This is a genomic window from Micromonospora sp. NPDC048170, assembly GCF_040652795.1.
Classification (GTDB): Bacteria; Actinomycetota; Actinomycetes; order Mycobacteriales; family Micromonosporaceae; genus Micromonospora.
Genome location: NZ_JBEZMR010000004.1, coordinates 1 through 57,259 on the forward strand (window position 1 = coordinate 1; position 57,259 = coordinate 57,259).

Below are 57,259 nucleotides of genomic sequence, written 5' to 3' on the forward strand. Positions count from 1 at the left end.
GTGGGTTGCCGTTCCACATGGCGTGGAGGAGTTGGCTGGTGGCGACGACTTTGTTGGCGTTGAGGAGGAGGTAGCCGAGGATTGCGCGTTGGCGGATTCCGCCGAGTTCGAGGTGGTGGTTGTGGTGGGTGACTTGGGTGGTGCCGAGTACGGAGAATTTCATGGGTTTTCTCCGGTGGTGTGTGTGGTGGGTGGGGTTTGAGGTTGGCATTGGTGGTCATTGGGTGGGCACCCCTAGGGCACCCCGTAGTGGTGGGTGGGTGGTGGTGTGGGTTGTTGGGTGGGAAGTGTGGAGTTGCTGGTCAGGCATTGTGGGTGGGTGGTGGGGGGTGAGTTCGTCATCCGGGTTGGATGAACGCCGCACGGGGCGAGGTGGGAATGCCGCCCCCGTATTCGTGCGGATCGGTAACGGCGTGGCCCGGGATTATTTCTCTCCCCGTCGCGCTTCGCCCCCGATGCCATTCGTCGTGGACGATGTGACTGTCCCGCACACGGCGAGACGCGGTGGTGGGGCCCCCGAAATCGGAGGCCCCACCACCGCGTCGCACTGTCTGTCGCCGACGAGGAGATCCGTCGCGTACGGACCTCTCGTCGGCCTTCCGGCTCGCCGCCGGGCTGTCAGCTCCCGCTGGTGAGCACGTTCCCGTCGTCCGGGCGCAGGGCCCGGGAGCGCCGGAAGTCGCGGTGCACGAAGATCCGCTGGAGCCACCGGTCGCGGCCGTCGTAGCGGGGCGTGAACTCGGTCCGGCCGTGCAGGGCCAGCCGGTTGTCGACGAACGCGAGGTCACCGGGTTCCAGGACGAACGTCCTGCGGACGGTGCGCAGCGCGTCGCCGAGCATCGACAGCGCCTGCCCGGCCTCGGGGTCGAGGGGGAACGAGCTCTCGAAGTCGACCTGGACGTCCGGGTCGTCGAAGCTCCCGCCGAGGATGCCGTGCGGTTCCGGCGCGTTGCGCAGGTCGCCGAACGACGCCGGCGGCTCGGTGAAGAACCGCGGCTCGTGCAGCACCCTGCGGACCTGTTCGGACAGCAGCGGCAGCGCGTTGCGGATCGACGCCACCTGCAACCCGGCCACGTTGTCGTGGTCGTTGCGCAGGCAGTGCAGGCCGACGTAGTCCGGACGGTAGACGTGGAAGGCGTTCTCCACGTGCATGGAGAGCATCACCGAGCCCGCGTTGCCCTGGAACTTCTCCATGCCCGGCACGGGCACGACGTCCTGCACCAGCGCGCCGCTCTTCTCCTCCCTGAAGGCGATGAGCTCCCCGAGTTGCAGCCCGAGCAGCACCTGCGCGGCGGCGGGCCCGGTGGACTCCCGCTGGGCCGAGCCGGCCACGGTGGGCGTGCCCGGCAGTTCGTCGACGTCCACGGGCAGGTTCCGCACCAGGAGCACGGCGTCGAGCCCCGGATCCCAGGCGAAGCGCCGCACCATCTGGCGCAGTCGTACGGGCAGGTTGCTGGACAGTTCGCGGGCGGACTCCAGCCAGGCGGCGGAGTCCACCAGGCGCGGCGGTCGGCCCGCCAGGTAACGGGCGATCGTGTCGACCTCGATGTTCTCCTCGCGGGTCAGGACGATCGAACGGTCGGTACTGCGTGTGGGCTGGACGTCGACGGTCACGCCGAGCCTCCTCTGCTGAGGTTCGAGACGGTGTGGGGGTTGAGCGAACGGTCAGTCGTCGTCCTCGTCGTCGTCCCAGAACGCGTCCTGCAGGTGCTCTGCGAGCTGCCGTGGCGTCGGGTTGGCGAACAGGTCGGCGAGCTGGACCGGCATCTCCAGGTCGGTCCGCACCCGCTGCACGAGCTGGGCGCCCAACAGCGAGTGGCCACCGCTGGCGAAGAAGTTCGAGTCCGCGTGCAGGCCCGGCCGGTCGAGCATCTCGGTCCAGATCCCGACGAGGGCGACGGTCGTCTCGTCCGGCGGGTCGACGTCGGCTCGCGCTCTCGTCGCGGCGAGCGCGACGAGGGCCGGGCGGTCCACGGTGCCCGCCACGGTGACCGGCAACCGGTTCAGCACGACCAGTTCGGGCGTGAGCGGCAGGGCGGTGCGGGCGTGGTCGCGCAGCCGCTCCGCCACGTCGGGCTTCTGGGACTCGACGAACGCGACGACCGTGGCGTCCGGCGCGTCGCCGGCGGCCCCGGCGACTGTGGTGGCCTGCCCGACGGCGGCGACAGCCTCCACGTCCGGGTGGGCGGCGAGGGCGGACTCGACGTCACGGAGGTGGATCCGCTGCCCGGCGACCCGCACCTGGGCCGACAGCGGGCCGACGACGTCGACCTGGCCGTCCGGCAGCAGCCGCGCGAGGTCTCCGGTGCGGTGGAACCGCCCGTACGTCGGGTGCTCGCCGAACCGGGCCTCGGTCAGCTCCGGCCGGCCGTGGTAGCCGGCGGCCAGGGTGTCGCCCGCGACGCACAGCTCGCCGCGTACGCCGATGCCCAGCTCGTGGTCGGTGCCGGGCTCGGTGACGAACACGCGGGCCGCCGGTAGGACACCCGTCCCGTCCCATCCGCCGCCGAGCGCGGCGTACCCGGCGACGCCGGGTGTGGTGTAGCCGTGGTGCAGCGTGCCGCCGGTGGCGCGCAGCTGCGCGGCCAACGGGCGGGGGAGCGGTTCGTGGCCCACCAGGACGGCGCGGCCCGCGAGCCGCGCGCCCGCGTGCTCGACCACCTGGCGCCAGACCGCCGGGGGCGCCTGCACGACGTCCACGCCGTGCCGCCGTACCAGCTCGCCGAGGGCGTGGCCGTCGGCGCGGGCTGCCTCGGGCGCGACGACGACCCGGCCGCCGGTGGTCAGCGCGACCAGCAGCTCCGTCAGCGCCGCGTCGGTGGCGGAGCTGCTCAGCCACGCCGTGACGGCCGGCCCGGTGGCGACCCGCTCGGCGAGCCGCGCGACGGCCCCGGCCAGGGCCCGGTGGGTGACCGTCACCGCGAGCGGCGCGGGCGCGTCGAGGTGGTACTCCAGGTAGGCCACCGCGTCGAGGTCGGGACCGGACGGCGCGTCGGCCCGCATCGCGTCGGTGGCGTCGGTGGCGGGGATGCGCAGCGCGCCGGGCACGGGAAGTCCCTCGGCGGCCAGCACCGGGGCGGCGCCCGAGTCGGCCAGCCGCGCGGCGAGGTCGGGGATCGGCTGGGTCGGGTCGAGCAGGACGCAGCGCGCGCCCGCCAGCCACACGCCGAGCCACGCGGCGGCCAGCGCCGCGCCGCGCGGCGCCAGCACGGCGACGGTGCTCCCGCCCGAGGCCGCGACCAGGTCCCGGGTGGCGATCGCCGCCGACCACAACTGGCCGTACGTGACGGCGACCGTGTCGTCCCGCACCGCGACGAGGTCCGGGTTCGCGGCGACCGTCGCGTGCACTGCGTCGAGCACGGACGTCATGGCGGCCGTCCGCGGCGGCGACGCCGACAGGGCGAGGTCGCTCGCGCCCCGGCGGGACAGCCGCGCCACCGGCCGGTCCAGGTCCTCGCCGAGCTGTACGAGCAGTGCGTCGTACCGTTCCAGCAGCAGCCCGACGTCGGCGGTGTCGAAGGCGTCGACGCAGAACGCCGCGCGGACGGTGGTCGCGTCCTTGCCCGGCATGACGAAGAACTCCAGGTCGAAACGGCTGTAGCCGTTCTCCACCATGACGTGCCGCACCGGCATCCCGGTCAGCGTGAGCGAGGCGTCGACCGTGCCGGGCACGTAGTTGAACAGGTGCCGGAAGAACGAGCTGCGCCACGACGACGGCGCGTCGCCGAGCACCGCGGGAGACACGTGCTCCAGCGGTACGTCGGCGTGGCTGATCGCCTCCAGGAAGGTGCCGCGCGTCTGCTTGACGACGGCGCGGAAGTCGGCGTCCGGGTCGAGGCGTACCCGCAGCGGCACCAGGTTCGCGTGGTAGCCGATGGCGTTCATGCCGCGCTGGTCGCGCACGTTCACCGGGGTGCCGATGACCACGTCGGAGCCCGCGCCGTGCTGGGCGAGCAGCACCGAGTACGCCGCGAGCAGCACGACCGCCTCGGAGGCGCGCAGTTCGCGCTGGAAGCGGCGCACCACGGCGCGGGCCGGCTCGGAGAGCTCGTGGTGGACGGTCCGGGCGCGCAGGGACGGCGCCCCGGCGGCCGGCCGGGCGCACCACAGGCCCGACTCGGCGGGCCGCAACCCGTCGAGGTTCTTCCGCCAGTACGCGACGCTGCGCTCGTCCGGCGTACGCTCCGCGAGCGCGGCCACCGGGGCGTCGTCGGGCCGGTTTCCGGCCGCGACGGTCTCGTAGGCGACGAGCAGCTCGCGGAGCAGGATCGTGGTCGACATGGCGTCGAAGTTCAGGTGGTGCACGACGACGCAGCACACGTCCCCGTCCGTTCCCGCGCGGATCCCCGCCCGCACGAGGGGGCGGCCGTCGATCGTGAAGGGCTCGGCGGCGAACGCGGTCAGGTCGGCGTCCGTCCCGTCGTCGCCGGCCGGGACGTCCACCACCGGCACGTCGAGCTGGTCTGCAGCGAGCACCTCCCGGGTCAGCGTCGCGTCGTCGGCGCGGAACACGGTGCGCAGCACCTCGTGGCGGGCCAGGACCGCTCGCAGCGCCGCCGCGAACAGCCCACGGTCGATCCGGCCGGCCACCTCGAAGGCGACCGCGACGTTGTTGACCCCGGTGTCCGGCACCAGCCGCTCGAGCAGCCACATGGCTGCTTCCTTCCTGCTGGCTGCGATGGTCATGCCCACTCGTCCCCTCGGTCGGTGTCGGCGCACACCTCGGCGAGTCGCGCCACGGTCCGGTTTTCCAGCACGTCGCGCAGCGACAGCGTGAGCCCACGTCTGCGTGCCTCGTTCACGAGTTGGGCGGCGCCGAGGCTGGTGCCGCCCCGCACGAAGAAGTCGTCGTCGACGCCGATCGAGGAGACGGCCGTGTAGGTGGCGAAGAGCTCGCACAGCAGCGCCTGCAACTCGTCGGCCGGTGCCCGCCCGCCCGGGGTCGCCGCGACCTCCGGCGCCGGCAGGGCCGCCGTGTCGAGCTTGCCGTTGACGGTCAGCGGCAGCCCCGCGAGGCTCACCACGGCGCTCGGCACCATGTAGTCGGGCAGGGTCTCCGCGAGGTCCTTGCGCAACTGCTGCGGATCGACCCGCGCGTCCGCCCCGGGCACGACGTACGCGACGAGCTGCTTGACCTCCGGGGCGTCCGTACGGATCACCGCCGCCGCGTGCCGCACCTCCGGGCGGCGCAGCAGCGCCGCCTCGATCTCCCCGAGCTCGATCCGGTACCCGCGGATCTTGGCCTGGTTGTCGACCCGCCCGCAGAACTCGTACTCGCCGTCCTGGGTGGGCCGGACCCGGTCGCCGGAGCGGTACATGCGCGAGCCGGGCGGGCCGTACGGGTCGGGGAGGAAGCGCTCGGCGGTCAGCCCCGGCCTGCCCAGGTAGCCCCGGGCGAGCTGGGCCCCCGCGATGTGCAGTTCGCCGATCTCGCCGGGCGCGACCGGGCGCAGCTCCTCGTCGAGCACGTGGAAGCGCACGTCGGGCATGGGCTGGCCGATGGGCAGCGGCCCCGGCGGCACCGGCTGGTCGGGTTCGATGACCACCGTGCTGCACCCGACGGTCGTCTCCGTCGGGCCGTACTCGTTGACCACCCGCGCGCCGGGGTGCCGGCGGCGCCAGGCGTCCACGGTCTCGCCGAGCAGCAGTTCGCCGCCGGCCATCAGCTCCCCGGTCGGGGACGCCTCGGCGGGCAGCGCGGTGAGCAGCGGGATGTGCGACGGCGTCACCTTGACGAAGGTCGGCCGCTGCTGCCCGGCGGGGCCCGCGGCCGGCGTGCCCATCTCCGCCAGGGCGCCGACGTGCACGCAGCCGCCCGTCATCAGCGGCGCGTAGAACGCGGTGACCGTCAGGTCGAACGCGAACGAGGAGTGCAGCAGCGCCCGCCCGCGTACGCCCGGATAGGCCCGCACGACGTGCCGCAGGTACGTGCCGAGCTGGCGGTGCTCGATCACCACCCCCTTCGGGCTGCCGGTGGAGCCGGAGGTGTAGATGACGTACGCGCTGTTGGCGGGCCGCAGCGGGGCGAGCCGGTCGGCGTCGGTGACGTCGGTGGCCGGCTGCCCGGCGTACGCGTCCGGCCCGTCGAGGAGGACCCGTGGCGTGTCGGACGCGGGCACCGCGTGCTGGTCGTCGGCGGTGGTCAGCAGCAGCATGGGCCGCGCGTCGGTGAGCATGTGCTCCAGCCGCTGCGGCGGGTAGCTCAGGTCCAGCGGCAGGTAGGCCGCGCCGGCCTTGAGGGTGGCGAGCGCGGCCACCACCAGGTGCGCGGAGGAGGTCCCGATCGCGACGAGCCGCTCCGGGCCCGCGCCGAGCGACACCAGCCGGTGCGCGAGCCGGTTCGCCTCGGCGTCCAGTTCGGCGTACGTCCTGCGGTGCTCGCCCCAGACGACGGCGGTGGCGTCCGGGGTGCGCCGCACCTGCTCCGCGAACAGGTCCGTGAAGAGCGCGGGCTCGTCGCCCGCCCGGCTCGGCGCCACCGCGCTACCCCGCGATCCGCAGGCCGGCGTCCGCACCGGTCATCAGGCCGGAGACCGCCGCGGCGACGTCGGGGTGGCGCAGCATCTGGTCGTGGTCGACGTCGAGCCGGATGTCGTGTCCGAAGACCTGCCCCCGCTGGGTGGAGTGCGCGGAGGTGATCGCCGTCGCCGTCGCCCATCGCGGGGTCGGGTCGATCTCCGTCGCCGCCCGCAGGTAGCCGACGAACGACGCGAAGCTGCCGCCCAGCTCGCCCCGGACGTCGTCGTCCAGCCCGAGCCTGCGGCCCGCGACGTCGATCGCGTCGCGGAAGATCCCGGCGAGCGCGGGACCGATGAGGGTGAGGTCCTCGAGCCCGTACTTCTCCTGGACCGCCTGGCCGTCGGCGTGGAACGCGGCGATCTCCTTCGGGGAGAGGATGGTCCGCAGGGCGTCCGCCGCGGCGTGGAAGTCCCGGTACAGCCCGACGATGTTCGGCAGCTCCGGGTCCAGCAGGACCAGCCTGGGCGCCTCGTCCTGCGCCTCGGCCAGCCGGGACGCGAGGGGGGCGGCGAAGACCGCGCCCACGCAGTAGCCGATCACGGTGTCGACGGTGCGCTCACGCCGGCGGACGCCCTTCACCCACCGCTCGACGTAGTCGGCGCCGGACATGGTGTCCTCGGCGCCGGCGGCGGGTGCCACGGTCTCCCAGATCTCGCCGGGCGCGCTCAGCAGGGGGACCAGGTCCCGGAAGCACGCCTGGGTGCGGCCGGTGCTGGTGAAGTCGACGGTGAGCGTGAGGCCGCCCGGCCCGCCCTTGCGCAGTATCTGCCAGGAGTTCTTCTTCACGATGGGATCCCTCGTCGTAGCGATGCGTACGGTCGTCGTGCAGGGGAGTGCGGGGGCGTCGTCCGCCCCCGGTCGCGGGCGCTCAGACGCGGGCGCTGTCGCGCAGGTAGCGCAGGGTCACGGCGCCGCCGAGCACGACGGTCCACCCGGCGAGCACCAGGGCCGCGAGGGCGAGCCGGGAGTCGTCCTCGAACGGGCTGTGGCCGATCTCGGCCAGCCAGTGGCTCGGCATGACCGCGGACACCGCCTGGAGCCACTCGGGGAACGCGACCGACGGGAACAGCGCGCCGCCGAGCACCCCGAGCAGCATGTGCGAGACGGAGGTGAGGACCTGCACGCTCTCGGCCGTGGCGACCTGGCCGATGAACACGCCCAGCAGCGCGAACGGCAGGGTGCCGAGCCAGATTCCGAGCACCAGCTGGAGCCAGCCGCCCAGGGGCAGCCGGACGCCCTCCAGCAGCGCGCCGGTGAGCGCGACCGCCGTGATCGCCGGCAGTGCCACGACCATCGCCGCGGCCAGCTTCGCGGTCAGGTAGGACGTCGGCGACAGCGGGGTGATGCGCAGCTGACGCTGCCACCCCGTCGACCGCTCGATCGCCACCCTCGTGCCGACGTTCAGCGCGACGAAGAGCGCCCCGAAGGCGGCGAGACCGCCCAGCAGGTGCTCGCTGAAGTTGATGCCGGTACGGTCGACGATCTCGCCCTGGAACAGGTTGGCCTGCATGAGGTAGAGCAGCGTCGGGAACAGGAACGCGACGATCCAGAACTTGCGGGCCCGGATCACCCGCTTCACTTCGAGCCTGAGGAAACCCGCATTCATCAGGCGGCCTCGCTTTCCGTCGCGGTGAGGGCCAGGAACGCCTGTTCCAGGCCGAGGGCGCCGATCTCGACGTCGTACGCCCGTGGGTAGCGGGCGAACAGTTCCCGGGCGGCGGCGTCGGAGTCGGAGCAGACGAACTCGACGCGGTCGCCGCGGGACTCGGCGGTCTTCACGCCGGGCAGCCGGCGCAGCTCGTCGGCCGTCGCGCCCGGGACCGTGGCGGACAACGACCGGCCGGCCACCACGGAGCGGATCTCGGCGACCGTGCCGTCGGCGATGACCACCCCGGCGCGGACGAGCACCACCCGGTCGGCGAACTCCTCGGCCTCCTCCAGGTAGTGGGAGGCGAACACCACGGTGCGGCCGGCGGCGGTGAACTCCCGCATGGAGGCCCAGAAGATGTGGCGGGACTCGACGTCCATCGCCACCGTCGGCTCGTCCAGCACCAACAGCCTCGGGTCGGACACGAGGGTCATCGCCAGGCGCAGCCGCTGGCGCTGACCGCCGGAGAGCCGGCCCCGGCGGTCGGCGATGTCGGTGAGACCGGCGCGGCGCAGCACCTCGTCGACCGGGAGCGGGGCGGCGTGCAGCGACGCCGCCATCGTGAGCAGTTCGCGGATCGACACGTCGTCGAGCAGCGCACCGTCCTGGAGCATCGCCCCGATGACGCCCCGCGTGACCGCCTCCCGTGGGGTGTGTCCGAAGACGCGGATCTCGCCACGGTCGGGTCGGGCGAGCCCGAGGATCAGGTCGACGAGAGTGGACTTTCCCGCACCGTTGGGCCCGAGCAGCGCGACCACCTCGCCGGGCGCGATCCGCAGGTCGATGCCGTTCACGGCGCGTACGTCGCCGTATCTCTTGTGCACATCCGACACGTCGATCGCCTGTGGGTCCACCGCACCGAGCGTGGGTGTGGCCACGAGGTTCGCGATTGCGTTGCTCATTGATTTCCCCATTTAGATCGGTGCGGGTATGCGAATAGTATTTAGCAGCGCCGCGGAACGGTGAGCGAGGAACTCCGGGGCCGGTGCCGCGAGAATTGGCGTCCGCGGTGCCTTTCTCCGGGGTGGTGAGGGGTGACCGTAGGGGTTACCCCGCGACCGCCGCACCCGTCATCGTCGAACTGTCGTGGTCCTGGGCTGCGCATTTTGCGGCCCGTCCGGGGAGGTGTTCGTGGCACATCCGAAGGGGAACGGTCATCGTCATTCGCCGAACGGTGACGGGAAGACGGATGTCATGGTCCGTGACGACGACACGGCGGAGTTGCTCGCTTTTCCGCACCGTGACTTCTTCTGTGGCACCGGGACGTACGGGGAACTGGAAACGACCCGGAACCGGCCCACGAAGCCGTCCGCGCCGGACGCCGGCGCGACCGACCTTCCGGCGGTGAGCTGACATGGACCGCCTCGCCGCCGCAGCCGAGCGGGCCGACCGGCTCGGGCCGATGCTCGGCACCTTCCTGCACCGCTTCCCGGCCGGCGACCCGGGCACGGACGGGCCGCTGCGCGGCACGCTGGTCGGCGTCAAGGACGTCGTCGCCGTCGCCGGAGCACCCAGCACCTGCCAGAGCGCCGTGCACGACGCGAACTGGTGGGCCGACCGCGACGCGACGGTGGTGGCGCGGCTGCGCGCCGCGGGCGCGGTGATCGTGGGCAAGACCACGATGGCCGAGCACGCGCTGTCCCGGCCGGACCCGGACGCGACCTTCCCGGTGCCCCGCAACCCGTGGGATCCCCACCGGTGGACCGGCGGGTCGAGCTGCGGCAGCGCCAACGGCATCCCCGCCGGGTTCTTCGACGCGGGTGTCGGCACCGACAGCAACGGCAGCATCCGGATCCCGGCCGCGCTGTGCGGCGTGACCGGGCTGAAGCCGACGCAGGGTCTCCTGCCGGCGGCGGGCGTCCGCCCGCTGGCGCGGTCGGTGGAGACGGCGGGCCCGCTGGCGCGTACGGCCAGGGAGTGCGCGCGGCTGCTCGCGGTCATGGCGGACCGGCCCGCCGAGCTGTCCCGGCCTCCGCTCGCCGACCTCGCGGGCGTGCGTGTCGGCGTCCCCGGCGACCTCGTGCGGCACGCCGCCGCGCTGACCGACGAGACCGCCGCCGCCTTCGAGGCCGCGCTCGACGAGCTGCGGGCCGCCGGAGCCGAGGTCGTCGACGTGCCGTTCGACGAGGCGTTCCCGCTCTTCGCCGCGCAGCTCGTGACGATGATGGTGGAGGCGTTCGAGGTGCACGGGGCGCAGCTGCGGGCGCGCTGGGCGGACTACGGCCGGCCGTTCCGGTGGAACGTCGCGCTCGGCGGCGTGCTCCCGGCGGAGACCTACCTGCGGGCCCAGCGGGTGCGCGGGTGGGGCGCCGCCGCCCTGCGGGCCCGGTTGCGCGACGTCGACGTCGTCGCCACGCCCGCCTGGCCGTCCGCCGCACCCCGCTACGACGACCAGGCCAGCCTCCAGACGATCTCCTTCCTGCCCAGCATCTGGAGCGCGGTGGGCTTTCCCGCGCTGGCGCTGCCGATGGGCGCCGACGGCGACGGGTTGCCGCTGTCGCTGCAACTGGCCGCCGCCCCCGGCCGCGACTTCGAACTGGCCGCCGTCGCCGACGTCTACCAGCGGCGTACCGGCTGGCACGAGCGCGAGCCGAAGCTGGACGTCGTCACGGACCTCGCGCCCGTCTGCGCCCCCGAGGCACCTACGGACAGCGTCGACCCCGTCCGGCGGGAGCGACTGGCCCGGGCGTTCGGTGAACTGGGTGTCCCGCTGGGAGAGAACGACCTCGACCAGGTGACCATGACGTGGTCGAAGGTCGAGGCGCTCGCCGGGGTGCTGCCGGACCTCCCGGTGGACGTCGCGCCGATCGGCGTGGGCCCCCTCGTCGCTCGCTGAGCGCCTGTGCCACGCCCCGCTGCCCGGCGTCGTGCCCGCGTTCCCGCACCACCTGCCGAGCCGGTCCGGTGTGACCCCGGACCGGCATCCCCGACCCGCCCGACCCCCGTCGGGCGGGTCGTTCCGTGCCGGCTCCGGCGTGTCGTCGTGCCGCCTGCCGCACACGTGGCGGACGCACGGGTGAGGCATGAGGACGACACGGTCGGAACGTGACGCGGCGGGGGTTGGATCTGTGCCCGCCCGCCGGCAGCCTGATAGCCATGGATGACGTCGTGATCGAAGTGGACGGGCTGCGTCGCAGCTACGGGGAGTTCGAGGCGGTGCGGGGGATCTCGCTGAGGATCCGCCGGGGCGAGCTGTTCGCCCTGCTGGGCACCAACGGTGCCGGCAAGACCACCACCATCGAGGTGCTGGAGGGGCTGCAACCGGCCACCTCCGGAGGGGTCCGGGTGCTCGGGCTGGATCCGGTGCGGGACCGGGCCGTGCTGCGCCCCCGGACGGGGGTGATGCTCCAGCACGGTGGGTTCACCGGTGCGCTGACCGTACGGGAGACGGTGGAGATCTGGCGGTCGCTCACCGTACGGCCGCAGACCGTCGGGGAGGTGCTGGATCTGGTCGACCTCGGCGACCGGATGAACGTGGCGGTCGAGCAGCTCTCCGGCGGCGAGGGCCGGCGGCTGGAGTTGGCGCTGGCGGTCCTCGGCCGGCCGGAGGTGCTCTTCCTCGACGAGCCGACCACCGGGATGGACCCGGCCTCCCGGCGTCGCACCTGGGACGTCGTCCGTGAGCTCCAGAAGGGTGGGACCACCGTCCTGCTCACCACGCACTACCTGGAGGAGGCGGAGGTCCTCGCCGACCGGGTGGCGATCATGCGAGGTGGCAGCATCGTCGCCACGGGAGCCCCGGAGGACGTCGTCCGCACGCTGCCCGCCCGGATCAGCTTCCGGCTGCCGGCGACGGACGTGCCGCCCGAGCTGCCGCACGCCACCCGGCTGGTCGAGGGCGACCGGGTCACGTACGAGTCCCGCCAGCTCCAGAGCGACCTCACCCGGTTGCTCGAATGGGCCAACGCGGGCGACATCCGGCTGGCGGCCCTGTCGGCCCGACCGGCCACCCTGGAGGATGTCTTCCTGGACATCGCCGCCGACCACGACCTGACCGACCAGCACGCGGAACCGGAGGCAGCCCGATGAGCGGGACGATGACGACGCAGAGCCCCACCGCCACCGCCAACTCGGGTGACCGGGCGACCAAGCCGTTCTGGCAGATGGCCGCGATGTTGAAGATGGAACTGCTGGCGCTGCGTCGCAACTGGACGGCCACCGCCATGTCGGTGGTGACCCCGCTGATGATCGCCATCCTGCTCGTCAGCGAGTACGGAGGTGAGACGGTGGCCGGCGTCCGCCGGGTCGTCAGCATCACCACCCTGATCATGGTCTTCCTGGTGCACCACCACCTGACGACCGTCTACGCGTCGCGCCGCCAGGAGCTGGTGCTCAAGCGGCTGCGCGCGGGGCTCGCCTCGGACCGCACCATCCTGCTCGGCACGGCCAGCAGCACCGTGGCGATCTTCCTCGCCCAGTTCGTCGTGCTGGCCGGCTACGCCATCCTGGTGCTCGGTCTGCCGATGCCGAAGAATCCGCTGGTCATGGTGGTGGCGCTGCTGTTCGGGTCCGCGATCATGGCGGCGTTCTCGGCGGCGCTCTCCGCGATCACCCGCAGCTCCGAGGCGGCCATGCTGACCACCCTGCCGACCGTGGTGATCTTCCTGGCCACGCCGGGTGCGCTGCTGCCGCTCGGCGCGTTGCCGGAGTCGTTGGAACGGGTGCTCTGGTTCCTGCCGAACGGGCCGTTCACCGAGGCCATGCGCGTCGGCTGGCTCGCCCGCACCGACGAGGGCCAGGCACTGAGTTTCGTCGGGACCCTCGTCGAGACGCTGCCCTCCTTCGGTGTGCTGCTGGTCTGGCTGGTGGTGTCGCTGTTCCTGGCGGGCCGCTACTTCCGGTGGGAGCCCCGGCACGGATGATCGAGGTCATCGCGCCACCGAGCATCGGGAGCGGGAGCATGGAGCGGGCGCAGGTCGAGCGGGACGTCGGCCTGCGCCGCGCCCGTGCCGTCACGCTGAGCACCGTCGGCAGCGGCGTCCTGGGGACGTTGCTGCTGGCCGCCGTCGGGCTGTCGCGGGAGGACGACCCGCGCTGGGTGGTGGCCGGCGTGGTGGGGGTCGTCCTGTTCGTCGCCGCGCAGAGCGGAGCGCTGTACGGGGCCATCACCCCCTGGCTGGCCGAGTCGACGCGGCGCCGCCTGCTCACCGCGTTCGTCTGGGCCGCCGTGCTCTCCGTGCCCCTGGTCGGGCCGGTGGGCGGGCCGGAGTGGGCGACCTGGGGGTTCCTGGGAGCGTCGGTGATCGGCTCGGTGTCCCTGCTGCGGCAGTGGTGGATGGCCGGCCCGGCGGTGCTGCTGTCCGTGGCGACGGCCGCCGGGGTGGCGGCCTGGAACGGCGCCCCGGTCCGTGGTCAGGTCACCATCGTGGTGGTCGCCGGCATCTCCATGGCCGCGTGGAACGCCCTCCAGCTCTGGCTGTGGGGGCTGCTGGTCGAGGCGCAGCGGGGGCGGGCCGCCCAGGGCCGGCTCGCCGCCACCGAGGAGCGGCTGCGGTTCGCCCGCGACGTGCACGACCTGCTCGGGCACAGCCTCTCGGTCATCGCGCTCAAGGCCGAGTTGGCGTCCCGGCTGGCGGCCACCGACGCCGGGCGGGCCAGCCGGGAGGCGGCGGAGGTGCGGCAACTGGCCGCGTCGGCGCTGGTCGAACTACGCGAGGTGGTGCACGGGTACCGTGCGGTGGATCTCGGGGACCAGATCGCCGCGGTGGAGCAGGTGTTGCGTTCCTCCGGCATCCGCTGCGCGGTCGCGCTGCCTCCGGACGACGTGCCGTCGGAGATCGCCCGGCAGTTCGTCGCGGTGTTGCGTGAGGCCAGCACCAACGTGTTGCGGCACAGCCGGGCCACCTGGTGCACCATCGAGATCAGCCAGGACGAGGACGAGGTACGGATGACCATGACGAACGACGGCGCCGAGGGGGCGTCGCCGGACCGGCACAGCTTCGGGCTGCGGGGGTTGGCCGAGCGGCTGGCCGAGGCCGCCGGGACGCTGCGCCACCGGATCGACGACGGCGTGTTCCGCCTCGACGTGACGGTACGGACCCGCCCGTGATCAGGGTGCTGCTCGCCGACGACGAGAACCTGATCCGGGCGGCGCTGGCCGCGCTGCTCGGGCTGGAATCCGATCTGGAGGTGGTGACCGAGGCGTCGGACGGGCGGGCGGCCGTGACCGCCGCGCTCGCCCACCGGCCGGACGTCGCCGTGGTGGACCTCCAGATGCCTGCCCTGGACGGGCTGGAGGTGACCGCCGAGCTGGCTCGTGCCCTGCCCGCCTGCAAGGTGGTGATCCTGACCGGGCACGGCCGGCCGCCACACCTGCAACGCGCGCTGGCGGCCGGCGCCAAGGGGTTCCTGCCCAAGGGCGCGCCGGGTGGGACGCTCGCCGACGTCATCCGTCGGGTGCACGCCGGCGGCCGGTACGTCGACCCGGCGCTGGCCGCGGACGCGCTCACCGCCCCGGAGTGCCCGCTCACGCCGCGCGAGCTGGACGTGCTGCGGCTGGCCGAGTACGACACCCCGGTGGCGGAGGTGGCGCGGCGTACCCACCTCTCCGCCGGCACGGTCCGCAACCACCTCTCGGCGGCGGTCAGCAAGCTCAGGGTGGCCAACCGGGCGGAGGCGTTCCGCACCGCCCGGGACAACGGCTGGCTCTGACCGCGCCGGTCAGATGAGCACGCTCCAGGTGACCGGGCCGACGAGGCCGTCGGCGACGAGGCCGTTGCGGCTCTGGAAGCCGCGTACCGCGCTGGTGGTGACCGACCCGAAACCGCCGTCCACGAGGAGGCTGGCCCCCCGGGCGTTGAGCGCGGTCTGGAGGCCACGCACCAGGTCGCCGGAGTTGCCCTCCCGCAGGGGCAGGACGAGTGCGGTCCAGGTGATCGGGCCGACCAGGCCGTCGGCGTAGAGGCCCCGGCTGCTCTGGAAGCTGCGCACCGCGCTGGCGGTGCCGGACCCGTAGTCGCCGTCCACCACGACGGAGATGCCGCGCGCCCGCACCAGGTACTGGATCACCCGGGGCACCCATCCCGAGGCGCCCTGGCCGACGCTCGGGTAGCCGGTGCTGCCGACGGGGGCGGTCGAGCCGAGGGTGATGCCGCGGTTGGCCAGGAAGACCCGGGGGTCGACCGAGGTCAGCCGGGGCCGGTGGATCTCGAAGTGCAGGTGCGGGCCGGTCGAGTTGCCGGTGTTGCCCATCAGCCCGATCAACTGTCCGCAGCTGATCTGCTGGCCGACGCTGACCAGCACCCGGTGGAGGTGGCCGTAGTAGGAGAAGTAGCTGTCGGCGTGGTTGAGGTGGACGCTGTTGCCGCTGCGGCCGGGCAGGGGGCCGCTCGCGGTGTCGCCCGGGTACGAGTTGGTCTTGATGTCCCGGACCGTTCCGGCGGCCGTGGCGTAGACGGGGGTGCCCTGGCTGTTGGCCACGTCCCAGCCCGTGTGGGTGGGGCGGCTGGGGGTCTTGTAGCCGGAGGTCAGCGTGCCGCGCGTGGGGTTGCTCCAGCCGGCGGCGGCGGCCATCGCGGGGCTGGGCAGGCCGACGACGCCGACTCCCACGCCGACGCCCAGTGCGGTGAACAGGGTGCGGCGCCGGGCCGGCACGTGGATGAGGCGGTCTGTCGCCGGGATGTCGCGCATGGTCGTCTCCGATGTTCGGGTCCGTGGGGAGCGTCGGACGATGAAGATCGGATCGTAAATCTTCTATATGAGCCGAGGCAATGGTGAAACTTTCCTACAACGCCTCACCGTCAACTCGGGGTTGACGATGAAGCGTCGTCAACCTATGGTTGACGCATGACGGAGCCAGTGCAGATGAACAATCCGGTACGCCTCGACGACCTGATCGGGGCGATCAAGAAGGCACACACCGACGCGCTCGACCAGCTCACCGACGCGGTCATCGCGGCCGACCACCTCGGCGAGGTCGCCGACCACCTGATCGGCCACTTCGTCGACCAGGCCCGCCGCTCCGGCGCGTCCTGGACCGAGATCGGCCGCAGCATGGGCGTCAGCAAGCAGGCGGCGCAGAAGCGCTTCGTGCCGAAGGCCGACGAGACGACGCTCGACGCCCAGCAGGGCTTCTCCCGGTTCACCCCGCGCGCCCGCAACGTGGTGATGGCGTCGCAGAACGAGGCCAGGGCCGCCGGGCACGCCGAGATCCGCCCCGAGCACCTGGTGCTGGGGCTGCTCAGCGAGCCGGAGGCCCTGGCCGCGAAGGCGATCGTCGCCCAGGGAGTGTCGCTGGAACGGGTGCGCGAGGCCGCGACGGCGGCGCTGCCGCACTCGACCGCCGAGGTGCCCGACCTGATCCCCTACGACGCACAGGGCAAGAAGGCGCTGGAGCTGACCTTCCGGGAGGCCCTGCGCCTCGGGCACAACTACATCGGAACCGAGCACGTCCTGCTCGCGCTGCTGGAGCACGAGAACGGCGCCGGCGTCCTCGCCGGACTCGGCGTGACCAAGGCCGCGGTCGAGGAGTGGGTGGCGGCAGCCCTGCGGGCGGTCCAGTTGCGGGCGTGACCCGTCAGGGGGCGGTGGGGAAGCCGTAGCGGGCGGCGTGCTCGGGATCCGTCGGGTCGACCTGGCGGATCCCGGCGTCGGCGAGGCGCTTGTTGACCTCGTCGAGCCGCTCGCGCACCAACTGGGCCTCCTCCTCGGTGACCCGGCCCCGGTGCGGCCGGCCGGCGTGCTCGATCGTGCCGTAGTCGACCCGCTCCGCGCCCTTGCGGGCCTTCGGCGGGCGGACCCGCTCGGCCGTCTTCAGCAGCTGCCCCATCGGCACGTCGGTCGCCATCGCGTCGAACTCGCTCGCGGTGAGCACCACCCGGCGCGGCTCGCCGTCGCCGTGCCGGTCGTGGATCTCGACCACCGCGACGTCCAGCGCGGCGTCGTCGATGCTCTCCACCTCGACCGGGGTGGCGTCCAGCCGCACGGGCCCCGCGACCAGGTCAGGGTGCTCCAGGACGACGACGCGGACCACCTCGTCGTCGGGCTGGATGACCGTGCCGCTGAAGTCGGAGACGTGGATCGTCTTCTTGCCCATGCGCGGAGCTTCTCCTGTCGTAGGCCGGGATGCCGGACCAGAAGAAATTACCCGACAGGTGTGCGAAAGCCGTCGGTGGACCGTCCGGGTGTGTCGCGGAGCCGCCCGGGGTGCGCGCGGGCCGTCAGCGGGTGTTCGGGCCGCCGCGCGAGGCGGCGCCGGTGGGCTGCTTGTCGACCTCGCTCCACGCGAGCGCCTCGGTCCCGGCGCGGTGACCCCGGTACGCCGGCTGGGCCGGGAACCGCCCCGCGGGCTCGGCGGCCCACCAGAGCAGCTCGGGGTCCTGGTGGTGCCGGTCGTTCGGCAGATTCGGCATGACCATACCGTCCCAAACAAAGTTGTCCATGTATGAAAATGAATATGACGGCCGATCGATGCGTCTGGTTCCCCTGATCGGCCGTCGCCTCATGGCCCCTCGGTCCCATCGATGTGCCCGGTATGTCTACCCGCCTGCCGTACCGCGCAATCCTCGCGTCGGCTCCGCACCCGACGGCGACGGGCCGTGTACCCCGGGTGGCCGCCGTCGACGGGTTCCGTCGGGCGGGACGGCCCGCGTCCGCGTACCGTGATCGTCGGCGAGGCGGGCCGCGCGTCAGCGGCCCGGCCTCCGGGTGACCACCGACGGCCCGGGGAGGTGGGCGGCGTGCTCGACCGGCGGCTGCACCTGCACCTGGCGGGCTGGCTCGGCCAGTGGCCGGCCGGGCCCGGGCTGTACGTGGTCGGCTCGCACCGGCGGGCCCGCCCGGCCTGGGACGGCCGGCTCCGGCCGGCCGTCGCGGTGACCGCCGGCGCGAGCACCGTGCTCTCCGTGGCCCCGGACCGGGTCGCGGCGGTCCGCGAGCTGGCCCGGCGGCCGGGCGGACCGCCACTTGCGGCGTTGCCCGCCGCGGTCGGACGACCCGGCTGGGCGACGCACGACGACGTGTTCCGGTGGAGTGTGGAGCCGGCCCCGCTGCCGGACGTGGGGGAGTGGACGCCCCCGACCGCCGCCGGGCTGCCGTCCTGGCTGCGCCTGTTCGACCGGCCGGTGCTCGTGGTGCGCGACGCCCGGGGGCGCTACCTGTCCGGGGTCGGGATCAAGCGGCACGACGCGTACGGCCACGAACTGGCGGTCGGCACCGTGCCGGCGGCCCGGGGGCGGGGGCTGGCCCGACGGCTGGTCGCCCAGGCGGCGCGCCGGGTGCTCGACGAGGGGGCCGTCCCGACGTACCTGCACGACGTCGCCAACACCGCCTCGGCCCGGGTGGCGGTCGCCGCCGGCTTCCCCGACCGGGGCTGGCGCTCGTGCGGGGTCTACCCGCCCTGAGCGCCCGACGAGGGGTGGGCGCGGACCGTGGTTCCCGGGCCGGATCCACGGTCCGCAGTCTCCCCCAGCGTCCCGGTGCGAGTCGTGCGTTGACAACTACGCTACGTATCTGTCGACGCGACGGCAAGGCGCAACGTGTGTGATCCAGGTGTCGAATAGCGGACTTGACCTGCGACTATTCGGCTGGCGGCGCCGGCCCGTCTCAGTGACGCAGCGTGCGAGTGAGACCTAGCGCCTCGGCGGCGGCCCGGCCGCAGGCGTGGCTCGCGCCGTACGTGGTGACGAACGCCCGCACGCCGGCCGGCCGCCACCGGGAGGGCCAGCCCATCTCGACCACGGCCACCGGATGTTCGGCGGCCAGCGCGGTCACCAGGTCGGCGCCGCCCGGCAACCGGTGCAGATGGCGGCCGACGAGCACGATCGGCCGGTCCCCGGCGAGCTGGCGCAGGGCCGCCGGCCCGGTCTCGGTGGCGACCACCCGCAGTTCCTCCGCGCCGTCCAGGTGCGGGCCGAGGCCCCACGGCACCCGCCCCTCGGCGATGGTCGACGCGGCGTGCAGTTGGACGACCAGCGGGCGGTCCAGGCCGGCCAGCTCCCCCTCCACCCGCACGGCGCGGCGCGCCGCGGCGTACCCGAGTCCGTCGGGGGCGGCCGCCGCCGTGCCGCCGGCCCGGGCCGTGGCGGCGTGCGCGGCGGCGCGGCCGGCCGCCTCCTCCACCCGCGCCCGGTCCAGGCGGCCGTCGGCGAGCGCCCCGACGATCTCCGCGACCACCCGCTCGACCAGTTCGGCGTCGACTTCGGCACCGATGCACAGCAGGTCGGAGCCGGCGGCGAGGGCCCGGACGGCGGCCGGGCCGATCCCGCCGGCCGCCTCGGCGGCGCCCTTCATCTCCAGCGCGTCGGTGATGACCGTGCCGGTGAAGCCGTACTCGCCGCGCAGCAGGTCGACCAGGACCGCCCGGCTGAACGTGGCGGGGCTGTCGCCGGTCAGCGCCGGCACCCGGATGTGCGCGGTCATCACGGCCCGCGCGCCGGCCGCGACGACCGCGGCGAACGGCGGCAGGTCGCGCCGGCGCAGCACGTCGAGCGGTACGTCCACCGTGGGCAGCTCGTAGTGGGAGTCGGCGACCGTCGCGCCGTGCCCCGGGAAGTGCTTGGCGCAGGCGGCGACGCCGGCGGCCTGGAGCCCGGTCACGGCCGCGGCGGAGTGCGCGGCGACCCGGACCGGGTCGGCGCCGAACGAGCGGGTGCCGATCACCGGGTTCTCGTCGGCGGTGTTCACGTCCACGGTCGGCGCGAGGTTGACGGTGACGCCGACGCCGGCCAGCTCCGCGCCGATGGCCTCGTAGACCCGGCGGGTCAGCGCCACGTCGTCGATCGCGCCGAGCGCCGCGTTGCCCGGGTACGGGCTGCCGGTGGCGTGCGCCAGCCGGGTGACGTCACCGCCCTCCTCGTCGATCGCGATCAGCACGTCCGGGCGGCCGGCCCGCAGGGCGGCGGTGCTCGCCGCCACCTGCACCGGATCGTGGACGTTGGTGCCGAACAGGGTGTGTCCCGCGAGCCCCTCGGCCACCAGGTCGACCGCCCAGCCCGGCGGCACCGGCCCCGGGTACGCGGCGAGCAGCGTGCCGAGCGCGAGCCGGCGCAGTCCTGGATCCAGCCCCACGTGATCTTCCCCTTTCGTCCCCGTCGGTACGGAATTCGTACCGGCAGGGGTCGGTGACGTACCGGGTCGGCCGAGCAACCCGCTCCCGGGTGGCCGATACGCTATCGGCTACCCGCTCGCAGGTCGGTTTACAGTTAGCAAGGTTTATCAAAACTAGAGGACGTGGCATGAGTGCGACCCGACTGCCCGGCACCCCCCGCTTGTTGCGGGCGCTCAACGACCGCGCGGCGTTGGAGCTGCTGTTGGAGCGGGGGCCGCTGACCCGGGCCCGGCTCGGCGAACTGACCGGGCTGTCCAAGGTCACCGCCTCCCAGCTCGTCGAGCGGCTGGAGGAGCGGGGCCTGGTCACCCGGGTCGGCGAGCAGGCCGGCGGGCGTGGCCCGAACGCCCAGCTCTACGCCGTACGGCCGGGCAGCGCGCACGTGGTCGGGGTGGACGTGGGCGCCGACCGGGTCGTCGCCGCCTGTGCGGACATCACCGGGGCGGTGATCGGCCGGGTCGAGCAGTCGACCCGCGACACCGACGACCCCGTCGGGGTGGTGCACAACGCGGTGGTCCAGGCCGCGAGCAGCGCCGGGGCGCAGCTGTCGAGCGTACGGCGGATCGTGCTGGGCACCCCCGGTCTGGTCGACCCGGGCACGGGCGACATGACGTTCGCCTTCAACCTGCCCCGCTGGCACAGCGGCCTGCTCGCCGCGCTCCGGGACGACCTGCACACCCCGGTCGTCTTCGAGAACGACGTCAACCTGGCCGCCGTCGCCGAGGCGCAGTCGGGCGCGGCGCAGGGGCTGACGGACTTCGTGCTGGTCTGGGTCGGCGCCGGCGTCGGTCTGGCGATCGTGCTGGGTGGCCGGCTGCACCACGGCAGCAGCGGCGCCGCCGGCGAGATCGGCTACCTGCCGGTGCCCGGCGCGCCCATCCCACGGGACGTGTCCCGCCGGGCGAAGCCGGCGTTCCAGCAGCTGATCGGCGCGGACGCGGTCCGCGAGCTGGCCCGCGCCCACGGCTACCCGGACGACAGCGGCGCCATCGCGGTGCGGGCGGCGGTGGCCGACGGCACGGCGGGCGGACCGATGCTCGACGAGGTGGCCCGCCGGCTGGCGCTGGGCGTGGCGAGCACCTGCGTGGTGCTGGACCCGCCGCTGGTGGTGCTCGCCGGCGAGGTCGGCCAGGCGGGTGGGGCGGCGCTGGCCGACCGCGTGCAGCACGAGGTCGCAGCGATCACCCTGGTCCGCCCCCGGGTGGTGCCGACGGGGCTGACCGAGGAGCCGATCCTGCGGGGCGCGCTGCGTACCGCGCTGGACGCCGTCCGCGACGAGGTCTTCGGCTCGACCGTCGGCTGACCGGGGCCGGCCGCCGGCCGGTGCGGGCAGGTTGCCGCCCGCCGACCCAGGTCGGCGGGGTCGGCGGGCGGGCGTCATGTGAAGGAATATTTCATCGCTGGCCCGGGTGCTGCAAGGTCTTGCCGCGCCCGGGCCGGGCGTCGGAGCGGGTCACATCAGGTCGCGGCGGCGGAACGCCACGAAGGCGGCGGCGGTCAACGCGCCGGTCAGCCCGAGCAGCAGGAGCAGCGACGGTTGCCAGGTCAGGGCCCAGGCCCCACCGCCGCAGAAGCCCGATTCACCGAACCCGCACGACCTGGAGTCCCAGAACCCGGCCCGGCCGTTCAGCAGGGCCGCCGCGTAGCTGGAGAGCACGAACCGCTCCGGCTTCACGACCTCCAGGATCTCCATCACCAGCCGGGCGCCCAACTCCCACACCACCAGGTACCCGGCGATCGCGCCGAGCGCCGCCGAGGTGTGCCGGCCCAGGGTGGCGACGGCGAACCCGACCGTGGTGAGCAGCAGCACCAGCAGCAGGCCGCGGCCCCAGATCGCGCCCAGCGAGCCCCAGAACTCCCCGTCGAGCCGCCCCGGCTGCCCGGCGACCTGGGCGATAAGCCAGAACGTCCCGAGGTACGCCGCCGAGGCGAGCACCGACAGCAGCGCCGTCCCGCCGAGCAGCGTGCCCAGCTTGGTGCCGAGCACCGTCATCCGCCGGGGGCGCCAGAGCAGCAGGTTGACCACGCCGCCGGAGTTCAGGTCGGCGCCGATGTACGAGGCGCCGACCAGGAACCCGAAGAGCGCCAGGAAGGCGATGAGGAAGTAGAGCAGCGCCTCGGCCTCCGCGGCGAAGGTGAACACGCCGGTGAGGAAGTCGGCCGCCACGGGGGCGCGCTCCATCAGGGCCGGGTCGACCTCGCTGCAGTCGTCGGGCACGTACTCCCGCACGTCGTCCGCCTGCACGACGCCGCGCTGCCGGTCCAGGCAGAGCTGGTGGGTGCGCTCCAGGGCGCTCCGCGCCGCGGCGGCCTCCTGCTGGGCGCTGAAGAGCTCCTGGGCGGTGGGCCGGTGGGTGCTCGCCAGGGTGGTCGCCGCGGTGACGCCGAACGCGAGCACCAGCAGGACGAGCATGAGCTGCACGAAGCGCCGGGCGCCGAGACGCTCCAGCTCGGCACGGACCAGGTTCACGCGTCCACTCCCCGCACGTCGAGGTCGATCACCGGTTCCCGGGGCCCGCCGTCGGGCAGCACCGAGTCGTCCACCTGCCGGGGCAGCGTCGGGTGCGCCGCCGTGCCGGTCAGTTCGAGGAAGACGCTCTCCAGGTCGGGCCGCAGCGGGGTCAGCTCGCGTACCCAGAGGCCCGCCTCGCCCAGCGTGCGGCTGACCTCGGTGGCGTCCTCCACGTCACCCACCACCAGGTGGTCGTCGTGCCCGGTCGCCGCCAGCCCGGCCGCCGTCAGCAGCTCCACCGCCCGCTCCGGCTCGTCCACCCGGACCAGCAGCTCGTGCCGGTCGAAGCCGGCCAGCACGTCGTCGACCCGCCCGGCCGCCACCCGCCGGCCCCGCGAGATGATCGTCACGTGGTCGCAGATCAGCTGGATCTCGGCGAGGATGTGGCTGGAGACCAGCACGGTCACGCCGGCCTCCGCCAGCGCGCGCATCAGGTCCCGCATCTCCCGGATGCCGGCAGGGTCCAGCCCGTTCGCCGGCTCGTCCAGGATCAGCAGCTCCGGATCCTTGAGCAGGGCGGAGGCCACCGCCAGCCGCTGCTTCATGCCCAGCGAGTAGCCCTTGACCCGCTCGTCGCCGCGGTCCCGCAGGCCCACCTGCTCCAACACCTCGTCGACCCGGGCGGTCGGCACGCCGCCGGCCCGGGCCAGCAGGCGCAGCGTGCGGTGGCCGGTGAAGTTGCCGAAGAACTGCGGGCTCTCCACGATCGCCCCGACCCGCCCGGCGACCAGGGGCAGCTCGTCCGGCGAGGAATGGCCGAGCACCGTCATCCGGCCCGCGTCGGCCCGTACCAGCCCGAGTAGGGCGCGCAGCGTGGTGGTCTTGCCCGACCCGTTGGGGCCGAGGAAGCCGTGGATCTGGCCGGTCTCCACCAGCAGGTCGAAACCGTCGACTGCCACCCGGCGGCCCTGCCGCACACTGTGGAAGGTCTTGCGCAGACCCTCGATCTCGATGACCGCGCTCATCCGCGCGGCTCCGTGCTCCGACCGGGCATGGACCGTCCTCAGGTTGTGGTGACCAACGACACGGCGCCCCACCCTATGGCCGGGGTGCCGCCCGTGGGGGGAGCCCCGGCGCTGCGTGGTTGGATGGTCGGGTGACTGGGGACGAGGATCTGGTGGTCAGCCTCGACGGCGTCGGCGTACGCCGGGCGGGCACGGCACTGCTGCACGACGTGGACTGGCGGGTCGAGTTGGACGAGCGCTGGGTGGTGCTCGGGCCCAACGGCGCCGGAAAGACGACCCTGCTCAACCTCGCCGCCGGGCGGCTGCACCCGACCACCGGCACGGCCCACGTGCTCGGCGAGCGGATCGGCCGCACCGACGTCAACGAGCTGCGGACGCGCATCGGGCTCTCCACCGCCGCGCTCGCCGAACGGGTGCCCGCCGACGAGCGGGTCAGCGACGTCGTCGTCACGGCCGCCTGGTCGGTGCTGGGGCGCTGGCGGGAGAGCTACGACACCAGCGACGAGGCCCGCGCCCGCGCCCTGCTGGGCCAGCTCGGCATCGGCGGCCTCGCCGACCGCACCTACGGCACCCTCTCCGAGGGGGAGCGCAAGCGGGTGCAGATCGCCCGTGCCCTGATGACGGACCCGGAGCTGCTGCTGCTCGACGAGCCCGCCGCCGGGCTCGACCTGGGCGGGCGGGAGGACCTGGTCGCCCGGCTGGCCGAGCTGGCGTACGACCCGGACGCCCCGGCACTGGTGCTGGTGACCCACCACGTGGAGGAGATCCCGCCCGGCTTCACCCACGCGCTGCTGCTGCGCGAGGGCGGGGTGGTGGCGCAGGGGCTCCTCGACGACACGCTGACCGGCGACAACCTCTCCAAGGCGTTCGGGCTGCCGCTGGTGGTCCAGCGCTCCGGTGACCGGTTCACCGCCCGCGCCGCCTGACGGGGAGGCGACGATGCGGCAGACCCGGGTCGTCGTGGTGGGCAGCGCCAACATGGACCTGGTGGGCACGGCCCCCGCCCTGCCCCGGCCGGGGGAGACCCTGCTCGGCACCGACTTCGTCATGGTGCCCGGCGGCAAGGGCGCCAACCAGGCCATCGCCGCGGCGAGGGCCGGCGCCTCCTGCGCCTTCCTCGGGGCGATCGGTTCCGACTCGTTCGGTGTCACCCTGCGGGCGCGGATCACCGCCGCCGGGGTCGACACCGGCCAGCTCCGCACGACGTACGGCATGTCGGGGGTGGCGTTGGTGATGGTCAACGCCGAGGGCGAGAACGCGATCCTGGTCAGCCCGGGCGCCAACGCCTCGATGACCGGCCCGACCGAGTCCGAGCTGGCCGCCGTACGCGAGGCGGACGTGCTGCTCGCGCAGCTGGAGATACCGGTCGGCACGGTGACCGAGGCGGCCCTCGTCGCCCGGGCGGCCGGCACCCGGGTGGTGCTCAACGCCGCCCCGGCCGTGCCGGTGCCGCCGGAGCTGCTGGCGGCGACGGATCTGCTGGTGGTCAACGAGACCGAGGCGCAGGCGCTCACCGGGCGCGGCCGCGACGAGCCGTCGGCCCTGCTCGACCTGGTGCCCCGGGCGGTGCTCACCCTCGGCGCGGAGGGCGCCTGGTACGGCGACCGGGACGGCACCGCCGTGCACGTGCCGGCGGTCAAGGTCGACGTGGTGGACTCCACGGCCGCCGGGGACGCCTTCACGGCCGCGCTCGCGGTCGCCTGGGGCGAGGGCCGGGACGTGGTCGACGCGGTGCGCTGGGCGGCGGCGGCCGGGGCGGCGTGCGCCCGCCGGCTCGGTGCCTCGGTGGCGCTGCCCAGCCGGGCCGAGATCGACGAGCTCTACCAGCCGGCCTGACCGCCGCTCACGTCTCCGGGTCGTCGGTGAGCTTCTCGCCCCGGCGGCGGAGCATGCCCAGCCCGGGGATGCCGGCGACGGCGAGTTTCAGGTCGCGGGTGACGTCGAGCAGGTCGTGCAGGTCAGGACCGACCCTGTCCAGGGTGGCCAGGATCGGCAGGATGTCGGCCGACAGGTGCTGCTTGAGCTTGGGCAGCTCGTCGACGAGCCGGATCGCGGCCGTCACCTCCTCGTGGCTGAGCTGCTCGACGAAGCGGTTCGCCATCGGGGCGGCCCGGCGCAGCGCCGGCTCGTACGCCGTCAGCAACTCGCCGGCGGTGGCCGCCGCCTCCGCCGCAGCGCCCACGGTGCCGGCGGCCCGGCCGGCCACGGCGTCGGCCTCGGCGACCACCGCGCCGGCCGCGCGGGACACCTTCTCCGCCTCGCCGACCACGACGGCCGCGGCGGCGGCCACCTCGGTGGCCGTCTCGATCGCGGTGGTCGCGGCGGCGCTGATGACGGTGACCTCGCGGACGGCGCCCTCGGCGTCGGTGAGCACCCGGTCGGTGCGGTCGAGGGTCCGCTCGATCCGGTCCACCATGCCGTCGATCCGGTCCACCACGCCGTCGACCCGGTTCAGCAACGCCCCCACCGAGTCCAGCACGGCGAATGCGCGGGCCGGCACGGCGGCGAGGGTCGCCGCCGAGCCGAGAGCCTGGTCGAGAGCGGCGCGGGTCAGACCGACGACCTCGGCGGGTCGGGGGAGGGGAATCACCATGGCACCAGTGTGCGTTGCCGGCGCACGGACCGCCGGACGGTGCGGCGGGCGCCCAGGTCAGGAGTCGGTGTGCTGCTCGACCGCGCGCTGCACCGCCCGGTAGATCTGCCCGAACCGCAGCGCGTCCGGCGTACGCAGCAGCAGCACCTCGCGGCCGTGGTGCTGGACCCAGAGTTCGTGCACCTTGCTGCCCCGCTCGTAGGAGCGGTCGAGCCAGCCGAGCGGGATCTCCAGGAAGGGGGTCAGGGCCAGCACGCCCACCACGCACGCGGCGAGGATGATCAGCGCCAACTGCCACTCGCCCCGGTCCTGTGCGGACCAGGCCAGCGAGAGCACGCAGACCACCGCGACCAGCGGCGGCAGCGAGAGGAGCAGGACCAGGACGCCGCGGCCCAGCACCCGCCCCCGTACCGCCAGCGTCTTCGGCCCCTGAGCGTGCCATACGTACGTCACGTCGGCGATCGCCACGGCATGGCCGCCCGCCCGGATCGACTCCGACGTCACCTGCACCGCGTCGTCCCGGTAATAGAGGGTCATCACTAAGCCTAACCACTGCCGGGCGGGTTGCGCCGCTCGCGCGGTCGGCTCCGGCGGACATGACGCCGGGCGGGGCGGTGCCGGGCGGAGATGGCGTCGGACGGGTACGCGAGGTGTGCTGCCGCTGCCGCTGCCGCTGCCGCTGCCGCTGCCGCTGCCGCTGCCGTGCGACGGGTGCGACTCGATCCGCTTGCGGGCACCGGCGTCACCGCAACCGCATTGGAGCGCCACCGCAACGGTGTCGAAGCGGTGTCGGAGCGACCCCGATGCCGGCCCGGGCGGCCTGTCGAGCTGCCCCGTTCATAGGACCGCCATGGGACCGCTCCGAGCGTGTGGGCGGGGCGACGACCGGTGGGGCAGCTCGACAGCGCGGGCAACAGGCCACCGTGCCCGACGAGGGGCCTCAGGCCCGCGTCGCCCGCGCGTCGCCCGCGCGTCGCCCGCGCGTCGCCCGCGCGTCGCCCGCGCGTCGCCCGCGCGTCGTCCCGGGTGGTCCGGGGCGGGTACCGTGACCGGTCATGACGGAGCAGGAGCGCAACGTCGAGGTGGTTCGCCGCTACCTGCGGACCTTCGTCACCAAGGACCTGGCGGAGTTGCGCGCGGTGGTCGACGAGGACGTGCTGATCTACGGCTCCGGCGCCCCGGTCCGGGGGCGGCACCACGTCGAGAGGGCCGTCACCTCGCCGGGGTTGACCGTGCTCGACCAGGAGATCGTCGAGATCTTCGCGGCCAGCGACCGCGTCGTGGTGTCGCTGGCGCAGACCTACCGGCGGGACGCGACCGGCGCGACGGCCGTGCAGAGCGCCTGCAAGATGTACCGGTTGGACGGTGGCCGGATCGTGCAGTTCTGGGGCGAGCAGGACCTGTTCGGACTGCTGCGCGGCCTGGGCATGCTGCCGGACGGGCCGATCGGGTTCTAGCGGCGGCGGGGCGCCGGCTGGCCCGCCTCGACGGCCCGCTGCACCGCCCGGTAGATCTGGCCGAAGCGCAGCGCGTCACCGGTGCACAGCAGCCGTACCGGCTGGCCGCGCCAGCGGGCCCAGATCTCCAGCTGCCGGCTGCCCCGGGCGTACGAGCGGTCGAGGTGCTCGAAGAGGAAGTCGGCGACCGGGCCGACCGCGAGCCCGACCAGCACCGACGCGCCGACGATGGCGATGGTGACGGTGAGGGAGCGGCCCAGCCAGAGCGCGAGTGCGATGCCGAGGGCGGCGGCCACCAGGGGGCCGGCGAGGGCCGCGCCGATCGCGCCACGACCGGCGAGCACCCGCCAGGACCGGCTGCCGCGCTGGTGCCAGACCATGCTGATCTCGGCCAGCCGGAAGGTTCTGCCATCCACCCGGACGGCGGTCGAGGTGACCTGCACGGACCTGTCGTCGTAGTACGTGATCATGGCGATGCTCCCGGGGGCGGGCCTGACACCACACTACTTTCCCCAACGATCCGGGCCGTAAGGTTGGCACGCGACTTCGACGAGGAAGTGAGGGCCAGCGTGGGCGAGTTCGTGCGGTTGGAGACCAAGGACGGCATCGGCACGATCCGGCTGGAGCGGCCGCCGATGAACGCCCTGAACACCCAGGTGCAGGAGGAGTTGCGCGCCGCCGCTGCGGCGGCCACCGCCGACCCGGGCGTCCGCGCCGTCATCGTGTACGGCGGGGAGAAGGTCTTCGCGGCCGGCGCGGACATCAAGGAGATGGCCGACATGTCCTACGTGGACATGGCGGAGCGGGCTGCCGACCTGTCCAGCGCGCTCGGCGCGATCGCCCGGATCCCCAAGCCGGTCGTCGCCGCGATCACCGGCTACGCCCTCGGTGGTGGCTGCGAGCTGGCCCTGGCGTGCGACTGGCGGGTGGTGGCCGAGGACGCCAAGCTCGGCCAGCCGGAGATCAAGCTCGGCATCATCCCCGGCGCGGGCGGCACCCAGCGGCTGGCCCGCCTGGTCGGCCCGGCCCGCGCCAAGGACCTGATCATGTCGGGCCGGATGGTCGACGCCCAGGAGGCCCTGCGGATCGGCCTGGCCGACCGGATCGCCCCGGCGGCCGAGGTCTACGACACCGCGGTCGAGCTGGTCCGCCCGTACCTCACCGGCCCGGTGCAGGCCCTGCGTGCCGCGAAGCTCGCGGTCGACGGCGGCCTGGACATGGACCTGAACTCCGGCCTGGCCTGGGAGAGCCAGCTCTTCGCGGCGCTGTTCGCCACCGACGACCGGCGCGAGGGCATGGCGGCGTTCGTGGCGAAGCGCAAGCCCGACTTCACCGGCCGCTGACCGGCCCGGGCCGGCGGGGCAGCCCGCCGGCCCAGGCGTCGAGCCGAGAACTGTTCACATCGCCTCTACCGGTGAGTAGCGTGTGACTTCGGCCATGCGGACGAAGGGAAGAGCGGCATGACGGAGCGGATCGAAGGTCACGGCGGGGAGCTCGCACTCGCGGCGCTACGCGCGTACGGGGTGCGGGAGATGTTCACCCTCTCCGGCGGGCACGTCTTTCCGCTCTACGACGCGGCACACAAGACCGACTTCCCGATCTACGACGTGCGGCACGAGCAGTCGGCCGTCTTCGCCGCCGAGGCGGTGGCGAAGCTTCAGCGCCGACCCGGCCTCGCCGTGCTCACCGCCGGCCCCGGCGTCACCAACGGCATCTCGGGTCTGACCAGCGCGTACTTCAACGCCTCGCCGGTGCTGGTGCTGGGCGGCCGGGCGCCGCAGTTCCGCTGGGGCTCGGGCAGCCTCCAGGAGATGGACCACCTGCCGCTGGTCGCCCCGGTCACCAAGCACGCCGAGACGGTGTTCAGCCCCGACGACATCCCGCGTGCGGTCACCGCGGCGCTGACCACCGCGCTCACCCCGCACCGGGGCCCGGTCTTCCTCGACTTCCCCTTGGAGGCGGTCTTCTCGGTCTCCGACGCCGAGTTGCCCGCGCCGCCGGTCATCGCGCCGGTCGAGGCCGATCCCGACGAGGTGACGAAGGCGGCCGGCCTGATCGCCGCCGCCCGCCGCCCGGTGATCATCGCCGGCTCCGACGTCTACGCCGGGGACGCGGTCGACGCCCTGCGGGCCGCCGCCGAGTCGCTCCAGGTGCCGGTCTTCACCAACGGGATGGGCCGGGGCGCGCTGCCGCCGGAGCACCCGCTCGCCTTCGCCAAGGCCCGCCGGGTGGCGCTGAAGGGCGCCGACGTGGTCGTGGTGGTCGGCACCCCGCTCGACTTCCGGCTCAGCTTCGGCGACTTCGGTGACGCCACGGTGGTGCACGTCGTGGACGCGCCAAGCCAGCGGGCCGGGCACGTCCAGCCGGCCGCCGCCCCCGCCGGTGACCTCCGGCTGATCCTCGCCGCGCTGGCCGACCACCCCGGCGACCGGGCCGACCACGCCGACTGGATCGCCGACCTGCGTACCGCCGAGGACGCCGCGCGGGCCCGGGACGCCGAGGAGATGTCCGCCGAGACGGACCCGATCCGGCCCGCCCGGGTCTACGGCGAGCTGCGCAAGGTGCTGGCCCGCGACGCCATCACCATCGGCGACGGCGGCGACTTCGTCTCGTACGCCGGCCGCTACCTGGAGCCCGCGCAGCCCGGCACCTGGCTCGACCCCGGCCCGTACGGCTGCCTCGGCACCGGCATGGGCTACGCGATGGGCGCCCGGGTCAGCCACCCCGACCGGCAGATCTGCGTCCTCATGGGCGACGGCGCGGCCGGCTTCTCGCTGATGGACGTGGAGTCCCTCGCCCGGCAGAAGCTGCCGGTGGTGATCGTCGTCGGCAACAACGGCATCTGGGGCCTGGAGAAGCACCCGATGCGTGCCATGTACGGCTACGACGTCGCCGCCGACCTCCAGCCCGAGCTGCGCTACGACCAGGTCGTCGGCGCCCTGGGCGGGGCCGGCGAGACGGTGGCGAAGACCGCCGACCTCGGCCCGGCGCTGCGTCGGGCGTTCGACGCCGGCGTGCCGTACCTGGTCAACGTGCTCACCGACCCGGCCGACGCGTACCCCCGCTCGTCGAACCTGGCCTGAGTCGTACCCGCCGCCGTCGCCGGGAGTCCCGGTGCCGGCGGCGGTTCTCAGGTGCCCGGGGTGGACCCTTCGGGGCGGTCCTCCTCCTCGCGCGGCGGCTCGCCGTCGCGGCGGCGCATCTCGCCCTCGCGGCGGCGCAGGTCCTCCTCCCAGCGGCGGAACAGTTCCTGGTCCTCGCGGCGGGAGCGCTCGGAGAGCGAGCGGAGGAACTCGGGATCGTCGTCGGGGGCGACCGGGCGGGGCCGCTCCCGGGCCGGCAGGATGCGGCCCTTCGGCGTTGCGCCGGCGGGCCCCCCGACGGTGCGTTCGCGCCCCGCGGCGAACCAGGCGAGGGAGCCGAGCAGCGGGAAGAACAGGATGATCAGCACCCAGGCGATCCGGGGTAGGGCTTTGATGTCGCCCTCCTCGGCGGAGAGGCAGCTGATCAGCGCGCAGACGGCGAGGACGATCTGCACGACGAAGAGGAGGACGTAGAGCCGGGCCATACGTCAATCATGGCGCACCGGCTTGCGTCAACCCAGTCCGCGCGCCGCCAGTAGGGTGCCGAGCAGCGCGAAACCGGCGGTGGCGAGGGCGACCAGGGGCAGTGACCGCCCGTAGCCGGGGGCCGGACCGGTGCCGGTGGCCCGCCGCCAGCAGACCGTCAGTGCCGCGCCCCAGCCCAGCACGGCGGCCCCGGCGACCAGCGCGCCGAGCGTCCCGCCGGCGGGTGGGCCGGTGAGCGCGAGCCGCACGGTCAGCACCATGATCACGGTGAGCGCCAGCGCCGTACGCCGCCAGGCCAGCCGGGTCCGCTCGGGTTGCAGCCCGGGGTCGCGCGCCGGCCGGTCCCGCCGTGGCGGCTCCGTCCCGTGGCTCACGGGCCGCGGACCGCCCGGACCAGTACCGCTGCCACCAGCAGCAGCGCGCCCAGGCCGACGGCGAGGGCGAGCACGGCCGGAAAACGGGAGGCGGGCAGCTCCTCGCCGAGCCGGATGGCCCGCTCCGTACGCGCCCAGTGGTCGACCGCCCGGACGGCGACCGTGCCGCCGAGCAGCAGCAGTGCGATGGCGATCACCTCGCGCAGGTGTGCCAGCGGCAGCGGCGGCAGGAACTGCGCGGCGGCCAGCCCACCCGCGACCAGCGCCAACCCGGTACGCAGCCAGGCCAGGAAGGTCCGCTCGTTGGCCAGCGAGAAGCGGTAGTCGGGGGTGCTGCCGACCGAGCGCAGTTCGCGCGGGTCGAACCATCGCCTGATCGCCTGCCACACGTGCCTATTATCCGCTTCCGTCCGGTCGTAGCCTGGAGCAGTGACGGATCTTGACGTGACGACGCTGCGGAACACGTACGACAACCAGTTGCGGGCGCTCGTGCCCGACCCGTTGCCTGCCGGTGTGACGGTGGAACGGGACGGCCCGCTGATCCGCTTTCTCGGCCTCGACCACGGCGGCTTCCTCGGCTACCGCGACCTCGACGGGCTGACGGGCACGGCGCTGGACGATCTGATCGCCCGGCAGGTGGCGTTCTTCCGGGGGCGTGGTGAGCCGGTGGAGTGGAAGCTGCACGGCCACGACGAGCCGGCGGACCTGCCGGACCGACTGCGCGCGGCGGGATTCGTGCCGGCGGAGCGGGAGACCGTCGTGATCGGGCCGGTCGCGCCGCTCGCCGCCGCGCTCCCGGTCGTTCCCGAGGGCGTACGCCTGCGTGAGGTGACCGCCCGCGCGGACCTGGACCGGATCGCGGCGATGGAGGAGGCGGTCTGGAACGCCGACCGCAGCCACCTGGCCCCCGGCCTGGAGAAGGAGATCGCCGCCGACCCGCAGTCGATCACGGTGGTGGTGGCCGAGGCGGGCGACGAGGTGGTGAGCGCGGGCTGGGTGCGCTACGTGCCGGAGACGGGGTTCGCCACGCTCTGGGGCGGCTCGACGCTCGCGCCGTGGCGCCGCCGGGGCATCTACCGGGCGCTGGTCTCCCACCGGGCCCGGCTGGCGGCCCAGCGCGGCCGGACGCTGCTCCAGGTCGACGCGTCCGACGACAGCCGGCCGATCCTGGAGCGGCTCGGTCTCGTCGCGGTCACGACCACCACCCCGTACGTCTACACTCCGTGATCATGGAACAGCGGTTGACGGCCGAGGAGCGGCTGACCCTCAAGACGGGCGCGTTCGGGGCGGTGTTCCTGGTGGCCAACGCGGACCCGGGGATGCTCGCCCTGTTCCGGGAGAGCTTCGCCGCCTCCGGGGCGATGGCCGACAGCAGCGGGGTGGTGAAGGAGGCGCTGACCAGCGGCCCGTTGCCGAAGCTGCCCCGGGACTCGGCTCTGGAGATCGAGTCGGTGGTGCTGCCGGCGCTGGGCCGGGCCGTGGAGATCCTGCGCGAGAAGTCGCCGCAGGACGTGGCGGGCTACCGCGAGGTGGTGCTGTCCGCGGCCGAGCGGGTGGCCAACGCGCACCGGGGCGTGGCCCCGGCCGAGGCGGCGGTCATCGAGCGGATCAGGGGCGCGTTGGATCAGCCCGCCTGAACCGGTCCGGCGGCCTCGTGCCGGCGGTGGCCGCCTTCGTCTCGCGACGCGGCGACGCCGGGCGTGTCGCCGGACCCGGCGTGGCTGCGCCGGGACGGTGACCAGAGCGCCCGGACGGCGGCCTGGACGCACCGGTCGCGGACCCGGCCGCAGGCGCACCGGTACGCCTCGGGTCGCGTCCGGCGGCAGAGGCGCCGCAGGACGTCGTTACCGCCAATGATGGCGTTTTCTGGCATTTCGGACACCTCCCGGTTCGTCAGATTACCCGCCGCCGAGGCCGTCGGTGACCTGTGTCACCCTGAGGTCGCCCGAGGGTAATGCTACTGGCAGGTAACATTGCGGCGTGGGCAACTGCACAGCACCGCGTGGTTGACCGGTGTCAACGGACGCGCGAGGCTGCGCCCCAGACCGGGCGAGCGATCGCAACACCAACAGGAGGGTCGTCGAAGCGCGATGAACATTGTCGTACTCGTCAAGCAGGTGCCTGATTCGGGCGCGGACCGCAGCCTGCGTATTGACGACAACACGGTTGACCGCGGTTCGGCGAGCAACGTCATCAATGAGATGGATGAGTATGCCATCGAGGAGGCGTTGAAGATCAAGGAGGCGCACGGGGGTGAGGTGACGGTGCTGACGATGGGTCCGCAGGGGGCGTCGGAGTCGATTCGTAAGGCGCTGTCCATGGGTCCGGACAAGGCGGTGCATGTGGTGGACGACGCTTTGCACGGGTCGTGTGCGGTGGCGACGTCGAAGGTGCTCGCGGCGGCGCTCGGTCAGCTCAACGCCGATCTGGTGTTGTGCGGCACGGAGTCGACCGACGGTCGGGTGCAGGTGATTCCGCACATGATTGCGGAGCGGTTGGGTGTGGCGGCGTTGACCGGTGCCCGCAAGCTGACCGTCGACGGTGCGACGCTGACGGTGGAGCGGCAGACGGAGGAGGGCTACGAGGTGGTCACTGCCACCGCTCCTGCGGTGGTTTCCGTGTGGGACACGATCAATGAGCCGCGTTATCCGTCGTTCAAGGGCATCATGGCGGCGAAGAAGAAGCCGGTGCAGACGCTGTCGCTGGCTGATCTGGGTGTGGCTGCGGGCGAGGTGGGTTTCGAGGGGGCGTCCAGCGCTGTGTTGGAGCACTCCAGGCGTCCGCCGCGTTCTGGTGGGGCGAAGGTCACCGATGAGGGCGATGGCGGCGTGAAGCTGGTCGAGTTCCTCGCTGCCGAGAAGTTCGTGTGAGGGGTCTGGACATGTCTGAGGTTCTCGTCGTCGTCGAAGCCACCCGGGAGTTCGGCGTCAAGAAGGTCACTCTGGAGATGCTCACCCTCGCCCGCGGGTTGGGCACTGTGAGTGCGGTGGTGCTTGGTGGTCCCGGCGCTGTCGAGGCGTTGAGTGCCAGGTTGGGTGAGTACGGTGCGGAGAAGGTTTACGCGGCCGAGAGTGAGGAGATCGACGGCTACCTGGTGGCCCCGAAGGCGAGCGTGCTGGCCGAACTGGTGACGCGGGTGCAGCCGGCGGCGGTGTTGTTGGCGTCGTCGCAGGAGGGCAAGGAGATCGCGGCCCGGCTGGCCGTCAAGTTGGACAATGGGATCCTGACCGATGTGGTCGGTCTGGACTCCGACGGCACCGCCACGCAGGTGGCTTTCGCCGGTTCCGCGATCGTCACGTCCAGGGTCACCCGTGGTCTGCCGTTGGTCACTGTCCGGCCGAACTCGGTCAACCCGACGCCGGCGGCGGCGACCCCGGCTGTCGAGCAGCTCACCGTCGCGGTGACGGACTCCGACAAGTTGGCCAGGGTTGTGGAGCGGGTCGCCGAGCAGAAGGGTTCCCGTCCGGAGTTGACCGAGGCCGGCGTGGTCGTCTCCGGTGGTCGTGGCGTGGGTAACGCCGACAACTTCAAGCTGGTCGAGGAGTTGGCGGACCTGCTCGGTGGTGCGGTCGGCGCGTCGCGTGCGGCTGTCGACTCCGGCTACTACCCGCACCAGTTCCAGGTGGGTCAGACCGGTAAGACGGTCTCCCCGCAGCTCTACATCGCGCTCGGTATTTCGGGTGCGATTCAGCACCGGGCCGGTATGCAGACCTCGAAGACCATCGTCGCGGTCAACAAGGACGGTGAGGCGCCGATCTTCGAGTTGGCTGACTTCGGTGTGGTGGGCGACCTGTTCAAGATCGTCCCGCAGGCCGCAGACGAGATCCGCAAGCGCAAGTGAACTGACCCTCGTCCGAGCGAGAGCCGGGAACCGCGACATGGTTCCCGGCTCTCGCCGTTCCGGGTCGCCGCCCGGAACGGCCCGGGGAGCCGCGTCCGCCTGCGACGATGAAGACGCTCTCCCGGGGCATCCGAGCGCGGTCGTCCCGTGCGGAACAGGAGTGTGTCGATGCCGGAGAAGCCCGAGGGCGATCACCACGCGCTCGCCGTGCACGAGGTCGTGCTGTTGCTCGGGACCGACACCGAGCACGGGCTGACCGACGAGGAGGCGGCGGCCCGGCTGACGCGGTACGGGCCGAACGTGCTGCCCAGCGCGGCCGGCGGCGGGACCCTGCGCCGCCTGCTGCGGCAGTTCCAGAACCCGCTGATCTACGTGCTGGTCGCCGCCGGCGTGGTCACCCTGCTGCTCGCCGAGTACGTCGACTCGGCGGTGATCTTCGGGGTGGTGCTCGTCAACGCCGTCGTCGGCTTCCTCCAGGAGTCCCGGGCCGAGGCGGCCCTCGACGCGCTGCGGGCGATGGTGCGTACGCAGGCGCGGGTGCTGCGTGCCGGCCGGCAGCGCCAGGTGCCGTCGGACGTCGTGGTCCCCGGGGACCTGGTGCTGATGGAGGCGGGGGAGAAGGTGCCCGCCGACCTGCGGCTGGTGCGCGCCGCCGAGCTGCGGGCCGACGAGTCGGCGCTGACCGGGGAATCACTGCCCGTACGCAAGGACGAGGTGGTCGTGCCGGTCGAGACGCCGGTGGCCGACCGCCGCAACCTGCTCTACTCCGGCACCCTGCTCACCAGCGGCACGGCGGTCGGCGTCGCGGTGGCCACCGGGGCGGAGACGGAACTGGGCCGGATCCACCGCCTGGTCGGCGGCGCGGAGGTGCTGGACACGCCGCTGACGGTGAAGCTCGCCCGGTTCAGCCGGCTGCTCACCGTGGCGATCCTGCTCCTCGCCGCGGTGACCTTCGCCGTCGGCGTGGTACGGGGACAGAACGCCGGGGAGACGTTCACCGCCGCCGTGGCGCTGGCCGTGGGCGCGATCCCCGAGGGGCTGCCCGCCGCCGTGACGGTCACCCTGGCGATCGGCGTGTCCCGGATGGCCCGCCGCCGGGCGGTGATCCGGCGGCTGCCGGCGGTGGAGACGCTGGGCAGCACCACGGTGATCTGCACCGACAAGACCGGCACCCTCACCGAGAACCAGATGACGGTGCAGGTGCTCTGGACGCCGCAGGGCCGCTACGAGGTGACGGGGACCGGATACGTCCCGACCGGCGAGATCCGGGACTCCGGGGGCGGCCCGGCCCCGACCGGGGAGGGCCCGCTGCGCTGGTCGCTGCTGGCCGGCGTGGGGTGCAACGACGCCCGGCTGGACGAGCAGGACGGCCGCTGGGTCGTGCTGGGGGACCCCACCGAGGGGGCGATGCTGGTGGCCGGCGCCAAGGTGGGGCTGCACGCGCACGAGGTCGCCGCCGAGCTGCCCCGGGTGGCCGCCGTCCCGTTCACGTCGGAGCGACAGTTCATGGCGACCCTGCACGACCGGCCCGACGGCGGGCGGGTGGTGCTCGTCAAGGGGGCGGTGGAGCGGGTGGTCGAGTGGTCCGGGTCGGCGTTGCGCCCGGACGGCTCGACGGGACCGCTCGACGCGCCGGCCGTACTGGCCGCCGCCCACGAGCTGGCCACCGAGGGGCTGCGCGTGCTCGCCACCGCGATGCGGCCGGTCGGGCCGACGGACGGGCTCGTGGAGGAGGAACTGGCCGGCGACCTGGTCTTCACCGGGCTGCACGCGATGCTCGACCCGCCCCGGGCCGCCGCGGCGGCGGCCGTCGAGTCCTGCCACCGGGCGGGGATCGAGGTGAAGATGATCACGGGGGACCACCTGGCCACCGCCAGTGCCATCGCGCGTCGCGTCGGGCTGCTGCGTGCCGCGCCCGGCCCGGGCGACGTGCTGACCGGCACCGACCTGGCGACGCTGCCCACCGGGGAACTGCCCGCGGCGGTACGGCAGGCGTCGGTGTTCGCCCGGGTCTCGCCCGAGCAGAAACTGCGGCTGGTGGAGGCGTTGCAGGCCGACGGCCAGGTGGTCGCGATGACCGGCGACGGGGTCAACGACGCCCCCGCGTTGCGCCAGGCCAACATCGGGGTGGCCATGGGCCGCAGTGGCACCGAGGTGGCCAAGGAGGCCGCCGACGTCGTGCTCACCGACGACGACTTCGCCACCATCGAGTCGGCCGTCTCGGAGGGGCGTGGCGTCTTCGCCAACCTGACCAAGTTCATCACCTGGACGCTGCCCACCAACGCGGCGGAGGGACTGGTCATCCTCGTCGCGATCGTGCTCGGCTCGGCGCTGCCGATCCTGCCGAGCCAGATCCTCTGGATCAACATGACCACGGCGGTGTTCCTCGGCCTGACGCTCGCCTTCGAGCCGAAGGAGCCTGGGATCATGGACCGGCCACCCCGCGACCCCGCTCAGCCCCTGCTGACCGTCGCGCTGGTGGTCCGGGTCCTGCTCGTCTCGGCGCTGCTGGTGGTGGGCGCCTGGTGGCTGTTCGAGTGGGAGCGCTCCGGCGGGGCCGAACTGGCGCAGGCGCGGACCGCCGCGGTGAACCTCTTCGTCACCGTGATGGCGTTCTACCTGTTCAGCTGCCGCTCCCTGACCCGCTCACCGTGGCGCCTGGGCCTGTTCAGCAACCGCTGGCTGATCGTCGGGGTGCTGGTGCAGGCCCTCGCCCAGCTCGCCCTGACCTATCTGCCGGTCATGAACGACCTGTTCCGCACGGCGCCCATCGATGGGCAGACGTGGCTGCGGATCCTCGGCATCGCCGTCGTGGTCTCCGCCATCGTCGCGCTCGACAAACGGTTCGGCTGGTTCGGCCGCCGGCTGGGCTGAGCCGCCGGCTGGGCTTCGCTGCCCGGCCGGCGCCGCGAGTTGCCCGGTGTTCCGGGGTGCAGGGGAGCCGCCCGGCGGGTCGGAGGGCAGGGGAGCTGATCGGCGGGCCGGGGAGCTGAGCCGGCCCGCCGATCAGCCCGTCAGGGTGCCCCTCGACCATGTCCCGCGGGATGCTGGGCCAGACCTCGTAGTACCCCGGATCGTCCGGGAGATTCGCCACGCGTCCAGTCGCAGCCGGTCGTTGCCGAACATCCGGGCTCCGCCGTCGGCGTCCGGCGCCGCACGGCGTACTCCGGCCTCCGGTGGGTCCGGCGCCGGTCGTAGGCTGAACGCGATGGCTTACCTGGATCACGCGGCGACCACTCCGATGCTCGACGAGGCACTGGAGGCGTACGTCGCCGCCGCCCGCGAGGTCGGCAACGCGTCCTCACTGCACGCGGCGGGCCGCCGTGCCCTGCGGCGGGTGGAGGAGTCGCGGGAACGGGTGGCCGCCGCGCTGGGCGCCCGGCCCTCCGAGGTCGTCTTCACCGGCGGCGGGACCGAGAGCGACAACCTCGCGGTGAAGGGCATCTTCTGGGCCCGCCGGTCCGCCGACCCCCGGCGGGACCGGGTCGTCTCCAGCGCCGTCGAACACCACGCGGTGCTCGACGCGGTGGACTGGCTGGTCGACCACGAGGGGGCCGGGGTGGGTTGGCTTTCCGTCGACGCCACCGGCCGGCTCAGTCCGGACGAGCTGCGCGCCGAGCTGGCCGCCCAGGGCGACCGGGTCGCGGTGGTGACCACGATGTGGGCCAACAACGAGGTCGGCACCGTGCAGCCCGTCGCCGAGCTGGCCGCGGTCGCCGCCGAGTACGGGGTGCCGTTCCACACCGACGCGATCCAGGCCGTCGGGCAGGTCCCGGTCGACTTCTCGGCCGACGGGATCGCCGCACTGACCGTCACCGGGCACAAGCTCGGCGGGCCCACCGGCGTGGGCGCCCTGCTGCTCGCCCGCGACGTGTCGGCCACCCCGCTGCTGCACGGCGGCGGCCAGGAACGCGACGTGCGCTCCGGCACACTCGACACCGCCGGCATCGTGGCCTTCGCGGTCGCCGTCGAGGCGGCGGTCAAGGGCCAGCAGGAGTACGCGGCCCGCATCGCCGCGCTCCGCGACGACCTGGTCGAGCGGGTACGGCACGCGGTGCCCGAGGTCGTCTTCAACGGCGACCCGACCGACCGGCTGCCGGGCAACGCGCACTTCTCCTTCCCCGGCTGCGAGGGCGACGCGCTGCTGCTCCTGCTGGACGCCCAGGGCATCGCCTGCTCGACCGGCTCGGCCTGCTCCGCCGGCGTGGCCCAGCCCTCACACGTACTGATCGCGATGGGCGCCGACGACGACCGCGCCCGCTCCTCGCTGCGCTTCACCCTCGGCCACACCAGCACCCCCGCCGACGTCGACGCCCTGATCGCCGCCCTCCCGGCCGCCGTCGAACGCGCCCGCCGCGCCGCCGCCCGCCACACCCCCCGCTGACGCCCCACCCCTGTCCCTGCCCCCGGTCTCTGCCGACACCCCCCACCCCCACCCACACTTCCGTCCCGCCTGCGCTCCGTCTCGCCCGCGCTCCGTCCCGCCCGCTCTCGCGGCGGACCCCGCAACTCGTGCCCGCCCGCACCCGCCCGCGCCTCGGGAGTGCCCGAGCTTCGCCCGCCCCTCCCGCCCCGCCTTGCCTGCGCGCTGGGAGTGCCCGCGCTCCGCCTGTCCCGCCCTGCCTCGTCTGCGCGCTGGGAGTGCCCGCGCTCCGCCTGTCCCGCCCCGCGTCGCCCTGGCGCCGGGGGTGCCCGCGATCTTGCACTTGCCGCCCCTCGTTCGCGCAATTTGCACCTTTTGCCCGGGCCGCAAGTGCAAGATCGCGAGGGGCCGAGGGGCCGAGGGGCCAGGGGCCGCCCAGGGGCCGAGGGGTCGAGGGGTCGAGGGGCCGAGGGTAGGGCCAGGGGCGTGGGGCCGAGGGCGGGAGGGCAGGGCGTGGGGCAGGGGCGGGTGGGAGGCAGGGTGGGGAGCGGGAGGGGTGGGTGGGGGCGGGGATAGGCTCGGTGGAGTGAAGGGGGTGGGCCGGTGAGGGTGTTGGCGGCGATGTCGGGCGGGGTCGACTCGGCGGTCGCGGCGGCGCGAGCCGTGGAGGCGGGGCACGACGTGACCGGCGTGCACCTGGCGCTGGCCCGCAATCCGCAGACCTACCGCACGGGCGCGCGCGGCTGCTGCACGCTGGAGGACTCCCGGGACGCCCGGCGGGCCGCCGACGTGATCGGCATCCCGTTCTACGTGTGGGACATGGCCGACCGCTTCCACGCCGACGTGGTGGACGACTTCGTCGCGGAGTACGCGGCCGGTCGTACGCCCAATCCCTGCCTGCGCTGCAACGAGAAGATCAAGTTTGCCGCGGTGCTGGACCGGGCCGTGGCCCTGGGCTTCGACGCCGTCGTCACCGGCCACCACGCCCGGCTCGGCGCGGACGGCCTGTTGCGTCGCAGCGTGGACCTGCCCAAGGACCAGTCGTACGTGCTGGCGGTGCTCACCCGCGAACAGCTGGACCGGTCGATCTTCCCGCTCGGCGGCTCGACGAAGGCGCAGGTCCGCGAGGAGGCCGCCCGGCGGGGGCTGGCGGTGGCCGACAAGCCGGACTCGCACGACATCTGCTTCATCGCTGACGGGGACACCCGCGGCTTCCTCGCCCGGCAGCTCGGCGAGGCCCCCGGCGACGTGGTGGACGCGGCCACCGGCGCCGTCGTGGGCAGCCACGGCGGCGCGTACGCGTACACGGTCGGGCAGCGGCGCGGCCTGCACCTGGACCGTCCGGCGCCGGACGGCCGGCCGCGCTACGTGCTGTCCATCACGCCGAAGACCAACACGGTGACGGTGGGCCCGGCCGAGGCGCTGGAGGTCTCCCGGGTGCGTGCCGAGCGTCCGGTGTGGACGGGCGGCCCGCGCCCCGACGTGCCCCTGGAGTGCGAGGTGCAACTGCGGGCGCACGGGGACGTGGTGCCGGCGACGGTCGAGCTGACGGCCGACGGTCTGCGCGCCGAGCTGCGTCGCCCCGTCCGCGGGGTCGCCGCCGGCCAGGCGATCGTGGCGTACCGGCCGGACCCGGCCGGCGACGTCGTGCTCGGCTCCGCCACCATCGCCGGCTGACCGGCGACGCCGCCCCGACCGGAGCGGGCACCGCCGATCGTGCGGCCACCGACCGTCGACCGCTGACCGCCCGGCCGCGCGGCCAGCCAGCCGACGGCCACCGACCGTCGACCGCTGGCCGGCTGCGGGCGTCCGGAGGCTGCGGTCCGCGTACCGGATAGTCTTCGGCGGTGACAGATCAGGTGTGGCCGTGGCCGGCCGGCGCGGCGACCGGCATCGGTTCGCTGCCCGGCACCGATATCGCCGAGGCGCAGCGGATCGTCCTCGGTGAGCTTCCCGCGCTGCCCCACCTGCCGGAGCTGCCGGCCCGGGGCCCCGGCGCCGACCTGATCGGCCGGACCGCCGGCCTGCTGGTCGAGCTGCCGGTGGAGCTGTACGCCGCCCGCTGGCGGGTCGCGCCGCGTCCCGGACGGGACCTGCGCCGCGCCCGGGACCTGATGGAACGCGACCTCGACCAGCTCGCCGAGCAGGCCGAGGAGTACGCGGGGCCGGTCAAGATCCAGGCCGGCGGCCCGTTGACCCTGGCCGCGTCCCTGGAGTTGCCGATCGGCGGCCGGATGCTGCGTGATCCCGGCGCGGTCCGGGACCTCACCGGCTCGCTCGCCGAGGGGCTGCGCGGGCACGTCGCGGCGGTCGCCCGCCGGCTGCCGCACGCCACCGTGCTGCTCCAGCTCGACGAGCCGTCGCTGCCGACGGTGCTCGCCGGGCGGGTGCCCACCGAGAGCGGGCTCGGCGCGTACCGGGCCGTGGAGCCGGGCGACGCCACCTCACTGCTGCGCACGGTCGTGGAGGCGGCCGGGGTGCCGACCGTGGTGCACTGCTGCGCGCCGGACGTGCCGCTGGAGCTGATCCGCTCGACCGGTGCCGTCGGCGTGGCCCTCGACCTCGGCTTCGTCACCGACCTGGACCCGCTGGGCGAGGCACTCGACGCCGGGCTCGGGCTGCTGGCCGGCGCCGTGCCCACCGGGCCGTCGACCGCCGGTCGCGCGCCGACCTCGGCGCAGGTCGCCGACCGGGTACGCCAGCTCTGGGACCGCCTCGGGTTCCCGCGCCGGCAGCTCGCCGAGCAGGTCGTGGTGACCCCGGCCTGCGGCCTCGCCAACGCCACCGGGCAGTACGCGCGCGCGGTGCTCGCCGCCTGCCGGGACGCGGGGCGGCGGCTCGCCGAGGAGTGAGGTTTCCCGTCGGCCTGGCCCGATCCGGAGCGCCCCCAGCAGTTCCACCTGGACGTGCAGGTGACGGACGTGGAGACGGCCGAGAGCCGGGTGCTGAAGCTCGGCGCCCGACGGCTGCCCGGCGAGGGCGACGGCTTCCGGGTCTACGCCGATCCGGCCGGTCACCCGTTCTGCCTGGTCTTCGCCGACTGAGCCGACCGCTCATGCCGGCACCGCCGCCGCCATCTCGGCACGCGGGGCGATCCTCCCGAAGTCCCGGGCGAGCGCCGCCGGCTGGTGCGGGTTGCGGGCGGGCGGCATGATCACGGGAATGATCGACACCTCGCTCCGGCGGGCCGCCGGCTCCCTCTTCGGCCTCGCCTACGGTGACGCGCTGGGCAAGCCGACCGAGTTCCTCACGGTCGCCGAGATCGTTCGCCGCTACGGGCCGGACGGCCCCCGCGACCTCGTCGGCGACCCGGCGCTGGTGACCGACGACACGCAGATGGCGCTGGCCGTCGGCTGGGCGCTGCACGAGGCGCCGACGCTCACGCCGGAGGCGGTCGAGCCGCTGCTGCGGGGGCGCTTCCTCGACTGGGCGGCCAGCCCGGAGAACAACCGGGCGCCGGGCATGACCTGCCTGCGCGCCTGCGCGGAACTCGGGCGCGGGGTGCGTTGGCAGGAGGCGACGATCGCCGGCTCGAAGGGCTGCGGGGCCAACATGCGGGTCACCCCGGTCGGCCTGGTCGACGTCGACCTGGACACCCTCGCCGGGCTGGCCCAGCTCCAGGCGGGGCTGACCCACGGGCACCCGACGGGCCTCGCGGCCAGCGAGCTGACCGCGTACGCGGTGCGGCTGCTGCGCGACGGGGCGGCCCTGGCGGAGCTGCCCCGGCTGCTCACCGACCGGGCCCGCGACCAGCGACGGGTCTACCGCGCCGACTGGCTCGGCGACCTGTGGCAGCGCCCCGGCGTGGACACGCCGGAGGACTTCGTCGCCCGGGGCTGGGACGAGTGCCTCGCGGTCCTCGGCCGCCTCGACGCCGCTCTCGCCGGCCCCGACGACGGGGGCGACCCGTGCCGGCACACCGGTGAGGGATGGATCGCCGAGGAGGCGCTGGCCACCGCCCTGTACTGCGCGATCCGGCACGCCGACGACCCGGTGGCCGCGCTGGCCCGGGGCGCCACCACCGCCGGCGACTCCGACTCGATCGCCGCCCTGGCCGGCGCGTTCGTCGGCACCGCGGGGGGCATGGCGGCCTGGCCCGCCGCGTGGGCCACCCGCATCGAGTACGCCGACCAGCTCACCACCCTCGCCCAGGCCTGGGACTGATCCACCTGAGCCAGGCGGGCCGGCTGGCCAGAGGCAGGGCGGCGGGTCAGGCGCCGGGGAGGTGGGGGAGGCGGCGGATGCGGCGCCACAGGGCGGGGTCGCAGGCGCCGGCGTGGCGGGAGAAGCCGGCCAGCGGGACGTGCGCCGGCTCGGCCAGGTCCACGAAGCTGTCGTGGTCGGCGTCGGGGTCCCACTCCCGGGTCGGGATGCGCACATGGTCGTCCCGGGCGCTCTTGTCCTGACTGGTGATCTTCAGGACGTCGGCGCCCCCGCTGTCGGCGCGCAGCACCAGGCAGGGTCGCACCTTCGAGCCGCTGCCGTCCGCGTACGGGACGTCGGCCCACCAGATCTCGCCGGGACGCGGCGCCCCGGCGGGGGAACGTTCGGCGGTACGCGGTCGGGGCGGCGCGGTGGATCGGCCGGGACCGCCCGGCGGCGTCCTACGGCCGGGCCGGGTCCCCGGCCGCCGGCGTGGACGCGGTCCGGCGTCACGGTCGTCCCGTCGCCGGTCGCCCGCCCGGCGCTCGTTCCACGCCCAGCCGGCGGCCACGGCCAGCACGATCGCCGCCGCCCAGAGCAGCCACTCCGGCATCCGTACCCCCGCCTCGTCAGTGGGCGCGGCGCGGACGCCGCGGGTTCGACGGGGAAGCGGACCTGCCCGCGCGGCCCCGCCGTCCGGCGATCCTCGCACGTCGGCGGCCCTCTCGCCGCTCGGGCGCGGCGGGTGGCCGGCGGATTGTCCCACCGGCCCGATACGGTTCCGGGACAGTGGAATCACGGGAGGTCGCACGGTGTCCGAGGAAGCCATTCCCCAGCAGGTCACTCCGGCACAGGAGGCGGCGGCCGGCGCCGAGCCGACCCCCGATGCCCGGGAACGGCACGCCACGCTCAGCCAGGAGTTGACGGAACACCAGTACCGCTACTACGTGCTGGACGCGCCGACCATCTCCGACGCCGAGTTCGACCGGCAGTTGCGCGAGCTGGAGGCGCTGGAGGAACGGTTTCCGGCGCTGCGCACCCCGGAGTCACCGACCCAGCGGGTCGGCGGCACCTTCTCCACCGACTTCACCCCGGTCGCCCACGCCGAGCGGATGTTCTCCCTCGACAACGCCTTCGCCGACGAGGAGCTGGCGGCCTGGGCCGAGCGGGTCGAGCGGGACGCGGGCGGGCCGGTTCCCTACCTCTGCGAGCTGAAGGTCGACGGGCTCGCCATCAACCTCACCTACGAGCGCGGGCGGCTGGTCCGGGCGGCGACGCGCGGCGACGGCCGCACCGGTGAGGACGTCACCGCCAACGTGCGCAGCATCCGCGACGTGCCGGGCCAGCTCACCACGTCGGCCGAGTTCCCCGACGTGCCGGAGTTCGTCGAGGTGCGCGGCGAGATCTACTTCCCGGTGGCGGCCTTCGCCGACCTCAACGCCGGGCTGGTCGAGCAGGGCAAGCCGCCGTTCGCCAACCCGCGCAACGCCGCCGCCGGCAGCCTGCGCCAGAAGGATCCGCGGATCACCGCGTCCCGGCCGCTGCGGCTGGTGGTGCACGGCATCGGCGCCCGCCGCGGCTTCCAGCCGACGACCCAGTCCGAGTCCTACACGGCGCTGAAGGCGTGGGGGCTGCCGACCAGCGACCGCTGGTCGGTGGTGCCCGACCTGGCCGGTGTCGCCGAATACATCGCCCACTACGCCGAGCACCGGCACGACGTCGAGCACGAGATCGACGGCGTGGTGGTCAAGGTCGACCCGGTCCCCATCCAGGGCCGGCTCGGCTCGACCAGCCGGGCGCCCCGTTGGGCGATCGCCTTCAAGTACCCCCCGGAGGAGGTGAACACGAAACTGCTCGACATCGACGTCGAGGTCGGGCGCACCGGCCGGGTCACGCCGCGGGCCGTGCTCCAGCCGGTCAAGGTGGCCGGGTCCACCGTCGCGTACGCCACCCTGCACAACGCCCGGGAGGTCGAGCGCAAGGGCGTCCTGATCGGCGACACCGTGGTGCTGCGCAAGGCCGGCGACGTGATTCCCGAGGTGCTCGGCCCGGTGGTCGACCTGCGCCCCGCCGACGCCCGGCCGTTCGTCATGCCCACCACCTGCCCGGCCTGCGGCACGCCGCTCGCCCCGGCGAAGGAGGGCGACGTCGACATCCGCTGCCCCAACTCGCGCACCTGCCCCGGCCAGCTGCGGGAGCGGGTCTTCCACCTCGCCGGCCGCAAGGTGTTCGACATCGAGGCGCTCGGCTACAAGGGCGCGGCGGCGCTGCTCGACGCCCAGGTCATCACCGACGAGGGCGACCTGTTCTCGTTGGACGAGAAGCAGCTCGCCCGGTCGCCCTTCTTCGTCAACAAGGACGGCACGCTCGGCAGCAACGCCGCCAAGCTGCTGGACAACCTGGCCGTGGCCAGGGAACGCGACCTGTGGCGGGTGCTGGTGGGCCTGTCCATCCGGCACGTCGGCCCCACCGCCGCGCAGGCCCTCGCCCGGCACTTCCGCTCCATCGAGGCGATCGACCGGGCCAGCGAGGACGAGCTCTCCTCCGTCGACGGCGTCGGGCCGACGATCGCGGCGAGCATCCGGGAGTGGTTCGCCGTCGACTGGCACCGCGAGTTGGTCCGCAAGTGGCGCGAGGCCGGCGTACGGATGGCCGAGGAGGCGGTCGACGAGGGGCCGCGCCCGCTGGAGGGGCTCACCGTCGTGGTGACCGGCACACTGGCCGGTTTCAGCCGCGACCAGGCGTCCGAGGCGATCCAGAGCCGGGGCGGCAAGGTGAGCGGGTCGGTCTCCAAGAAGACGTCTTTCGTCGTGGTGGGCGAGAATCCGGGCTCGAAGGCCGACAAGGCGGCGGGCCTCAAGGTGCCGATCCTGGACGAGGACGGTTTCCGGGTGCTGCTCGACGCGGGCCCGGACGCGGCCCGGGAGGTCGCCCGCACCGAGGAGTGACCGGTCGGGGGCGACGGCGTCGGTCCACCGGTCCGACAGGGTAGGTCGAGATACCAACTTAATTACGACTACGACCGATTCGCGACTGTCGTGCCGGGCATTGCGACACACAGGGCGTTTCATTGGTGGCACGGCGTGCGACCGGGTCACGCCCCGTGGACCAGGCCCTCGGGAGGTGAGATGGAGGCCGCAGACTCGCGAAACTCCGTTCCGCCTGGCCGGGCACGCCCGTTCTTCGTCTTCGTCTGGTCGGTGGTCGCGCTGGCCGCGGCGCTCTGCGTACGCCCGCTGCTGGACCTCCCGGCCGAGCTGCCGCGCCTGCCGGTGGCGTTCTGGGTGATGGCGGCCCTGGCCGTCGGCTGTGACGCGCGCCCGTTCGTCCCGCCCGGCCGCCGGCAGACCTCCGCGGTCTTCCCGTCCACCTGCTTCACCTTCGCCATCCTGCTCGGCTGGGGGTTCGGCCCGGCGGTCCTGGTGCAGGCGGTGGCGGTCGTCGTCTCCGGCTGGCGGTTGGGCCACGCCCCGTGGCGGACGGCCTTCAACGCCGCCCAGTACGCCGGGGCCCTGGGCGCCGCGTACGTGGTCACCTGGCTGGGGCCCGGGAGCATCTTCGACGGTGGCCAGCTGCGCGGGACGGACGTGCTGGCGGTGGGGGGCGCGACAGCGGCCTGGTTCGGCGTCAACTACGCGCTGGTCAGCGCGGCCGTCCGGCTGCGCTTCGGCGACCGGTGGTGGCCCAGCCTGCGGCAGGGTCTGGGCTTCGAGCTGCTCTCCACCGGCTCGTTGCTGCTGCTCGCCCCGGTGCTGGTCGCGGCGGCACGGGCCAGCGCGGCGTTGATCCCCCTGGTGCTGGTGCCGCTGTTCGCCGTCTACCGGATGGCCCGGCTCAGCGTCGAGCAGCAGCAGCTCGCCTCCCTGGACCCGCTCACCGGCCTGCCCAACCGCAAGGCGCTGCTGGCCGAGGTCGGCGAGCAGGTGCACCTGCACGCCGAACGGGCGGCCCGCGGCGATCCCGGTGCCCGGCTGGCGTTGCTCCTGATCGACCTCGACCGGTTCAAGAACGTCAACGACGCGCTCGGGCACGCGGTGGGGGACCGACTGCTGGTCGAGGTGAGCGCCCGGCTGACGGGCGTGGTCGGCGAGGGCATGGTCGCCCGGCTGGGCGGGGACGAGTTCGCCATCGTGACGACCGGCCTGGCCGATGTCGACGAGGCCCGGGAGCTCGCCGGCCGGGTGGTCCGCGCGCTGGCCGAGCCGGTGTCGCTGGACGGGCTGCCGCTCGACGTGGGCGGCTCGATCGGCATCGCGCTCTTCCCTGAGCACGGCGAGGACTTCGCGACCCTCATGCGCCACGCCGACGTGGCGATGTACGACGCCAAGCACCGCAACGACACCGTGGCGATCTACGCGGCCGAGTCCGACCACAACTCCGCCGAGCGGCTCGCCCTGCTCGCGGACCTGCGCCGGGTGCTGGAGGCGGGCCGCCCGGCCGGCGACCCGCCCGTGGCGGGCGTCGGCGGTGACGGTGTCCCGGGCGACGGGTCGGTGGCCGTACCGGCGGCAGCGGCGCCGGGCCGCCACCTGCCGGGCGACGGACGGGCCGGCGGTGCGCGGGGCGGGGACGGGGCGGAACTCCCGGCCGACGTCGTGGGACCCGCCCCCGGCTCCGGCCGCCGGCGGCTGCGCCGCCGCCGGCAGCAGCCCGAACCGCCGGACACCGACGAGCTGATCAACCGGATCGTCACCGCCGCCGACCCGACCCGCCGCCGGGCCGTGGCCGCTCCGGGAACGGATCCCGACCGCGACGACGCTTCCGGCCGCCGCAACGGCGTCGGACGCCCCGGCGGGCGGGGCACCCCGGTCGTACGCCGGCCGGGTCCGCCCGCCGACGACGGCGCGGGACATCGCGGCGGCGACCGCGCCCCGGCGGACCGAGCGGATGCCCGCCCCGACGCGGCCGGGCTGCGCGGCGCGGACACCGGCCCGGACGTCGACGCCGGCGCAATCACCATGTACTACCAGCCGCAGGTCGCCATCGCGACCGGCGAGGTGGTCGGGGTGGAGGCGCTGCTGCGCTGGTGGCATCCCCGCCGGGGGATGGTGGACCCGGAGGAGCTGATCCGGGTCGCCGAGCAGAGCGCCGTGATGCGGCTGCTCACCCGCCGGGTGGTGGACGACGTGGTGGAACAGCTCGCCAAGTGGTCGGCCGCGGGCATGGACCTGCCGGCGGCGCTCAACGTCAGCGTGCGGGACCTGCACACCGGCGAGATCGCCGACCGGATCGCCGACCGGCTCGTCCGGTACGGCGTGCCGCCGCAGCGGCTGCAACTGGAGATCACCGAGGGCGCCCTGATGGCCGACCCGCGTCGGGTGCTGGCCACCATCACCCGACTGCACCGGATCGGCGTGGGCATCGCGCTGGACGACTTCGGCACCGGCTACTCCTCCCTCCAACACCTGCGGCGGCTGCCGCTGTCCGAGGTGAAGGTCGACCGCTCGTTCGTGCTGGGCATGGCCGAGGACGCCGACGACGCGGCCATCGTGAAGTCGACGATCGAGTTGGCGAAGGCGCTCGGGCTGCGGGTGGTCGCCGAGGGCGTCGAGGACGAGCGCACCTGGCGCATGCTGTACGCGGCGGGCTGCGACGCGGCGCAGGGCTGGTTCTACGCCCGGCCGATGCCGGCCGAGGAACTGGTCGGCTGGCTCGCCCGCTACCGGCCGGTCCGCCCGACGCCCAGCCCCGACGCGGAGATTCCCCGCCGGCACGCCCGCTGAGCCGCAGGGAGGGGGAGTCGGGGACGCGCCGCCGGGGCGGAACAATAGACTCGCTCCGGTCACCGCGCGTCACGCATCTCGGCCGCGCGGCCGACACCGGTCCGACCCACAGCACCGTCACGAAGGGGGCACCGATGGCCGCCATCTCCCGCGAGGAGGTCGCGCACCTGGCGCGACTGTCGCGGCTCGCCGTCACGGAGGAGGAGCTGGACACCTTCGCCGGCCAGCTCGACGTGATCCTCCAGGCGGTCGCGCAGGTCGGCGAGGTCACCGCGGCGGACATCCCGCCGACGTCGCACTCGGTGCCGCTGACCAACGTCCTGCGGGACGACGTCGTGGTGCCCGGGCTGACCCCGCAGGAGGCACTGTCGGGCGCGCCCGACGCCGAGGCGCAGCGGTTCCGCGTACCGCGGATTCTGGACGAGGATGTGGCGTCATGAGCGAGCGCAGCGAGCGAATCATCAGGCACGGCGTGTTCGTCGGTCAGGGCGCCGGTGAGCGAAGCGAGGCGGCGGCATGAGTGACCTGACCAGACTGACCGCGACGGAGATCGCGGGGCTCGTCGCCACCGGCGAGGCCTCCGCCGTCGAGGTCACCCGCGCACACCTGGACCGGATCGCCGCCGTCGACGACCGGGTGCACGCGTTCCTGCACGTCGACTCCGAGGGCGCGCTCGCCGCCGCCGCCGAGGTGGACGCCCGCCGCGCCGCCGGCGACGAACTGGGCCCGCTGGCCGGCGTGCCGGTCGCCGTGAAGGACGTGCTGACCACCAAGGGCGTGCCGACCACCGTCGGGTCGAAGATCCTGGAGGGCTGGCGCCCGCCGTACGACTCGACGATCGTGCAGCGGCTGCGTGCCGCCGGCACGGTGATGCTCGGCAAGACCAACATGGACGAGTTCGCGATGGGCTCGTCCACGGAATACTCGGCGTACGGGCCGACGCACAACCCGTGGGACCTGAGCCGCATCCCCGGTGGCTCGGGCGGCGGCAGTGCCGCGGCGCTGGCCGCGTACGAGGCGCCGCTGGCGATCGGTTCCGACACCGGCGGCTCGATCCGCCAGCCCGGCGCGGTCACCGGCACCGTCGGCGCCAAGCCCACCTACGGCGGCACGTCCCGCTACGGCCTGGTGGCGTTCTCCTCCTCGCTGGACACCCCCGGCCCCTGTGCCCGTACCGTGCTGGACGCGGCGCTGCTGCACGAGGTGATCGGCGGGCACGACCCGCGCGACTCCACCTCGATCCCACAGCCCGTGCCGGACGTGGTGGCCGCCGCCAGGCTCGGCGCGACCGGCGACCTGACGGGCGTGAAGCTCGGCATCGTCAGCGAGTTCGTCGGCGAGGGCGCCGAGCCGGGCGTGATGGCGGCGTTCCGCGAGTCGGTCGACGCGCTGGCCAAGCTGGGCGCCGAGATCGTCGAGGTGTCCTGCCCCCACTTCGGGTACGCGCTGCCGGCCTACTACCTGATCGCCCCGAGCGAGTGCTCCTCCAACCTGGCCCGGTTCGACGGTGTCCGGTTCGGCCTGCGGGTCGGCGACGACGGCAACCGGTCGTTGGAGGAGGTCATGTCGCTGACCCGGGAGGCCGGTTTCGGCGCCGAGGTCAAGCGCCGGATCATGCTCGGCACGTATGCGCTCTCGTCGGGCTACTACGACGCCTACTACGGTCAGGCGCAGAAGGTCCGGACGCTGATCACCCGGGACTTCACCGCCGCGTTCGAGCGGGTCGACGCGCTGATCTCGCCGACCACCCCGTTCGTGGCGTTCCCGATCGGCGCGCGCACCGCCGACCCCTACCAGATGTATCTGGCCGACCTGTTCACCATCCCGACGAACCTGTACGGCGGGCCGGGCATCTCGGTGCCGTGCGGGCTCTCCGACGGGCTGCCGGTCGGCTTCCAGATCATGGCCCCGACGATGGCCGACGACCGGATGTACCGGGTCGCCGCCGCGCTGGAGAGCGTCGTCGGCACCTTCACCCCACCGGCACTGTGAGGCAGGAGCTCAGATGACGACGACACTGCCCGCGTACGACGAGGTCGTCGCGCGCTACGAACCGGTGATCGGCCTGGAGACCCACGTCGAGCTGGGCACGAACACCAAGATGTTCTGCGGTTGCCCGACCGACTTCGGTGGCGAGCCGAACACCCGGGTCTGCCCGGTCTGCCTGGGCCTGCCCGGCTCGCTGCCGGTCGCCAACCGGGCCGCCATCGAGGCGACCATCCGGATCGGCCTGGCGCTGAACTGCTCGATCGCCGAGTGGTGCCGGTTCGCACGGAAGAACTACTTCTACCCGGACATGCCGAAGGACTTCCAGATCAGCCAGTACGACGAGCCGTTGTGCTTCGAGGGCTACCTGGACGTCGAGGTGAACGGCGAGCTGGTGCGCATCGGCATCGAGCGGGTGCACCTGGAGGAGGACACCGGCAAGACGCTGCACGTCGGCGGCGCCACCGGGCGCATCCACGGCGCCACCGAGTCGCTGGTCGACTACAACCGGGCCGGCATCCCGCTGGTGGAGATCGTCACCAAGCCGGTCCCCGGCACCGGAGCGCTGGCCCCCGAGGTGGCCCGCGCGTACGTCACCGAGCTGCGCGACGTGATCCGTTCGCTGGGCGTCTCCGACGTGCGGATGGAGGAGGGGTCGCTGCGCTGCGACGTGAACACCTCCCTCAACCTGCCCGGCGAGGAGTGGGGCACCCGGACGGAGACCAAGAACGTCAACTCGCTGCGGTCGGTCGAGCGGGCCGTCCGCTCGGAGATCATCCGGCAGGCGTCCGTGCTCGACGCGGGCGGCCGGATCACCCAGGAGACCCGGCACTTCCACGAGGACACCGGCGACACCACGCCGGGCCGGTCCAAGGAGACCGCGACCGACTACCGGTACTTCCCGGAGCCCGACCTGGTGCCGTTGGCGCCGGACACCGCCTGGGTCGCCGAGCTGAAGGCCGCCCTGCCGGAGCTGCCCCGGCTGCACCGGCGTCGGCTCCAGGAACAGTGGGGCCTGTCCGACGCGGACATGCAGTCCGTGCTCAACGCGGGCGCGGTCGAGCTGATCGAGGCCACGGTCGCCGCCGGCGCCACCCCGGCCGCCGCTCGGAAGTGGTGGCTGGGTGAGCTGTCCCGGCGGGCCAACGAGACCGGCGTGGAACTGGCCGACATCGGGGCCACCCCGGGTCAGGTCGCCGAGCTCCAGGGCCTGGTCGACTCCGGCAAGCTCAACGACAAGCTGGCCCGTACCGTCCTGGAGGGCGTGGTGGCCGGCGAGGGCTCGCCGACCGAGATCATGACCAACCGGGGTCTGGAGGTCGTCTCCGACACGGGCGCGCTCACCGCCGCCGTCGACGAGGCGATCGCCGCCAACCCGGACATCGCCGACAAGATCCGCAGCGGCAAGGTCGCCGCGGCCGGCGCGCTGGTCGGCGCGGTCATGAAGACCACCCGTGGCCAGGCCGACGCCAAGACCGTCCGCGAGCTGGTCCTGGAGCGCCTAGGCGCCTGACGTGTCAGGAAGGGCACTTCCTTCCACCACAGCCGCCGCGTGCGTTCGCCGTGCGCGGCGGCTGTGCATCCCGCACAGCCCGCCCGCCCCCCGACCGGCCGTCAACGGTGACGTGCCGGAGCACTGGAGTCGACCGTGAACCGTACCGACCTTGAAGTCCTCGATGAGATCCAGCAGCGGGTGCTCTGGCTCGCGACCCGGATCGTGGACGCGGCCAACCACGACCGGAACACCGGCGACGGGGTGAAGGTGGGCGGGCACCAGGCGTCCAGCGCCTCGCTGGTCACCGCGATGACGGCCCTGTGGTTCGCGCACCTCGACGCCGAGGACCGGGTGGCGGTCAAGCCGCACGCGTCGCCGGTCTTCCACGCCATCCAGTACCTGCTGGGCAACCTCGACCGCTCCTACCTGACGACGCTGCGCGCCCGAGGCGGGCTCCAGTCGTACCCGTCGCGGACGAAGGACCCGGACGAGGTGGACTTCTCCACCGGCTCCGTCGGGCTCGGCGCGGCCGCCCCGCTGTTCGCCGCCGCGACCCGCCGCTATGTCGACGCGCACTTCGGTGCCCGCCCGCACTCCCGGTTCGTCGCGCTGATCGGCGACGCCGAGCTTGACGAGGGGAACATCTGGGAGGCGGTCGCCGACCCGGCCACCACGGGCCTGGGCAACGTGACGTGGCTGGTCGACTTCAACCGGCAGTCGCTGGACCGGGTGGTGCCCGGGGTGCGGATCAACCAGTGGCGGGGCCAGTTCGAGGCCGCCGGCTGGCACGTGGTCGAGGTCAAGTACGGCCGCCGGCTCGCCGAGGCGTACGCCCGGCCGGGTGGCGAGGCGCTGCGCGACTGGATCGACGCGATGCCCAACGAGCAGTACCAGTCGCTGTTCGGGCTTACCGGCGAGGCGCTGCGCAAGCAGTTCCTCGACGGCGCGCCCGACGGGATTGAGGCGTTCATCGCCGGCATCGGCGACGACGAGCTGGGGCCGCTGGTCACCGACCTCGGCGGGCACGACATGGCGGCGATGCTCGACGCGTACGCCCAGTGCGACGCGGTCACCGACCGGCCCAGCGTGATCTTCGCGTACACCGTGAAGGGGTGGGGGTTGCCGATCGCCGGCAATCCGCGCAACCACTCGGCGCTGCTCACCACCGAGCAGGTCGACGCGCTGCGCGCCGCGCGCGGCCTGACGCGCGAGACCGAGTGGGACCGCCTCGACCCGGCGTCCCCGGCCGGCATCCGGGCCGGCGAGCGTCGGGAGGCGCTGTCCCGCGCGCCCCGCGAGCGGGCGCTGGGCGTCACCGTTCCGGAGACCACGCGGGTACGCGCCAACAAGCCGATCTCGACGCAGGAGGTCTTCGGTCGGGTGCTGGTCGAGTTGGCCCGCAATCCCGAGGTGGGCCGCTACCTGGTGACCACCGCGCCGGACGTGGCGACCTCCACCAACCTGGCCGGGTTCATCAACAAGACCGGCGTCTTCGCGCCGACCGAGCAGCGTGACTGGACCGAGGACCGGATGCTGCGCTGGACGGAGAGCCCCGCCGGCCAGCACATCGAGCTGGGCATCTCGGAGATGAACCTGTTCCTGCTGCTCGGCCAGCTCGGCCTCGCCTGGGACCTGTCGGCCCAGCCGCTGCTGCCGGTCGGCACGGTCTACGACCCGTTCGTGCTGCGTGGCCTGGACGCGTTCCTCTACGGCACCTACTCCGGCTCCCGGTTCGTGGTCGCCGGCACCCCGTCGGGCATCACGCTCGCCCCGGAGGGCGGCGCCCACCAGTCGACCATCACCGCCTCGGTGGGTCTGGAACTGCCCGGGGTGACGTTCCTGGAACCCGCGTACGCGGCCACCCTGGACTGGTTGCTCTGTGACGCGCTGGGCCAGATCGCCGGCGGGGCGGCCCCGTCGGCCACGGCCGCTCCCGCCGAGGACGGGGCATACTACTTCCGGCTCAGCACCCGCCCGATCGACCAGGCGCCCTTCGAGGCGGCCCGGGCCCGACTCGGCGACGCGGTGCTGCGCCGGCAGGTGGTCGCCGGGGCGTACCGGCTGGTCGACGCCCACGAGGCGTACCCGCACCTGGCCGACGCCCCGGTGGTGCAGCTCGCCGCCTCCGGCGCGGTGCTGCCCGAGGTGCTCGCGGCGGCCGCGGAACTGGCCGAGGAGGGCATCGCCGCGCACGTCGTCGACGTGACCTCGCTGGACCGGCTCTACCGGGCCTGGCAGCGCACCCTTCGCCAGGGCGTACGCACGGCCACCGTGCCGAGCGTGCCGGGCGCGCTGCGTACCGCCTTCGCCGACCGGGTGCCGGTGGTGACAGTGCACGATGCCGCCTCGCACGCCATGGCGTGGCTCGGTTCGGCGCTCGCCGCCCCGGCGGTGCCACTCGGTGTGGACGAGTTCGGCCAGTCCGGCAGCGTCCACGAGCTGTACGACCTGCACGACCTGCTGCCCGGCAGCATCGTCAACGCCGCCCTCGCGGCCCTGTCCCTGCGCTGACCCGAGCCACAGCAGGACCGGGCTGGCCCGGCCGCCTGGCCGGCCCGGCCCGGCCGGACTGGCCCGGCCCGGCCGGACTGGCCCGGCCCGGCCGGACTGGCCCGGCCGGACTGGCCCGGCCGGACTGGCCCGGCCCGGTCGGTCGGGTCGGGTTGGAGCGGACTGGGCTGGACCGGCCGCGGTCGGAGCAGACCGAGCTGGACCGGCCCGGCGGTCGGGTCGGCTGGCTGCCTTCGAGCTACGACAAGGTCGCGGGCCCGCCCGGCCCTCGGGCCGAAGGCCGCTGCCCGCTTACCGGACGGCGGCCGAGAACCGACGAGGAGCGCCGCCTATGTCACCGACAGTAGCCGCCGCCTAGTGTTACGGAATGTGACCGCAGCTGTGGGGCGGGGCGATATCCACTTGCGCCCTTTGCTCTGCATCCACGGACGCACCATGTCGCTGACCAGCAGCGATGCCCGTCCCGTCGATCGGCGGCCGGCAGCACGTCACTACGCCTGGTTACTGGTGCGTCTGTGGATGCAGAGCAAAGCGTCGGAGCGGGAGGCCGGCTCGTCAGGGAGGTTGTCACTAAAGGTGATGTCCTCGGGGCCGGGTGGCCTCAGGCCGGGTGGCCTCAGGCCGGGTGGCCTCAGGCCGGGTGGCCTCAGGCCGGGTGGCCTCAGGCCGGCGGCAACCGACCAGGTCAGCCGCTCAGGCCAGGACTCGGCCGTGGCCGTGACGGTGACCCGGCGGGGCTTGGCCCGCTCCTGAGTGACGGGCTGAGCTGTCAGGGCAGGGACCGGCTCAGGGCAGGGGTGTGGTCAGGACCAGGGACCGGTCAGGGCAGAGGCCGGGGCAGGGCAAGGGCGTGGGCAGGGCAAGGGCGTGGGCAGGGCAGGGACTGGTCAGGGCAGGGGCCGGTCAGGGCAGGGGCGGCGTGGGTGGCGTCGGCGTGCTGGCAGGCTGCGTCAGGGCGCGGCGGGTCGGCGCGACCGGGGCCAGCGTTCGGCGCGACCCGGGCCAGCGGGTCGGCGCGATCAGGGTCAGCGGGTCGGTGTGGGGGTGACCGGGACGGGCGCGCCGGCCTTCGGGACCTCCACGACGTGCCGCTCCAGGTTCACCTGCGCCTGCCCGGTTCCGCCGACGGTGATGTCGTCGTACGCCTGGAGCAGCTTGTTCTGGTCGAAGTAGAGCACGCTCATCGACAGCGGGGTGGGCTTCTCGCCCTCCAGGCCGCGCAGGCCGGCGCCGCCCGTGGAACCCTGCACCATCAGTTGGGTGGGCTGCTGCCCGGGTACCTCCGGCAGTTTCGAGACCTGCCGGGCGTGAGTGTGCCCGGCGAGCACCAGCGGGCAGGTGCCGGAGAGCGGGCCGGCCGAGGCCGGGTCGTGCACCAACGCGATGTCCACGGGTCGTGGCGAGCTGCGTACGGTGGCCGCGAGCTGGTCGCCGGTGCCGATGAGCTGGTCCGCGGTCTGTTTGGTGAGCCCGCTGCCCGCCGGCGAGGTGTTCTTGTCGGGCGTGAAGCGCGG

At 73.8% G+C, this 57,259-nt stretch carries 48 protein-coding genes and 2 pseudogenes (1 of these 50 cut by a window edge); 30 read left to right on the forward strand and 20 right to left on the reverse strand.

Going from position 1 to position 57,259, the window contains the following annotated elements:
- Positions 1-618: 618 nt before the first annotated feature.
- The 6 genes from AB0D32_RS08620 to AB0D32_RS08645 all read right to left on the reverse strand — a co-directional run bounded on the left by AB0D32_RS08620 (position 619) and on the right by AB0D32_RS08645 (position 9,069).
- Positions 619-1,614, reverse strand: a complete 996-nt coding sequence (locus AB0D32_RS08620) for a TauD/TfdA family dioxygenase (RefSeq protein ID WP_357086576.1) — start codon at positions 1,612-1,614, stop codon at positions 619-621.
- Between the two features lie 51 nt (positions 1,615-1,665).
- Positions 1,666-4,686 (reverse strand): condensation domain-containing protein, encoded by a 3,021-nt coding sequence (locus AB0D32_RS08625; protein ID WP_357086578.1) that lies wholly within the window; start codon positions 4,684-4,686, stop codon positions 1,666-1,668.
- Positions 4,683-6,479, reverse strand: coding sequence for a non-ribosomal peptide synthetase (locus AB0D32_RS08630; RefSeq protein ID WP_357086580.1), 1,797 nt, complete (start codon positions 6,477-6,479; stop codon positions 4,683-4,685). The genes AB0D32_RS08625 and AB0D32_RS08630 overlap by 4 nt, the downstream gene beginning before the upstream one ends.
- Before the next feature lie 4 nt (positions 6,480-6,483).
- Positions 6,484-7,305 carry a hypothetical protein gene (locus AB0D32_RS08635; RefSeq protein ID WP_357086582.1) on the reverse strand — a complete coding sequence of 274 codons (822 nt, stop codon included), beginning with the start codon at positions 7,303-7,305 and terminating at the stop codon, positions 6,484-6,486.
- 82 nt (positions 7,306-7,387) lie between these two features.
- Complete coding sequence (locus tag AB0D32_RS08640; RefSeq protein WP_357086584.1) at positions 7,388-8,125, reverse strand: ABC transporter permease; 738 nt, start codon at positions 8,123-8,125, stop codon at positions 7,388-7,390.
- On the reverse strand, positions 8,125-9,069 hold the full coding sequence (locus AB0D32_RS08645; RefSeq protein ID WP_357086586.1) for an ABC transporter ATP-binding protein: 945 nt from the start codon (positions 9,067-9,069) through the stop codon (positions 8,125-8,127). The genes AB0D32_RS08640 and AB0D32_RS08645 overlap by 1 nt, the downstream gene beginning before the upstream one ends.
- Positions 9,070-9,361: 292 nt before the next feature.
- Here AB0D32_RS08645 and AB0D32_RS08650 point away from each other — a divergent pair, with 292 nt between their 5' ends.
- The 6 genes from AB0D32_RS08650 (at position 9,362) to AB0D32_RS08675 (ending at position 14,818) form a co-directional block, all read left to right on the forward strand.
- Positions 9,362-9,520 (forward strand): hypothetical protein, encoded by a 159-nt coding sequence (locus AB0D32_RS08650; protein ID WP_357086587.1) that lies wholly within the window; start codon positions 9,362-9,364, stop codon positions 9,518-9,520.
- Position 9,521: 1 nt separating this feature from the next.
- Positions 9,522-11,003: an amidase gene (locus tag AB0D32_RS08655; RefSeq protein ID WP_357086589.1), complete on the forward strand. Its 1,482-nt coding sequence runs from the start codon at positions 9,522-9,524 to the stop codon at positions 11,001-11,003.
- Positions 11,004-11,263: 260 nt separating this feature from the next.
- Positions 11,264-12,196, forward strand: a complete 933-nt coding sequence (locus AB0D32_RS08660) for an ABC transporter ATP-binding protein (RefSeq protein ID WP_357086591.1) — start codon at positions 11,264-11,266, stop codon at positions 12,194-12,196.
- A gap of 8 nt (positions 12,197-12,204) precedes the next feature.
- Entirely contained in the window at positions 12,205-13,029 is an 825-nt protein-coding gene (locus AB0D32_RS08665; protein WP_357086593.1) for an ABC transporter permease, read from the forward strand.
- Entirely contained in the window at positions 13,026-14,216 is a 1,191-nt protein-coding gene (locus AB0D32_RS08670) for a histidine kinase (RefSeq protein WP_357086595.1), read from the forward strand. The genes AB0D32_RS08665 and AB0D32_RS08670 overlap by 4 nt, the downstream gene beginning before the upstream one ends.
- A complete protein-coding gene (locus AB0D32_RS08675; protein WP_357086597.1) occupies positions 14,213-14,818 on the forward strand; it encodes a response regulator transcription factor in 606 nt (201 codons plus the stop codon). The genes AB0D32_RS08670 and AB0D32_RS08675 overlap by 4 nt, the downstream gene beginning before the upstream one ends.
- A gap of 9 nt (positions 14,819-14,827) precedes the next feature.
- On the opposite strand, the gene AB0D32_RS08680 is transcribed toward AB0D32_RS08675, so the two are convergent.
- Positions 14,828-15,796 (reverse strand): peptidoglycan DD-metalloendopeptidase family protein, encoded by a 969-nt coding sequence (locus tag AB0D32_RS08680; RefSeq protein ID WP_357086599.1) that lies wholly within the window; start codon positions 15,794-15,796, stop codon positions 14,828-14,830.
- A gap of 156 nt (positions 15,797-15,952) precedes the next feature.
- On the opposite strand from AB0D32_RS08680, the gene AB0D32_RS08685 reads away from it, so the two are divergent.
- Entirely contained in the window at positions 15,953-16,678 is a 726-nt protein-coding gene (locus tag AB0D32_RS08685; RefSeq protein WP_357086601.1) for a Clp protease N-terminal domain-containing protein, read from the forward strand.
- 4 nt (positions 16,679-16,682) lie between these two features.
- Here the strand turns inward: AB0D32_RS08685 and AB0D32_RS08690 are convergent, their stop codons facing one another.
- Together AB0D32_RS08690 and AB0D32_RS08695 are read right to left on the reverse strand one after the other, a co-directional pair.
- Positions 16,683-17,201 (reverse strand): hypothetical protein, encoded by a 519-nt coding sequence (locus AB0D32_RS08690; protein WP_357086603.1) that lies wholly within the window; start codon positions 17,199-17,201, stop codon positions 16,683-16,685.
- Positions 17,202-17,325: 124 nt separating this feature from the next.
- Complete coding sequence (locus AB0D32_RS08695) at positions 17,326-17,517, reverse strand: DNA repair protein (protein WP_357086605.1); 192 nt, start codon at positions 17,515-17,517, stop codon at positions 17,326-17,328.
- 327 nt (positions 17,518-17,844) lie between these two features.
- On the opposite strand from AB0D32_RS08695, the gene AB0D32_RS08700 reads away from it, so the two are divergent.
- Complete coding sequence (locus tag AB0D32_RS08700; RefSeq protein WP_357086607.1) at positions 17,845-18,507, forward strand: GNAT family N-acetyltransferase; 663 nt, start codon at positions 17,845-17,847, stop codon at positions 18,505-18,507.
- 202 nt (positions 18,508-18,709) lie between these two features.
- Here AB0D32_RS08700 and AB0D32_RS08705 read toward each other — a convergent pair whose 3' ends face one another.
- A complete protein-coding gene (locus tag AB0D32_RS08705) occupies positions 18,710-20,173 on the reverse strand; it encodes a glycoside hydrolase family 3 N-terminal domain-containing protein (protein ID WP_357086609.1) in 1,464 nt (487 codons plus the stop codon).
- Between the two features lie 167 nt (positions 20,174-20,340).
- On the opposite strand from AB0D32_RS08705, the gene AB0D32_RS08710 reads away from it, so the two are divergent.
- Positions 20,341-21,516 (forward strand): ROK family transcriptional regulator, encoded by a 1,176-nt coding sequence (locus AB0D32_RS08710; RefSeq protein WP_357086611.1) that lies wholly within the window; start codon positions 20,341-20,343, stop codon positions 21,514-21,516.
- A gap of 150 nt (positions 21,517-21,666) precedes the next feature.
- Here the strand turns inward: AB0D32_RS08710 and AB0D32_RS08715 are convergent, their stop codons facing one another.
- Both AB0D32_RS08715 and AB0D32_RS08720 read right to left on the reverse strand, forming a co-directional pair.
- Complete coding sequence (locus tag AB0D32_RS08715; RefSeq protein ID WP_357086613.1) at positions 21,667-22,683, reverse strand: ABC transporter permease subunit; 1,017 nt, start codon at positions 22,681-22,683, stop codon at positions 21,667-21,669.
- The gene (locus AB0D32_RS08720; protein WP_357086615.1) at positions 22,680-23,690 is read right to left on the reverse strand and encodes an ATP-binding cassette domain-containing protein; all 1,011 of its coding nucleotides are present in this window, start codon (positions 23,688-23,690) and stop codon (positions 22,680-22,682) included. Before AB0D32_RS08720 ends, AB0D32_RS08715 begins: the two co-directional genes overlap by 4 nt.
- Before the next feature lie 131 nt (positions 23,691-23,821).
- Between AB0D32_RS08720 and AB0D32_RS08725 the strand changes: the two genes are divergently transcribed.
- Positions 23,822-24,616 carry an ABC transporter ATP-binding protein gene (locus AB0D32_RS08725; protein ID WP_357086617.1) on the forward strand — a complete coding sequence of 265 codons (795 nt, stop codon included), beginning with the start codon at positions 23,822-23,824 and terminating at the stop codon, positions 24,614-24,616.
- A 13-nt stretch (positions 24,617-24,629) separates the two neighbouring features.
- Positions 24,630-25,526 carry a ribokinase gene (locus AB0D32_RS08730; RefSeq protein WP_357086619.1) on the forward strand — a complete coding sequence of 299 codons (897 nt, stop codon included), beginning with the start codon at positions 24,630-24,632 and terminating at the stop codon, positions 25,524-25,526.
- Between the two features lie 7 nt (positions 25,527-25,533).
- Here AB0D32_RS08730 and AB0D32_RS08735 read toward each other — a convergent pair whose 3' ends face one another.
- Positions 25,534-26,283: a hypothetical protein gene (locus AB0D32_RS08735; RefSeq protein ID WP_357086621.1), complete on the reverse strand. Its 750-nt coding sequence runs from the start codon at positions 26,281-26,283 to the stop codon at positions 25,534-25,536.
- A 57-nt stretch (positions 26,284-26,340) separates the two neighbouring features.
- Positions 26,341-26,820 carry a DUF6232 family protein gene (locus AB0D32_RS08740; protein WP_357086624.1) on the reverse strand — a complete coding sequence of 160 codons (480 nt, stop codon included), beginning with the start codon at positions 26,818-26,820 and terminating at the stop codon, positions 26,341-26,343.
- Between the two features lie 518 nt (positions 26,821-27,338).
- On the opposite strand from AB0D32_RS08740, the gene AB0D32_RS08745 reads away from it, so the two are divergent.
- Positions 27,339-27,740: a nuclear transport factor 2 family protein gene (locus AB0D32_RS08745; protein ID WP_357086626.1), complete on the forward strand. Its 402-nt coding sequence runs from the start codon at positions 27,339-27,341 to the stop codon at positions 27,738-27,740.
- Here the strand turns inward: AB0D32_RS08745 and AB0D32_RS08750 are convergent.
- Positions 27,740-28,210: pseudogene (locus AB0D32_RS08750) on the reverse strand (DUF6232 family protein); the annotation flags it as partial. The gene AB0D32_RS08745 and the pseudogene AB0D32_RS08750 overlap by 1 nt on opposite strands.
- 99 nt (positions 28,211-28,309) lie before the next feature.
- On the opposite strand from AB0D32_RS08750, the gene AB0D32_RS08755 reads away from it, so the two are divergent.
- Positions 28,310-29,083 (forward strand): enoyl-CoA hydratase-related protein, encoded by a 774-nt coding sequence (locus AB0D32_RS08755; protein WP_357086628.1) that lies wholly within the window; start codon positions 28,310-28,312, stop codon positions 29,081-29,083.
- Between the two features lie 117 nt (positions 29,084-29,200).
- Positions 29,201-30,823 (forward strand): acetolactate synthase, encoded by a 1,623-nt coding sequence (locus AB0D32_RS08760; protein ID WP_357086630.1) that lies wholly within the window; start codon positions 29,201-29,203, stop codon positions 30,821-30,823.
- Positions 30,824-30,870: 47 nt separating this feature from the next.
- On the opposite strand, the gene AB0D32_RS08765 is transcribed toward AB0D32_RS08760, so the two are convergent.
- The 3 genes from AB0D32_RS08765 to AB0D32_RS08775 are packed head-to-tail and all read right to left on the reverse strand — an operon-like array spanning position 30,871 to position 32,072.
- On the reverse strand, positions 30,871-31,308 hold the full coding sequence (locus tag AB0D32_RS08765) for a PLD nuclease N-terminal domain-containing protein (RefSeq protein WP_357086632.1): 438 nt from the start codon (positions 31,306-31,308) through the stop codon (positions 30,871-30,873).
- 27 nt (positions 31,309-31,335) lie between these two features.
- A complete protein-coding gene (locus AB0D32_RS08770) occupies positions 31,336-31,683 on the reverse strand; it encodes a DUF202 domain-containing protein (protein WP_357086634.1) in 348 nt (115 codons plus the stop codon).
- A complete protein-coding gene (locus AB0D32_RS08775) occupies positions 31,680-32,072 on the reverse strand; it encodes a DUF202 domain-containing protein (protein WP_357086636.1) in 393 nt (130 codons plus the stop codon). Before AB0D32_RS08775 ends, AB0D32_RS08770 begins: the two co-directional genes overlap by 4 nt.
- Positions 32,073-32,112: 40 nt before the next feature.
- On the opposite strand from AB0D32_RS08775, the gene AB0D32_RS08780 reads away from it, so the two are divergent.
- The 10 genes and pseudogenes from AB0D32_RS08780 (at position 32,113) to AB0D32_RS08825 (ending at position 44,051) form a co-directional block, all read left to right on the forward strand.
- On the forward strand, positions 32,113-32,910 hold the full coding sequence (locus AB0D32_RS08780) for a GNAT family N-acetyltransferase (RefSeq protein WP_357086638.1): 798 nt from the start codon (positions 32,113-32,115) through the stop codon (positions 32,908-32,910).
- Complete coding sequence (locus AB0D32_RS08785; protein ID WP_357086640.1) at positions 32,907-33,320, forward strand: hypothetical protein; 414 nt, start codon at positions 32,907-32,909, stop codon at positions 33,318-33,320. Before AB0D32_RS08780 ends, AB0D32_RS08785 begins: the two co-directional genes overlap by 4 nt.
- A 453-nt stretch (positions 33,321-33,773) precedes the next feature.
- The gene (locus AB0D32_RS08790; RefSeq protein ID WP_357086642.1) at positions 33,774-34,553 is read left to right on the forward strand and encodes an electron transfer flavoprotein subunit beta/FixA family protein; all 780 of its coding nucleotides are present in this window, start codon (positions 33,774-33,776) and stop codon (positions 34,551-34,553) included.
- An 11-nt stretch (positions 34,554-34,564) separates the two neighbouring features.
- Positions 34,565-35,524, forward strand: a complete 960-nt coding sequence (locus tag AB0D32_RS08795; RefSeq protein ID WP_357086644.1) for an electron transfer flavoprotein subunit alpha/FixB family protein — start codon at positions 34,565-34,567, stop codon at positions 35,522-35,524.
- Between the two features lie 168 nt (positions 35,525-35,692).
- Positions 35,693-38,398: an HAD-IC family P-type ATPase gene (locus tag AB0D32_RS08800; RefSeq protein ID WP_357086646.1), complete on the forward strand. Its 2,706-nt coding sequence runs from the start codon at positions 35,693-35,695 to the stop codon at positions 38,396-38,398.
- A 334-nt stretch (positions 38,399-38,732) separates the two neighbouring features.
- The gene (locus AB0D32_RS08805) at positions 38,733-39,908 is read left to right on the forward strand and encodes a cysteine desulfurase family protein (RefSeq protein ID WP_357086648.1); all 1,176 of its coding nucleotides are present in this window, start codon (positions 38,733-38,735) and stop codon (positions 39,906-39,908) included.
- A gap of 582 nt (positions 39,909-40,490) precedes the next feature.
- Positions 40,491-41,564 carry a tRNA 2-thiouridine(34) synthase MnmA gene (mnmA, locus tag AB0D32_RS08810; RefSeq protein ID WP_357086650.1) on the forward strand — a complete coding sequence of 358 codons (1,074 nt, stop codon included), beginning with the start codon at positions 40,491-40,493 and terminating at the stop codon, positions 41,562-41,564.
- Between the two features lie 170 nt (positions 41,565-41,734).
- Positions 41,735-42,739: a methionine synthase gene (locus AB0D32_RS08815; protein ID WP_357086652.1), complete on the forward strand. Its 1,005-nt coding sequence runs from the start codon at positions 41,735-41,737 to the stop codon at positions 42,737-42,739.
- A 15-nt stretch (positions 42,740-42,754) separates the two neighbouring features.
- A pseudogene (locus AB0D32_RS08820) lies at positions 42,755-42,931 on the forward strand (VOC family protein); the annotation flags it as partial.
- A 118-nt stretch (positions 42,932-43,049) separates the two neighbouring features.
- Positions 43,050-44,051 carry an ADP-ribosylglycohydrolase family protein gene (locus AB0D32_RS08825; protein ID WP_357086654.1) on the forward strand — a complete coding sequence of 334 codons (1,002 nt, stop codon included), beginning with the start codon at positions 43,050-43,052 and terminating at the stop codon, positions 44,049-44,051.
- A 46-nt stretch (positions 44,052-44,097) separates the two neighbouring features.
- On the opposite strand, the gene AB0D32_RS08830 is transcribed toward AB0D32_RS08825, so the two are convergent.
- Positions 44,098-44,643 (reverse strand): type II toxin-antitoxin system PemK/MazF family toxin, encoded by a 546-nt coding sequence (locus AB0D32_RS08830; RefSeq protein ID WP_357086656.1) that lies wholly within the window; start codon positions 44,641-44,643, stop codon positions 44,098-44,100.
- Between the two features lie 199 nt (positions 44,644-44,842).
- Between AB0D32_RS08830 and ligA the strand changes: the two genes are divergently transcribed.
- From ligA to AB0D32_RS08860, 6 genes are all read left to right on the forward strand, one after another.
- Positions 44,843-46,978 (forward strand): NAD-dependent DNA ligase LigA, encoded by a 2,136-nt coding sequence (gene ligA / locus AB0D32_RS08835; protein ID WP_357086658.1) that lies wholly within the window; start codon positions 44,843-44,845, stop codon positions 46,976-46,978.
- Between the two features lie 180 nt (positions 46,979-47,158).
- A complete protein-coding gene (locus tag AB0D32_RS08840) occupies positions 47,159-49,753 on the forward strand; it encodes a bifunctional diguanylate cyclase/phosphodiesterase (RefSeq protein WP_357086661.1) in 2,595 nt (864 codons plus the stop codon).
- A gap of 134 nt (positions 49,754-49,887) precedes the next feature.
- Positions 49,888-50,193, forward strand: a complete 306-nt coding sequence (gatC, locus tag AB0D32_RS08845) for an Asp-tRNA(Asn)/Glu-tRNA(Gln) amidotransferase subunit GatC (protein WP_357086663.1) — start codon at positions 49,888-49,890, stop codon at positions 50,191-50,193.
- 76 nt (positions 50,194-50,269) lie between these two features.
- Positions 50,270-51,745: an Asp-tRNA(Asn)/Glu-tRNA(Gln) amidotransferase subunit GatA gene (gene gatA / locus AB0D32_RS08850; protein WP_357086665.1), complete on the forward strand. Its 1,476-nt coding sequence runs from the start codon at positions 50,270-50,272 to the stop codon at positions 51,743-51,745.
- 13 nt (positions 51,746-51,758) lie between these two features.
- The gene (gene gatB / locus AB0D32_RS08855) at positions 51,759-53,252 is read left to right on the forward strand and encodes an Asp-tRNA(Asn)/Glu-tRNA(Gln) amidotransferase subunit GatB (protein WP_357086667.1); all 1,494 of its coding nucleotides are present in this window, start codon (positions 51,759-51,761) and stop codon (positions 53,250-53,252) included.
- A 135-nt stretch (positions 53,253-53,387) separates the two neighbouring features.
- Entirely contained in the window at positions 53,388-55,745 is a 2,358-nt protein-coding gene (locus AB0D32_RS08860) for a transketolase C-terminal domain-containing protein (protein WP_357086669.1), read from the forward strand.
- 1,025 nt (positions 55,746-56,770) lie between these two features.
- Here the strand turns inward: AB0D32_RS08860 and AB0D32_RS08865 are convergent.
- Positions 56,771-57,259, reverse strand: partial view of a metallophosphoesterase gene (locus AB0D32_RS08865; protein ID WP_357086671.1) — the final stretch only. Its footprint extends 1,086 nt past the window's final position; 489 of the gene's 1,575 nt are visible here — the last part of the coding sequence; its start codon lies off the right edge, out of view; it ends in the stop codon at positions 56,771-56,773.

Excerpts from the sequence above, each read along its gene's own strand:
- AB0D32_RS08625 (WP_357086578.1), bottom strand. The coding sequence starts at position 4,686 with ATGACCATCGCAGCCAGCAGGAAGGAAGCAGCCATGTGGCTGCTCGAG.
- AB0D32_RS08640 (WP_357086584.1), bottom strand. The coding sequence starts at position 8,125 with ATGAATGCGGGTTTCCTCAGGCTCGAAGTGAAGCGGGTGATCCGGGCC.
- AB0D32_RS08645 (WP_357086586.1), bottom strand. The coding sequence starts at position 9,069 with ATGAGCAACGCAATCGCGAACCTCGTGGCCACACCCACGCTCGGTGCG.
- AB0D32_RS08650 (WP_357086587.1), top strand. The coding sequence starts at position 9,362 with ATGGTCCGTGACGACGACACGGCGGAGTTGCTCGCTTTTCCGCACCGT.
- AB0D32_RS08655 (WP_357086589.1), top strand. The coding sequence starts at position 9,522 with ATGGACCGCCTCGCCGCCGCAGCCGAGCGGGCCGACCGGCTCGGGCCG.
- AB0D32_RS08660 (WP_357086591.1), top strand. The coding sequence starts at position 11,264 with ATGGATGACGTCGTGATCGAAGTGGACGGGCTGCGTCGCAGCTACGGG.
- AB0D32_RS08665 (WP_357086593.1), top strand. The coding sequence starts at position 12,205 with ATGACGACGCAGAGCCCCACCGCCACCGCCAACTCGGGTGACCGGGCG.
- AB0D32_RS08670 (WP_357086595.1), top strand. The coding sequence starts at position 13,026 with ATGATCGAGGTCATCGCGCCACCGAGCATCGGGAGCGGGAGCATGGAG.
- AB0D32_RS08680 (WP_357086599.1), bottom strand. The coding sequence starts at position 15,796 with ATGCGCGACATCCCGGCGACAGACCGCCTCATCCACGTGCCGGCCCGG.
- AB0D32_RS08685 (WP_357086601.1), top strand. The coding sequence starts at position 15,953 with ATGACGGAGCCAGTGCAGATGAACAATCCGGTACGCCTCGACGACCTG.
- AB0D32_RS08690 (WP_357086603.1), bottom strand. The coding sequence starts at position 17,201 with ATGGGCAAGAAGACGATCCACGTCTCCGACTTCAGCGGCACGGTCATC.
- AB0D32_RS08695 (WP_357086605.1), bottom strand. The coding sequence starts at position 17,517 with ATGCCGAATCTGCCGAACGACCGGCACCACCAGGACCCCGAGCTGCTC.
- AB0D32_RS08710 (WP_357086611.1), top strand. The coding sequence starts at position 20,341 with ATGAGTGCGACCCGACTGCCCGGCACCCCCCGCTTGTTGCGGGCGCTC.
- AB0D32_RS08720 (WP_357086615.1), bottom strand. The coding sequence starts at position 23,690 with ATGAGCGCGGTCATCGAGATCGAGGGTCTGCGCAAGACCTTCCACAGT.
- AB0D32_RS08730 (WP_357086619.1), top strand. The coding sequence starts at position 24,630 with ATGCGGCAGACCCGGGTCGTCGTGGTGGGCAGCGCCAACATGGACCTG.
- AB0D32_RS08735 (WP_357086621.1), bottom strand. The coding sequence starts at position 26,283 with ATGGTGATTCCCCTCCCCCGACCCGCCGAGGTCGTCGGTCTGACCCGC.
- AB0D32_RS08740 (WP_357086624.1), bottom strand. The coding sequence starts at position 26,820 with ATGACCCTCTATTACCGGGACGACGCGGTGCAGGTGACGTCGGAGTCG.
- AB0D32_RS08745 (WP_357086626.1), top strand. The coding sequence starts at position 27,339 with ATGACGGAGCAGGAGCGCAACGTCGAGGTGGTTCGCCGCTACCTGCGG.
- AB0D32_RS08760 (WP_357086630.1), top strand. The coding sequence starts at position 29,201 with ATGACGGAGCGGATCGAAGGTCACGGCGGGGAGCTCGCACTCGCGGCG.
- AB0D32_RS08765 (WP_357086632.1), bottom strand. The coding sequence starts at position 31,308 with ATGGCCCGGCTCTACGTCCTCCTCTTCGTCGTGCAGATCGTCCTCGCC.
- AB0D32_RS08790 (WP_357086642.1), top strand. The coding sequence starts at position 33,774 with ATGAACATTGTCGTACTCGTCAAGCAGGTGCCTGATTCGGGCGCGGAC.
- AB0D32_RS08795 (WP_357086644.1), top strand. The coding sequence starts at position 34,565 with ATGTCTGAGGTTCTCGTCGTCGTCGAAGCCACCCGGGAGTTCGGCGTC.
- AB0D32_RS08800 (WP_357086646.1), top strand. The coding sequence starts at position 35,693 with ATGCCGGAGAAGCCCGAGGGCGATCACCACGCGCTCGCCGTGCACGAG.
- AB0D32_RS08805 (WP_357086648.1), top strand. The coding sequence starts at position 38,733 with ATGGCTTACCTGGATCACGCGGCGACCACTCCGATGCTCGACGAGGCA.
- AB0D32_RS08825 (WP_357086654.1), top strand. The coding sequence starts at position 43,050 with ATGATCGACACCTCGCTCCGGCGGGCCGCCGGCTCCCTCTTCGGCCTC.
- AB0D32_RS08830 (WP_357086656.1), bottom strand. The coding sequence starts at position 44,643 with ATGCCGGAGTGGCTGCTCTGGGCGGCGGCGATCGTGCTGGCCGTGGCC.
- AB0D32_RS08840 (WP_357086661.1), top strand. The coding sequence starts at position 47,159 with ATGGAGGCCGCAGACTCGCGAAACTCCGTTCCGCCTGGCCGGGCACGC.
- gatC (WP_357086663.1), top strand. The coding sequence starts at position 49,888 with ATGGCCGCCATCTCCCGCGAGGAGGTCGCGCACCTGGCGCGACTGTCG.
- gatA (WP_357086665.1), top strand. The coding sequence starts at position 50,270 with ATGAGTGACCTGACCAGACTGACCGCGACGGAGATCGCGGGGCTCGTC.
- gatB (WP_357086667.1), top strand. The coding sequence starts at position 51,759 with ATGACGACGACACTGCCCGCGTACGACGAGGTCGTCGCGCGCTACGAA.